Annotated in this window: 51 protein-coding genes and 1 pseudogene (1 of these 52 running past the window's edge); 29 read left to right on the top strand and 23 right to left on the bottom strand. The window is 44.3% G+C overall.

Annotation, left to right across the window (positions count from 1 at the left end):
• The first annotated feature begins 265 nt into the window (after positions 1–265).
• The 7 genes from QWZ04_RS19060 (at position 266) to QWZ04_RS19090 (ending at position 8,353) form a co-directional block, all read left to right on the top strand.
• The gene (locus QWZ04_RS19060) at positions 266–550 is read left to right on the top strand and encodes a hypothetical protein (protein ID WP_290329833.1); all 285 of its coding nucleotides are present in this window, start codon (positions 266–268) and stop codon (positions 548–550) included.
• 190 nt (positions 551–740) lie between these two features.
• Complete coding sequence (locus QWZ04_RS19065) at positions 741–3,557, top strand: M16 family metallopeptidase (protein ID WP_290329834.1); 2,817 nt, start codon at positions 741–743, stop codon at positions 3,555–3,557.
• 381 nt (positions 3,558–3,938) lie between these two features.
• Entirely contained in the window at positions 3,939–4,754 is an 816-nt protein-coding gene (locus tag QWZ04_RS19070) for an ABC transporter ATP-binding protein (protein ID WP_290329835.1), read from the top strand.
• Positions 4,754–5,734 (top strand): ABC transporter substrate-binding protein, encoded by a 981-nt coding sequence (locus QWZ04_RS19075; protein WP_290329836.1) that lies wholly within the window; start codon positions 4,754–4,756, stop codon positions 5,732–5,734. The genes QWZ04_RS19070 and QWZ04_RS19075 overlap by 1 nt, the downstream gene beginning before the upstream one ends.
• 71 nt (positions 5,735–5,805) lie before the next feature.
• Positions 5,806–6,753, top strand: a complete 948-nt coding sequence (locus QWZ04_RS19080) for a FecCD family ABC transporter permease (protein WP_290330000.1) — start codon at positions 5,806–5,808, stop codon at positions 6,751–6,753.
• Positions 6,754–6,825: 72 nt separating this feature from the next.
• A complete protein-coding gene (locus QWZ04_RS19085) occupies positions 6,826–7,014 on the top strand; it encodes a DUF1289 domain-containing protein (RefSeq protein WP_290329837.1) in 189 nt (62 codons plus the stop codon).
• Positions 7,015–7,165: 151 nt separating this feature from the next.
• The gene (locus QWZ04_RS19090; protein ID WP_290329838.1) at positions 7,166–8,353 is read left to right on the top strand and encodes a hypothetical protein; all 1,188 of its coding nucleotides are present in this window, start codon (positions 7,166–7,168) and stop codon (positions 8,351–8,353) included.
• Between the two features lie 19 nt (positions 8,354–8,372).
• Here the strand turns inward: QWZ04_RS19090 and QWZ04_RS19095 are convergent, their stop codons facing one another.
• The 3 genes from QWZ04_RS19095 to QWZ04_RS19105 form a co-directional block, all read right to left on the bottom strand.
• Positions 8,373–9,422, bottom strand: coding sequence for an alcohol dehydrogenase family protein (locus QWZ04_RS19095; protein WP_290329839.1), 1,050 nt, complete (start codon positions 9,420–9,422; stop codon positions 8,373–8,375).
• A complete protein-coding gene (locus QWZ04_RS19100) occupies positions 9,419–9,940 on the bottom strand; it encodes a TetR/AcrR family transcriptional regulator (protein WP_290329840.1) in 522 nt (173 codons plus the stop codon). The genes QWZ04_RS19095 and QWZ04_RS19100 overlap by 4 nt, the downstream gene beginning before the upstream one ends.
• A 121-nt stretch (positions 9,941–10,061) precedes the next feature.
• Positions 10,062–12,134, bottom strand: coding sequence for a hypothetical protein (locus QWZ04_RS19105; protein ID WP_290329841.1), 2,073 nt, complete (start codon positions 12,132–12,134; stop codon positions 10,062–10,064).
• A 213-nt stretch (positions 12,135–12,347) separates the two neighbouring features.
• On the opposite strand from QWZ04_RS19105, the gene QWZ04_RS19110 reads away from it, so the two are divergent.
• Genes QWZ04_RS19110 through QWZ04_RS19125 form a run of 4 tightly spaced genes read left to right on the top strand, consistent with a single transcriptional unit; the run spans position 12,348 to position 17,783 of the window.
• The gene (locus tag QWZ04_RS19110; protein ID WP_290330001.1) at positions 12,348–13,379 is read left to right on the top strand and encodes a cytochrome-c peroxidase; all 1,032 of its coding nucleotides are present in this window, start codon (positions 12,348–12,350) and stop codon (positions 13,377–13,379) included.
• Entirely contained in the window at positions 13,366–14,511 is a 1,146-nt protein-coding gene (locus tag QWZ04_RS19115) for a cytochrome-c peroxidase (protein ID WP_290329842.1), read from the top strand. Before QWZ04_RS19110 ends, QWZ04_RS19115 begins: the two co-directional genes overlap by 14 nt.
• A complete protein-coding gene (locus QWZ04_RS19120; protein ID WP_435433633.1) occupies positions 14,511–15,092 on the top strand; it encodes an arsenate reductase (azurin) small subunit in 582 nt (193 codons plus the stop codon). The genes QWZ04_RS19115 and QWZ04_RS19120 overlap by 1 nt, the downstream gene beginning before the upstream one ends.
• Positions 15,093–17,783 carry a molybdopterin-dependent oxidoreductase gene (locus QWZ04_RS19125; RefSeq protein WP_290329843.1) on the top strand — a complete coding sequence of 897 codons (2,691 nt, stop codon included), beginning with the start codon at positions 15,093–15,095 and terminating at the stop codon, positions 17,781–17,783.
• A 150-nt stretch (positions 17,784–17,933) separates the two neighbouring features.
• Here QWZ04_RS19125 and QWZ04_RS19130 read toward each other — a convergent pair whose 3' ends face one another.
• Positions 17,934–18,389: a plastocyanin/azurin family copper-binding protein gene (locus tag QWZ04_RS19130; protein ID WP_290329844.1), complete on the bottom strand. Its 456-nt coding sequence runs from the start codon at positions 18,387–18,389 to the stop codon at positions 17,934–17,936.
• A gap of 100 nt (positions 18,390–18,489) precedes the next feature.
• The gene (locus QWZ04_RS19135) at positions 18,490–19,395 is read right to left on the bottom strand and encodes a LysR substrate-binding domain-containing protein (protein WP_290329845.1); all 906 of its coding nucleotides are present in this window, start codon (positions 19,393–19,395) and stop codon (positions 18,490–18,492) included.
• 109 nt (positions 19,396–19,504) lie between these two features.
• On the opposite strand from QWZ04_RS19135, the gene QWZ04_RS19140 reads away from it, so the two are divergent.
• The 3 genes from QWZ04_RS19140 to QWZ04_RS19150 all read left to right on the top strand — a co-directional run bounded on the left by QWZ04_RS19140 (position 19,505) and on the right by QWZ04_RS19150 (position 20,977).
• Positions 19,505–20,197: a pirin family protein gene (locus QWZ04_RS19140; protein WP_290329846.1), complete on the top strand. Its 693-nt coding sequence runs from the start codon at positions 19,505–19,507 to the stop codon at positions 20,195–20,197.
• Complete coding sequence (locus tag QWZ04_RS19145) at positions 20,167–20,382, top strand: pirin-like C-terminal cupin domain-containing protein (RefSeq protein ID WP_290329847.1); 216 nt, start codon at positions 20,167–20,169, stop codon at positions 20,380–20,382. The genes QWZ04_RS19140 and QWZ04_RS19145 overlap by 31 nt, the downstream gene beginning before the upstream one ends.
• A 67-nt stretch (positions 20,383–20,449) precedes the next feature.
• A complete protein-coding gene (locus tag QWZ04_RS19150) occupies positions 20,450–20,977 on the top strand; it encodes an NADPH-dependent FMN reductase (protein ID WP_290329848.1) in 528 nt (175 codons plus the stop codon).
• A gap of 126 nt (positions 20,978–21,103) precedes the next feature.
• Here the strand turns inward: QWZ04_RS19150 and QWZ04_RS19155 are convergent, their stop codons facing one another.
• The gene (locus tag QWZ04_RS19155; RefSeq protein ID WP_290329849.1) at positions 21,104–22,711 is read right to left on the bottom strand and encodes an NAD(P)/FAD-dependent oxidoreductase; all 1,608 of its coding nucleotides are present in this window, start codon (positions 22,709–22,711) and stop codon (positions 21,104–21,106) included.
• A 217-nt stretch (positions 22,712–22,928) separates the two neighbouring features.
• On the opposite strand from QWZ04_RS19155, the gene fdxA reads away from it, so the two are divergent.
• Positions 22,929–23,252, top strand: coding sequence for a ferredoxin FdxA (gene fdxA / locus QWZ04_RS19160; RefSeq protein ID WP_290329850.1), 324 nt, complete (start codon positions 22,929–22,931; stop codon positions 23,250–23,252).
• A 109-nt stretch (positions 23,253–23,361) separates the two neighbouring features.
• On the opposite strand, the gene QWZ04_RS19165 is transcribed toward fdxA, so the two are convergent.
• Positions 23,362–24,096 (bottom strand): RNA methyltransferase, encoded by a 735-nt coding sequence (locus QWZ04_RS19165; RefSeq protein WP_290329851.1) that lies wholly within the window; start codon positions 24,094–24,096, stop codon positions 23,362–23,364.
• A 205-nt stretch (positions 24,097–24,301) separates the two neighbouring features.
• Between QWZ04_RS19165 and QWZ04_RS19170 the strand changes: the two genes are divergently transcribed.
• A complete protein-coding gene (locus tag QWZ04_RS19170) occupies positions 24,302–24,931 on the top strand; it encodes a LysE family translocator (protein ID WP_290329852.1) in 630 nt (209 codons plus the stop codon).
• On the opposite strand, the gene QWZ04_RS19175 is transcribed toward QWZ04_RS19170, so the two are convergent.
• From QWZ04_RS19175 to QWZ04_RS19190, 4 genes and pseudogenes are all read right to left on the bottom strand, one after another.
• Positions 24,918–25,415 carry a hypothetical protein gene (locus QWZ04_RS19175; RefSeq protein ID WP_290330003.1) on the bottom strand — a complete coding sequence of 166 codons (498 nt, stop codon included), beginning with the start codon at positions 25,413–25,415 and terminating at the stop codon, positions 24,918–24,920. The genes QWZ04_RS19170 and QWZ04_RS19175 overlap by 14 nt on opposite strands.
• Positions 25,416–25,559: 144 nt before the next feature.
• Entirely contained in the window at positions 25,560–26,549 is a 990-nt protein-coding gene (locus QWZ04_RS19180; RefSeq protein ID WP_290329853.1) for an efflux RND transporter periplasmic adaptor subunit, read from the bottom strand.
• 17 nt (positions 26,550–26,566) lie between these two features.
• Positions 26,567–27,016 (bottom strand): annotated as a pseudogene (locus tag QWZ04_RS19185) (magnesium transporter); the annotation flags it as partial.
• 103 nt (positions 27,017–27,119) lie between these two features.
• Positions 27,120–29,093, bottom strand: coding sequence for an alkyl sulfatase dimerization domain-containing protein (locus QWZ04_RS19190; RefSeq protein ID WP_290329854.1), 1,974 nt, complete (start codon positions 29,091–29,093; stop codon positions 27,120–27,122).
• A gap of 159 nt (positions 29,094–29,252) precedes the next feature.
• On the opposite strand from QWZ04_RS19190, the gene QWZ04_RS19195 reads away from it, so the two are divergent.
• Both QWZ04_RS19195 and QWZ04_RS19200 read left to right on the top strand, forming a co-directional pair.
• Positions 29,253–30,179, top strand: a complete 927-nt coding sequence (locus tag QWZ04_RS19195) for a LysR family transcriptional regulator (RefSeq protein WP_290329855.1) — start codon at positions 29,253–29,255, stop codon at positions 30,177–30,179.
• Positions 30,180–30,278: 99 nt separating this feature from the next.
• Positions 30,279–30,560, top strand: a complete 282-nt coding sequence (locus QWZ04_RS19200; RefSeq protein WP_290329856.1) for a hypothetical protein — start codon at positions 30,279–30,281, stop codon at positions 30,558–30,560.
• Between the two features lie 49 nt (positions 30,561–30,609).
• On the opposite strand, the gene QWZ04_RS19205 is transcribed toward QWZ04_RS19200, so the two are convergent.
• Positions 30,610–31,524, bottom strand: coding sequence for a 1-aminocyclopropane-1-carboxylate deaminase/D-cysteine desulfhydrase (locus tag QWZ04_RS19205; protein ID WP_290329857.1), 915 nt, complete (start codon positions 31,522–31,524; stop codon positions 30,610–30,612).
• A gap of 217 nt (positions 31,525–31,741) precedes the next feature.
• On the opposite strand from QWZ04_RS19205, the gene QWZ04_RS19210 reads away from it, so the two are divergent.
• The 3 genes from QWZ04_RS19210 (at position 31,742) to QWZ04_RS19220 (ending at position 36,459) form a co-directional block, all read left to right on the top strand.
• A complete protein-coding gene (locus tag QWZ04_RS19210; RefSeq protein WP_290329858.1) occupies positions 31,742–34,222 on the top strand; it encodes a bifunctional diguanylate cyclase/phosphodiesterase in 2,481 nt (826 codons plus the stop codon).
• Between the two features lie 393 nt (positions 34,223–34,615).
• Positions 34,616–36,007 (top strand): ArnT family glycosyltransferase, encoded by a 1,392-nt coding sequence (locus tag QWZ04_RS19215; protein ID WP_231897866.1) that lies wholly within the window; start codon positions 34,616–34,618, stop codon positions 36,005–36,007.
• Positions 36,008–36,012: 5 nt separating this feature from the next.
• Entirely contained in the window at positions 36,013–36,459 is a 447-nt protein-coding gene (locus QWZ04_RS19220) for a GtrA family protein (RefSeq protein WP_290329859.1), read from the top strand.
• 89 nt (positions 36,460–36,548) lie between these two features.
• Here the strand turns inward: QWZ04_RS19220 and QWZ04_RS19225 are convergent, their stop codons facing one another.
• Complete coding sequence (locus QWZ04_RS19225) at positions 36,549–38,933, bottom strand: YgiQ family radical SAM protein (RefSeq protein WP_290329860.1); 2,385 nt, start codon at positions 38,931–38,933, stop codon at positions 36,549–36,551.
• 386 nt (positions 38,934–39,319) lie between these two features.
• Here QWZ04_RS19225 and QWZ04_RS19230 point away from each other — a divergent pair, with 386 nt between their 5' ends.
• The gene (locus QWZ04_RS19230) at positions 39,320–41,794 is read left to right on the top strand and encodes an EAL domain-containing protein (protein ID WP_290329861.1); all 2,475 of its coding nucleotides are present in this window, start codon (positions 39,320–39,322) and stop codon (positions 41,792–41,794) included.
• A gap of 112 nt (positions 41,795–41,906) precedes the next feature.
• On the opposite strand, the gene dcuC is transcribed toward QWZ04_RS19230, so the two are convergent.
• On the bottom strand, positions 41,907–43,274 hold the full coding sequence (gene dcuC / locus QWZ04_RS19235; RefSeq protein ID WP_290329862.1) for an anaerobic C4-dicarboxylate transporter DcuC: 1,368 nt from the start codon (positions 43,272–43,274) through the stop codon (positions 41,907–41,909).
• Between the two features lie 396 nt (positions 43,275–43,670).
• Between dcuC and QWZ04_RS19240 the strand changes: the two genes are divergently transcribed.
• A complete protein-coding gene (locus tag QWZ04_RS19240; protein WP_290329863.1) occupies positions 43,671–44,345 on the top strand; it encodes an HI_1241 family integral membrane domain in 675 nt (224 codons plus the stop codon).
• A 107-nt stretch (positions 44,346–44,452) separates the two neighbouring features.
• Positions 44,453–44,653, top strand: a complete 201-nt coding sequence (locus QWZ04_RS19245; protein WP_290329864.1) for a DUF4250 domain-containing protein — start codon at positions 44,453–44,455, stop codon at positions 44,651–44,653.
• 42 nt (positions 44,654–44,695) lie between these two features.
• Here QWZ04_RS19245 and QWZ04_RS19250 read toward each other — a convergent pair whose 3' ends face one another.
• On the bottom strand, positions 44,696–45,607 hold the full coding sequence (locus tag QWZ04_RS19250; RefSeq protein ID WP_290329865.1) for a LysR substrate-binding domain-containing protein: 912 nt from the start codon (positions 45,605–45,607) through the stop codon (positions 44,696–44,698).
• A gap of 211 nt (positions 45,608–45,818) precedes the next feature.
• On the opposite strand from QWZ04_RS19250, the gene metE reads away from it, so the two are divergent.
• Positions 45,819–48,101 (top strand): 5-methyltetrahydropteroyltriglutamate--homocysteine S-methyltransferase, encoded by a 2,283-nt coding sequence (metE, locus tag QWZ04_RS19255; RefSeq protein ID WP_290329866.1) that lies wholly within the window; start codon positions 45,819–45,821, stop codon positions 48,099–48,101.
• 93 nt (positions 48,102–48,194) lie between these two features.
• Here metE and QWZ04_RS19260 read toward each other — a convergent pair whose 3' ends face one another.
• A complete protein-coding gene (locus QWZ04_RS19260; protein ID WP_290329867.1) occupies positions 48,195–48,626 on the bottom strand; it encodes an META domain-containing protein in 432 nt (143 codons plus the stop codon).
• A gap of 173 nt (positions 48,627–48,799) precedes the next feature.
• Here QWZ04_RS19260 and QWZ04_RS19265 point away from each other — a divergent pair, with 173 nt between their 5' ends.
• Together QWZ04_RS19265 and QWZ04_RS19270 are read left to right on the top strand one after the other, a co-directional pair.
• Positions 48,800–49,048, top strand: a complete 249-nt coding sequence (locus QWZ04_RS19265) for a DUF1289 domain-containing protein (protein WP_290329868.1) — start codon at positions 48,800–48,802, stop codon at positions 49,046–49,048.
• 106 nt (positions 49,049–49,154) lie between these two features.
• Positions 49,155–49,517, top strand: a complete 363-nt coding sequence (locus QWZ04_RS19270; RefSeq protein WP_290329869.1) for a PilZ domain-containing protein — start codon at positions 49,155–49,157, stop codon at positions 49,515–49,517.
• Positions 49,518–49,596: 79 nt separating this feature from the next.
• Here QWZ04_RS19270 and QWZ04_RS19275 read toward each other — a convergent pair whose 3' ends face one another.
• Positions 49,597–50,856, bottom strand: coding sequence for an adenylosuccinate synthase (locus tag QWZ04_RS19275; protein WP_290329870.1), 1,260 nt, complete (start codon positions 50,854–50,856; stop codon positions 49,597–49,599).
• A 141-nt stretch (positions 50,857–50,997) separates the two neighbouring features.
• Between QWZ04_RS19275 and QWZ04_RS19280 the strand changes: the two genes are divergently transcribed.
• Entirely contained in the window at positions 50,998–51,894 is an 897-nt protein-coding gene (locus QWZ04_RS19280; RefSeq protein WP_290330004.1) for a LysR family transcriptional regulator, read from the top strand.
• 326 nt (positions 51,895–52,220) lie between these two features.
• On the opposite strand, the gene QWZ04_RS19285 is transcribed toward QWZ04_RS19280, so the two are convergent.
• Entirely contained in the window at positions 52,221–53,180 is a 960-nt protein-coding gene (locus tag QWZ04_RS19285; protein WP_290329871.1) for a transposase, read from the bottom strand.
• 298 nt (positions 53,181–53,478) lie between these two features.
• Here QWZ04_RS19285 and QWZ04_RS19290 point away from each other — a divergent pair, with 298 nt between their 5' ends.
• A complete protein-coding gene (locus QWZ04_RS19290) occupies positions 53,479–53,646 on the top strand; it encodes an entericidin EcnAB (RefSeq protein WP_290329872.1) in 168 nt (55 codons plus the stop codon).
• Between the two features lie 93 nt (positions 53,647–53,739).
• Here the strand turns inward: QWZ04_RS19290 and QWZ04_RS19295 are convergent, their stop codons facing one another.
• The 5 genes from QWZ04_RS19295 to nosZ all read right to left on the bottom strand — a co-directional run.
• The gene (locus QWZ04_RS19295) at positions 53,740–54,234 is read right to left on the bottom strand and encodes a nitrous oxide reductase accessory protein NosL (RefSeq protein WP_290329873.1); all 495 of its coding nucleotides are present in this window, start codon (positions 54,232–54,234) and stop codon (positions 53,740–53,742) included.
• 10 nt (positions 54,235–54,244) lie between these two features.
• Positions 54,245–55,063, bottom strand: coding sequence for an ABC transporter permease subunit (locus QWZ04_RS19300; protein ID WP_290329874.1), 819 nt, complete (start codon positions 55,061–55,063; stop codon positions 54,245–54,247).
• Positions 55,060–55,983, bottom strand: a complete 924-nt coding sequence (locus tag QWZ04_RS19305; RefSeq protein WP_290329875.1) for an ABC transporter ATP-binding protein — start codon at positions 55,981–55,983, stop codon at positions 55,060–55,062. The genes QWZ04_RS19300 and QWZ04_RS19305 overlap by 4 nt, the downstream gene beginning before the upstream one ends.
• The gene (locus tag QWZ04_RS19310) at positions 55,980–57,284 is read right to left on the bottom strand and encodes a nitrous oxide reductase family maturation protein NosD (RefSeq protein WP_290329876.1); all 1,305 of its coding nucleotides are present in this window, start codon (positions 57,282–57,284) and stop codon (positions 55,980–55,982) included. Before QWZ04_RS19310 ends, QWZ04_RS19305 begins: the two co-directional genes overlap by 4 nt.
• A gap of 103 nt (positions 57,285–57,387) precedes the next feature.
• On the bottom strand, positions 57,388–57,671 hold the 3' end of the coding sequence (nosZ, locus tag QWZ04_RS19315) for a TAT-dependent nitrous-oxide reductase (RefSeq protein WP_290329877.1). It continues 1,609 nt past the right edge of the window; the window shows 284 of its 1,893 coding nt (coding positions 1,610–1,893); its start codon lies beyond the right edge, outside the window; it ends in the stop codon at positions 57,388–57,390.

Raw genomic sequence — 57,671 nt, forward strand, 5'->3', positions numbered from 1 at the left:
GGCAAAACTATGACAAAGGTAAAGCGGAATTAGAACGTGTGGTTAATTAGACGCTTACGTTTCTAAAGCTATGAAAATATCATTTGGGTTTTCACTGTGCTCAGTCTATTCAAGTGTTAGAGCCTTTCTCCGTTCCAAACCTCCGTGTTGTGATTCATACCTGACTTGTCGCGAGCGCAATTGCGGGAGTACCCGTAGTGTTTAATTTTTGTGGTGCCTGTCCGTTAAATTTCCGTCCGTTAAATTTCATCAGTATAAAAAAGCGTTGAGTTATTTAGAGCAGCACCCTAATGAGCCATTGTTAGCGACACAAACGCAGTTAGCTTGCAGCCAAGGCGAAAGCTCGAAAGCGCTTCCGTTACTCACTAGGCAGATCTCGACTGAACCTCAAAATGGCTATTGGCGGCTACTTAGAGGGATCAGTTATTTTGAATTGCGTGCAGCCGCCGACTTTAAGAAGCTTAGTAAGGGGGAGTACCAAACCATCGCATCGCAATGGCTGCATCAAGTTCATAATTTAAGTTTGCCTATAGATAACAGAGCAGGATAACGGTTTCTGATGGTGGTGGTTCGTGACGCTTTTTAAACAATTGTGGTGAATATCGGCGAGGTGAAATAGCATCGAATCTCGCCTATATTACTAATATACAATCTAATTTAGGGTAGCCATTAACTGCTCGACAAGTATTTATATGGCCTATAGGATTGAGCTTAATTATCACTTTTTGCCTGTGTGTTTTATGTTTAATTCCAAAATCCCCACCAAACTGTTACTGCTCTCTTTGGCGTACCTTCCATTTGCGGCGGCTTCTGCACCTAATGAATCAGCGCATTGGTTTTCGCAAACGGATGTGACGCTTGATGCCCGTTATCAGTCGGTGTTACTTGATAATGGCTTACGTGTCATTACCGTTGAAAATGATACGCCTAAGAAAGGTCTTTCGATACGAATGCTGGTGGATGCAGGGTCGTTTCAAGAAACAGGAGACGAACCGGGCCTTGCTCATTTTCTAGAGCATATGGCTTTCAATGGGTCAACCAACGTACCTGAGGGAGAAATGGTAGCCATGCTTGAAAGGCACGGTTTGGCTTTTGGTGCCGACACGAATGCCACGACCGACATGACCAACACCAATTATCGTTTGGACTTACCTAAAGCGGATACAGAAAGCGTTAACACGGCCTTGTTTTTGCTACGCGAAGCCGCCTCTGAATTGAGCTTAGATAAAGATGCCATCGAACGTGAACGTAAGGTGATCCTCTCAGAAGTTAGAGAGCGGCAGTCGGTTTGGTTAGAGCGATTCATTGATCAAGGTAACTACCTTTATAAAGGTACTGATTTAACGCAAAAGATTGGCTTAGGAACCATTAAAGGCATGGAGCAAGTGACGCAACGCGACTTACGTCAGTTTTACCAAACTTTTTATGCTCCTAAGAACACGACATTGATTTTGGCTGGAGATTTACCACGTAAAGTGATGTTAGAGAGAGTTAAGCATTACTTTTCGAACTGGACGAACAGTGAATATCAACCTGCAGTAGATCCGAAGTTTGGTTTAGTGCTGCCTACTCATAAAGAAGTGCACGTGTTTGTCGACCCGAATATTGAAACACAAATTGAATTCAACTTTATAGAGAAAGAGCAGCCAAAAGCTCGCTCAAGAGAAACCGTACTGGATTACTGGACGCACTTGATAGGGCGCAGGGCTTTGTCTAAACGTTTAGACACTATTTTGTATGAAAGCAACGGTGACATATTGTCTTCAACAATGTACTCGTCGCTGGATTACGGCTTTGCTCGTGTCAGTAAAATTGGCTTAACTACTGCTGACAACGAAGGAACATATGGGGTAAGGATTCTTGAGCAAACTCTGCGTCAGGCGGCCGAGTTTGGTTTTACACCCGGCGAGGTTTCGAGACAACTAATAGCCTTAGAAAAAGACTTAAAGCTTAATGCAGAAACCGCAGGTGATGCATCCAGTTCGGCGTTAGCTAATCATGCTATGAATGCGGTCGACAGCGGTTACATTATGCTTTCGGCACAATCTGATCTTGCCTTGTTTGAAGAGCTAAAAGGGCAGCTTACACGTCAAGCTGTTAATGATGCGTTCAGTAAGCGTTGGGCTTCTCATCCCCCTCGTATCTATTTAACCAAGCGACGTGATATCGATATTATTCATAGAAAAGTTCTTGAAGCTTACGTCATAAGTGAAGCCGATCAAGTCAAGCCGTACAAAGAGCAAGTGACAACAGAGTTCGCTTATCAGAATTTTGGTCAACCAGGTAAAGCCAAACTTCTTGGAACATCGGATTATGGCAACATAGCGAGTTACCGTTTTGAAAATGGTGTGATGCTGAATGTAAAACAAACCGATTTCGAAAGCGGTGTTGTTTATCTTTCTGTCAGAGTGGGGAAAGGTAAAATGGCGCTCACATCAGCTCAAGCGCCGCTCATTGAGTTGTACAATGTTGGTATGGCAACGGGCGGCCTTAAAGCACACGATATCAATGAGCTTGGGCGTATTTTCTCGGGTACAACGATGGGCTTGCAATCACATGTAGCCACTAATGCATTTGTAACTCAACAAGCAGTAGTTCAAGAAGACGTGCTTAATCAACTGAGAGTTTTTACGGCTTTGATGACAGAGGGTGGCTATCGTGAAGAGGGTAAGTCTTTCGCTTTACAATTGGTAAAACAGTACTTAGACACTTACCAAGAAAGCCCAGAGCAGGTGAGAGATTTTCACATTGCCCAAAAGCTGCGAGGCGGAGACCTAAGATGGGCGGCGCCGACGTTAGATACACTTAATAAAGTGAGCATGTCGGATCTAAAACCGATGGTGGAGAGTGCGGTGGCCAAAGGGCCAATTGAGATTGGCGTTGTTGGCGATATCTCTAATCAACAAGCGATAGATTACGTGGCGCAAACTTTCGGTGCATTAAATATTAAGCTTAACGGTACCTTAGATCGTTTCCAAATTGCATTTCCTCAAATCAAAAAAGAGAACGTCACTTGGTATCATGAAGGTGATAAAACAACGGCTTTAGCCAGCAGTTATTGGAACTTACCTGATGCTCGAAATACCGATCAAGCATTGGATTTTTTGTTGTTAGAGCATGTCATTCAGCAGCGGGTAACCAAACAAATTAGGGAAGCAACGGGCGCGGCTTATAGCCCTTGGGTAGGACGTCAACAATCGTATAACGTCAAAAATTTCGGCTATCTAGTGATGAACAGCAACACGACAGTGGATCAAGTCGATGGTGTGTTTGAAGCGTATAAAAGTGTGCTGCGTTCACTGCAAACCACACCTATCACCGATGATGAGCTCACTCGAGCGGTGACTCCTTTAGTCGACGCGGTCGCGCAGCAAGTCGAGAGTAATGGTTATTGGTTTGATCTGGTTTCAATCGCTCAAACATATCCTGACATGATTGAAGCGGATGGAATGAGGGCAGAAAAACTGGCGGCAGTGACTAAAGAGGATATTTTGGCCGCAGCTAGGCTCATCGATATCGATACGGTATTGGAAGTAAAGGTTCTTCCTCAGAAGTAAGCAGAATGAAAAAATAAGCTTAGCGTCGGCTAAAAGTCATGTCGTTTGTTATGCTTTTTTCCTCCGATTTAGGAAATATTGTATTTGTACAGTGAGTGAGGAACTTACTCGTGAGCTCTCACTCTCGTCAAATTCAAAAGCCCTGACTGAAAAATCAGGGCTCTCTTCATTTCTAAAGCTAAGAAAATATCATTTGGATCTTCACGGTGTTGAGTCTATTTAGGTGTCAGAACCTTTCTTCGTTCCAATCCTCCGCTTGGTGTCTACGTCGCTAAAAAGCAGGTATCTCGATTTCTATTCCCTAGTTCTACAATTGACAATAAACATAGTTAATTGTTATGTTATAACATAACAATTAATCAATCGTATTTTTGCTCTCTTATGGAAAAGTTAAATAAACCTATATTGTCCGTTCAAAGTCTATGTGCTGATGGCCCAGCTCATTGGCGGGCTGTTTCAGACGTAACGTTTGATGTCTGTGAAGGCGACTGTGTTGCCATTATCGGCCCCAATGGCAGCGGAAAATCCAGTTTGCTAAAAGTGATCACGGGCGAGTATCGCGTGGTATCTGGCGAGCTTAAGATGTTTGGTAGCCGAGTAGAGCATCTGCCAAGGCAGGAAATGGCGAAAAGAGTCGCGGTTGTTGCACAGCATGAACACGTCGATCCGCGTTTGAGTGTTAGCGAGTATGTTTATCTGGGCCGAGTTCCACACACGTTCTGTTGCAGTAAGAAAGAGCACGATAGGGCGGTTAAACAAGCCATTGAGGATGTGGGTCTTTCGCACAAAAGTCATCGACACTTTGGTGAACTCTCTGGCGGAGAGCAGCAACGCGCAAGTATTGCGCGTGCCTTTGCTCAAGAGCCCAGGCTTCTTCTGTTAGACGAGCCAACCAATCATCTCGATCCGCTTGCTCGCCTCGATCTGCTTAAGCTCATCAAACATCGAGGTATTGCCTCTGTTGTTGTGCTGCATGATTTACCGCTAGTCACTCCTTTCGCAGACAATATTCTCTTAATGTCGGAGCAAAAGATGGTGGCCTTTGCCCCGCCAGATACGCTTATGCGAGACGATTTCATTACACCTGTTTTTGGGCTGCGGGTTATTCCCTTTAGCCATCCACACATGCATAGCACGATTCATCATTTTGAAGCTGCATCACCTCACCATCATTTATCTTTTATAGGAGCCGCCTAATGAAGTGGTCTTTAATTCCCACTCTTTTGTTTGTTTTACCCATTTCAGTTTCAGTTGTAAACGCGAGCGAAACTCACACCCAATACCCTGTAACCGTTGATAACTGTGGTAGCCCATTGACCATCGAAAAACGTCCTGAACGAGCCGTGGTGCACGACATTAATATGAGTGAGATGGCGTTTGCGCTTGGCCTTCAAGAAAGCATGGTCGGCGTCACCGGCATTACGGGCTGGTATAAAATGTCGTCATCATTTAATGACAGGTTGGGGGAGATCCCCGAGTTGGCACCAAAATACCCATCGTTGGAAAGGCTCATTGCAGCAGATGCAGACTTCTTTTTCGCTGGCTGGAACTATGGAATGAAAGTAGGCGGTGACGTTACGCCACAAACACTCAAGCCATACGGCATCAACACGTTAGTGCTGTCAGAAAGTTGCATTCATACCCAAAAAACGAGTAATGGCGCCAGCATGGCATTGCTTTACGATGACATGAAAAAACTAGGGCTTATCTTTGATAAACAGCCCGAAGCCGAAACCTTAGTAAACGCTTGGAAAGCGAGGCTGAAAAAAGTAACAGAGCGACAAAATAAAGCAGGCAGTACGAATGCCACGCCAAAAGTTTTTCTGTTTGATTCAGGTGAAGACAAACCCTTTACAGCCGGTAAATATGCGATGCCAAATGCCATGATAGAAGCCGCGGGAGGGCTCAGTATCACCCGCAATATGGAAACCAGTTGGGGCAGAACCTCATGGGAAAACGTCGCACGTGAAAACCCAGATGTCATTATCCTACTCGACTATCAAACAGCCAGTGGTGCAGATTCATTGCAACGTTTTCTTGAGCAGCATCCTTTAATGAAGCATACCAATGCGGTAAGAACTGGTCGTTATGTCAAGCTACGCTATGAGCAACTAACGCCAGGGCCGGCCAATATAGGGGCTATCGAGAAGCTCGCAAATGCGTTCGTAGCTCAATAAGAAACAAGATAGTTGACCGTTTAATGATACTTAACAAATATCGAGTGGCATGGTTAGTTGGAATTGCTGCCATGCTGCTCGCATTTATTCTGAGTTTACAATTCGGGTCTGTCCCTTTGTCTTTGAAAGATGTGTTAACAGGGTTACGTTCTTTCAATGATGATGAGGTGAGTATGACCAGTCGAATACTGATTGATTTTAGGTTGCCCAGAGCACTGCTGGCCGTTATTGCTGGTTCAGGGCTTGCTATGGTTGGGGCGCTACTGCAAACCTCGACCAGAAATGACTTGGCCGATCCATTTCTGTTTGGCTTGTCCTCCGGAGCTTCCGCTGGTGCGGTGTTGATCATCACTCAACTCGGGGATGCCCTCGGCGTATGGTCTCTTCCAATTGCGGCATTTACGGGCGGAATAGTGTCAGCCACTGCGGTACTGGTTCTTTTTTCAATACAAAAAAAGCAAGGCAACAACAACCTCATTTTATGTGGCTTAGCCATCTCGTTTTTGTTTGGTGCTATTACCAGTTTTCTTATTTATTCAGGAGATCAGCGTGCGGCAAGTTCTATCTTGTTCTGGACGATGGGGGGCTTAGGGCTCGCTCGCTGGGACAACTTGATATTTGCAGCAGCGGGTGTGCTTTGCCTTGTTGTATTGATCGCTAAGCGCTATCGTGAACTTGATACCTTATTAGTCAGTGAACAAACAACACGTTCATTGGGGATTAATGTTCATCGGTTGCAAAGTGAGATTTTTCTCTGCTGCGCTTTTTGTACTGCGGCCATTGTGTCACTCACCGGTGTTGTCGGTTTTATCGGGCTAATGGTGCCACACCTCGTTCGTCCTTTCTCGGGTGTTATCCATAAGCGCGCGCTTCCGTTAATCGCACTGTGGGGAGCGGTTACTTTGTTGCTGGGTGATCTGGTAAGCCGAACGATTTTGGCTCCACAAGAATTACCCGTCGGTATCGTCACGGCGGCGCTCGGTGGATTATTTGTTCTCTATCTTGTTTGGCGCAAGTAGCGTGAACAAGTATGACTAAATCTTTGATTACGTGTTCGTTCGGCAACGAGCACGTAAGGTGAGGCACTTACAATGAAAAAGAATAAAAGCCCTTCTATCGATTTATGTGATTTCTCAAACGCTAAGGGCTGGTGTTTGGGCTGCGGAAGAACCAGAAAGGAGTGTCAACAATGGAAGGCCATGACGCCTTATTCCGCCAATATTCTTAAGAATGAGCTCAGAAAGAGAATGCTAAAAATTAAAACCAAAATGAACAATTAGTCACTCGTGAGTATTTAAAAACATAGCCCTGTCTACGATCTGTCTTTCTCTGTAAGCACATGTACCAAAATGTCCAATTACAACTTCGCTCCATTTGTTTTCGTCGCTATTAAGGTAGGGTAATGGTACAACGTAAATGAGAGAGTAAATCATGCAAAAACTGCCGTTATCTTTATTGCTATCAAGTGTTCTTATCTCGGGCTGTAATAGTACAATTGAAAATACATCAACAGATGCTTCTTTGGTGTCGCCATCGGTTGTGCATGGGATTCAAATAGAGGCGGTTCCAGCGCAGTTCTCGGCCTATGCCAAAGCCGGTTATAACCGTTATGTGGCGGTGAAGGCACCAAATGGCAAAGCGATTCATATTTTGATTATGGACAGGCTATCAGACTTTCAAATAGTAAAAGCAGTGAATGTGTTGAATCACTACTTAACGCCAGTCGCAGGGGCTAAATATGGCACGACAGAGCAAAAGCGTCAGGTAGCGAATGCGATGGCTAACAACGGGGCGATTTTAAAGCTGATGAACTATCACGATGAGCCGAAGTACAACGACGATCTTGACGGCCAACCTTTGTTTGAAGAGGAGATCCAAGTTGAGGGTGGGGCTTGGTATGTTAAGCAAGATTATGAAAATCATCGAGATGCGTCGTATGAAGAAATTTTACACTTAGTGCACGACTACGGTATCGGGGTACTTAATGCGCCTAACGCAGATGAAACGGCATTGCCGAAGTTCCAACAAGAATTGAATACGATCCAACAGCAAGCGCTTAATCGTGCCTACATGCCGCCTGCGGAAATACTGCAAGAGTGGCAGCAAGAAATCAGCGTTGATCAAGAGTACTTTGCCGCGGTGATCGACAGTTATTATGGGCTTTGGGGTGCTTTTGATGGCAATGGCATGTGGGGGCTGTACAAGGTTAAGAATCGTGCTGATTTTGTCACTTATGATGCCGATGCGCAGCAGCTTGTTGAACAAACCTTTTCTCCCGTGCTGACTTACGATGCTTACATCGCCGATAGTTTTGAAGGGACGTTCAAATTAACGTTCGACCCTAAAACGACCTACACCCACCATGCTCAGTATTTAGTTCAGGTAACCCTGTCTGGTTCTAATAACAGTAATGTTGAGCTCAACGGTTTCGACAATGTTGTTACGGGCAACGCCGGTGTTAATACTGTGGTTGTGCACGGGGTGGAAGCTGAGTATCAAATCAAAACGTTGGATAACAATACCATCAAGATTACGGACATGGTTAACCAACGAGACGGCCAAAATACTTTGTCTAACATAGAGAAGGTTCAGTTTACCGATCAGACGATGGACTTGTAATCATAGCGACAATTCCGCTCTATTCTATGGTCAGTACGATTTTACCAACGTGGTTTTTTCTCTGAAATACTTGTTGTGCTTGGCAAATGTCTTCCAAAGGAAAAGTATGTGCGACACAGGGTTTGACCTTGCCCTGTTCTATGTGGCGAATAAGGTTACCAAACACTTCTGGCTCTAAGACGGTGCAGCCAAATAAGCGAAGATCTTTTAGATAAAGAGTACGCACATCCAGCTCAACTATGGGGCCGCCAATGGCGCCAGACACCGCGTAACGGCCTTTCGGCTTCAATACTTTTAGTAAGTCTGGCCACTGATTACCGGCAACCAAGTCAATCACGACATCAATGGTATTTTCGCCTAATTCTTTAATTAGGTTTGCTTCCCGGTTAATCGCTTCATCGGCACCGACCTCAAGCACTTGCTTACTTTTATTTGGGCTGGTGATAGCAATCACCGTTGCGCCACGTGCTTTAGCCAATTGAATCGCAGCCGAGCCTACGCCACCAGATGCACCAGTAATCAACACACGATCAGAGCTCGTGATATTTGAACGAGTTAGCATGTTTTCGGCAGTAGAATAAGAACATGGGAAAGAGGCGAGTTCAACATCACTGAGTGGTGAGTTAACTGTATGGGCATGCCTTGAAGAAACGACGGTAAACTGAGCAAAACCCCCATCGCACTCAGAACCAAAGTACCAAGGTGAATCGAGCGTCTGTCCATTCACTTCACTTAAGCTAGGCTCTATTAAAACTCGCTCACCAATGCGGTTTGAGTCGACCAAAGATCCGACAGCAACGATCTCACCGCATACGTCAGCACCTTGTATACGAGGTAACTCTAATGCTTTTCCATTCCAACTCGCATCTTCGCTATTGTTGTCGCTTTTGGAATACCAACCAATTCGAGTGTTGATGTCGGTATTATTGACGCCTGCGGCCAATACTCGAATAAGAACTTCATTGTCCTTAGGAGTCGGAACCGAGATATCATGGCGGTATTCCAATACTTCTGGACCACCATGGCCAGTTAGCACAACACCTTGCATGTTTGTGGGGATAGATATCATAGAGAGCCCTTAGAAAGTAGCGTTGAAACAGCGTGCTGCGCAGACGTGATCGCGTCACTGCCTAAGACAGGCCAAGCACTTGATACGCCTTCATGAAGTAAAAACAGTTCGGTCGCTAAGTCTTGTCGTGAACTGTGCTTTCCCAAGAACTGTCGTACGTTTTCTTTGTGGTTTTTTACCACTAAACCAATTAAGTCGTGCTCTGGAAAGGCAGCAATCGCATTGACGGACATACACCCATTCGGTGCATAGTTTGCCATCCATAGACCCAGTCGGTTGAAAGCATGGGTTATTGCCGCTTGGCCTGATTCTGGAGACCCGTCCAATAGATAATCAAGGTATCGCTGGTGGCGGTGTTCTAACGCGGCAACGATCATGTCTTCTTTAGATGGGTAGTGTTTGTATAACGTTCGCAAGCTAACACCGCTCGCGTCTTTAAGTTGCGCCACACTGGGTTCAGCAAACCCGAGTTCACTGAATGTTTGCTCCAAATTGGCGGCAATCTGTTGTTTTAACATATTGTTCTCACATTGGGTAGAGTGAACGTTCTACCTAAAGGTTAGAGCATTCCTTCTACCTGTGTCAACTCAATTGTGAGACACCAGTAATTACTGCAGGAGGCTGGAGCGTGTTGCTAATTTATGCAGAGGCCAAATTAACCCTATTGGCACTCAAATACCCTAACGACAGCAACGCCTTTTTCGAATCACTTTTAAATAGGGAACTCAATGCGTTGGTAATAGTTTCGCTTTGGAGTTTATGCAATAACGGATACAGTTCAATATCGTCAAGTATGGCGCTGGTGATGGTGTAATAGTCAGAAGAATCGGTATCACAAATATGGATTATGCGTGTAGCGGCGGCTTGTTTTATCCCTATATATGGGTGCTTAAGCAAAGAGATAAGCAAAGGTAGATCATTGGCAACGCTGGTTAAGTTCGCTAATGTCAGGTGACTCTCGGCGTGCTGAAGTTGTTCAAGGCTCGGGTGTAAATCACGCCATTCTAACCACTGCATTAGCCTTAGATCTGCGCCGTCTTCTGCATTCACAATCATGTTAATAATACGTAGATGTAGTTCGTCCGTTTTCATTTCTTGAAAGCAGATGTCATTGCTTATGCAGGCTCGGCACAGTTCAAGAATCATATGATCAGGTGAATTTTCTAGTTGAGTAGAGTGACAAAAGTCTCGTAACACCTGTGGGTTGTTGCAATACCGAACAGCAATTGCTTGGTTAGAAATGCTGTCGATACGTGCTATCTTGCGCGCTCGTTTCGTTGGTGGCGCTGGTTTGCTCGAGGAGGCCGCGCTGCTAAATTCAACCAGTGGTGCGCTTAACGACATCAGAGTTGACGTTACCGCCGTTGACTCACGATTAGTCACCGTCACAACTTGGCTTTTTTTAGTGATGGAAAGCGCCGGCGGTACTTGGATTAAGCTAGCAGAATCAGTGAACATGAGTTGCTTGGCATACGCCTGATGCTCACTTTGATCTTGCTGCCAAAGGTAAGCGATGAGCAATAACTTAGTGGCGTTATCGCACCGCCTACTTTCAATGGTTTGACGAATAAAAGCTGCGCTAATAGTAACGCCTATAGATGTCGTCAGCAGCGATAAGGTATCTATTTGTTGTTCCGTATTTAACGCCGGAAATGCCTGATAATATAAAGGCAACACACTATTTAAATCGAATTTGAAGCGAGCAGCGCAACTGAGCAATACACCGATGTAATCGGACCTTAACGAGCCTTGTTGCCATTGATTGATCAACAAGTCTAATGTGTCTTGCTTTAGAATCGGGAGTAAGGTTTGTAAGCATGCTCTTGATGTTGAAGATTGTGATACATCGTTGATTGATAGCAAAGGTGATATGTATTGGGCAGATATTGGGTACTGCCACCTAAGCAAAGTGGTGGCTGCGATGTCTTGCAATTGAACGTTGCTAGAAGACAGCAGACAGAGGAAGTCTTGCAAGTATTCTTTTGCATCTAAGTTGGCTAACCGGCTGAGTGCCACTTCATGTAGGCTTAGATCAGACGATCTCAATACTTGATAGAGTAGCACTTTGTTTTGGCTACTTTTAAGGATCTTTCGCGTTAATCGGTTGGGCTTAAGCTTAGATGAATGATCATAAATGAGCGCTTCGACTCGATTACAGGACGTTGCAATAAGAATTCGAATTAACAGTGCTTGCAGATCTGGCTCTGGGTCGTTTTCAAATCGTGCCCATAGGCGTTCAAGTTGTACTGTAGAAAGTAGCGTAGCATGCGGTGTTAGGATGCTTGCCGCAGTCAAAGCCACATCGATACTATCATCCCATTCGCCGTCCCAGTCTTCATTGTCATCGCAAACATGGTCAACCAATACATCTAATGCTGCTAAGTGCGCAGGCAAGTGCAGGTTTTGCTCTCTTATAACATTCAACGCCGCGATTTTGATGTCACTATCAAGATCCTCATAGCGATTGAGTAGGCGTAACACAGGAGTTAGGTCGCATTCAGGCTGGTGCTTTAAGGCTTCTAAACTGCTTAACACCACGGCCAAGCTCGCGCTGTTTAAGTTAGTGGCTAACAGCGCTCCCACTTCGTCATCCACCTGATGATTAAAAAAGCGCAAAGATCGGATTGCGAGGCATTGGGTCGGCTCATCATTAGAGGTCAAAAGGGGAGTGACATAGCGATAAAGATGGTGATAAAGAGAGTTGGGCAGCATAACAACACTTTGATGAAAACGAGCATTAGCGTAATATTATAAATGTAAATGATAGTTTTTTACATTTCTATTTGTATGATCGCAGTCTTACCGTTAGATTCACGTACAATATTAACAATAGTGGCTCAAAGCGCCGCGAAAAGATTCGATCCCACGGAAAGGAAAATGTGGATGACACTGAGATTTTCCCTCATTACTGCGATTTTGGCTTTCATGTCTACCAATGTGATGGCAAAGCTCCCCGAACTTGAAGTAAACCCGGCCAAAGCCGAATTAGGTAAAAGACTTTTTTACGATACACGGCTATCAGGCGATGATTCTATTTCTTGCTCCAGCTGCCATGTCGCAGAGCATGGCTTTGCCTACCCAGAACCGCTAAGTCCAGCGTATACAGGCAGTGATGGCTTTCGTAATGCGCCAACGCTGATCAACATTGTTTATAAAAATGTTTGGTTCCACGATGGCCGAATCGGTACCAATCTGAATGACGTAGTCAGAGAAAACATAACCGAAGACTGGCTGATGAACATGGACATGCGTTTGATGCAAGAGCGCTTAAAGCAAGATCCTATCTATGTAGCGATGTTTGAAAAAGCGGGGCTTGGTGAACCGTCTAATGGCGGCGTTCGTAAAGCTATTCCCGAATATTTGAAAACACTTACCTCTAAGAATGCGCCTTATGACTTGAACAAAATGACCAGCAGCGCCAAGCAAGGTCAGCGCCTATTTAATGGCAAAGCGCAATGCTCACGTTGCCATACCGGTGAGTTGTTTACCGATGAGCAAGCACACAATACGGGCGTACCAGAGAATTTTGATATCTTCTTAGACCCAATGAGGCACCAAACGTTTTTGGCCTTTAACATGTTCATGGGGGTGCAAGATTATCTCACGTTGAAAAGAGACGTAGGTGCCCACGTACAAACCCATAAAGCCGATGGAAGTGATAGAGGGCGTTTTATAACCCCAACCTTGCGAGAGCTAAAATACACCGCGCCTTATATGCATAACGGTATGCTAGCAACCTTGGATGATGTGGTTGAGTTTTATAATCAAGGAGGCGGAAAAGATTCGAACAAAGACCCAAAAATAAAGCCCCTAGAGTTGAGTAAACAAGAAAAAGCAGACTTAGTTGCCTTTTTAGAATCGCTGTCGGGAGATCCATTAACAGACGAGCAGTACCAATGGACAAAATACGATTTTGGTTATGAATACATTGAGGGCTGGCAAGATGCTAAAAATTAAATTAGGCGCAATCTTGGCGTCATTTTGGCTCTCATTTGTGGTTATTGCTTCCCCCAAGCTTGCGCCGCTCGGTGATGTACCTATTCCGCCAGACAATAAGCAGACGCCGGAAAAAATAGAACTAGGAAAAATGCTGTTTTTTGATGGACGTTTAAGTGGCGATACAACAAGCCCTTGCGCGGGTTGCCATATACAAACCCAAGGCTGGGGCTTTCCGGATGATCTCTCTATGGGCTACCCGGGCACCGTACATTGGCGTAATAGCCAAACCATTATTAATGCCGCTTATTACGACAAATTGTTTTGGGCAGGCAGTGCGATGTCATTAGAAGCGCAGGCAAAAGATGCAGCAAAAGGAGCCGTTGCTGGCAATGGTGAGGATGACATCATGGAAGCTCGTTTAGCCCTTGTACCTGAATACGTCACCCGATTCAAACAAGTCTTCGGCGACGATACGCCAAAAATTCACAATGCATGGCGTGCGATTTCGGCGTTTGAGCGAACATTGGTGCAAAAAGATACCCCTTTAGATAACTACCTTCGGGGTGAGAGTCAAGCGCTTTCAGAGTCGCAGTTGCGAGGTAAAACTTTATTCGAAGGCAAAGCCAATTGCATCGCTTGTCATAACGGAGCACTTGCCTCGGATCAAAAGTTTCATAACGTCGGCGCGCCTCCTAGCCCTTGGTGGTACGACGATCCGTTGGCGCAAATTACCTTTCGGTTCGAGTTATATGCGAAAGGTGTAACGCAAACCATGTACAGAAACACCAAAGCCGATCCGGGCGTGTATTTCCGGGCCAAGCGAAAAGAGATGCTGGGCAAGTTTCGAACGCCAAGCCTACGTTACACAAAATACACGGCCCCTTATATGCACAATGGCACGCTGCCAACATTGGAAGCGGTGATTGAGTTTTACAATCAAGGCGGTGTGGCATCGGATGGTCGAACAACCGGGTTCCCACAAACCAAGTCCGCTCTCATTTTTCCTTTGGGGTTAACCGAACAAGAAAAAGCAGACTTGTTGAGCTTTGTGGAGTCGTTTTCCGGTGAGCAAATCATCATTGACGAACCAGGACTACCCGAATATCAACCAAAATTTAGCAAAGCAGAATTAATAGAGGCAAAGAAATAATGTCTAGAACGCATAAGAGCTCAGCCAAGGGCCATAACCGATGCATGATCTCGCGCCGAGATTTTTTGTTGTATTCCACTGCTGCTACAGCGGTTTCAATGGTGCCGATCACCTTATTTGCTGGGACAGAGAAAGAAACCAGTACACAAGCGCGAGTTGTCGGTTACCCAAGACAAAAAATTGCCAAACTGAGTGAACTGACTAATCACGAAGCCACGTATTTTCATTACCCAGACGAGGGCGCTAATTCTGTTGCTATGTTGGTAAAAACGGACGTCGCTTGCGGGGGCGGTATCGGGGCGCAAAGAGACATCGTGGCGTTCTCGATGACCTGCACGCATCAAGGTGGGCCGTTAGCGGGCGCGTATAAAGCGGTAGATGAGCATCGAGTTGTGGGTCAATGCCCATTCCATTTATCGACCTTTGATTTACGCCGACACGGCATCATCGTTTCCGGGCAGGCATTCGAGAGTTTGCCACAAGTGTTACTTGAAGTAGAAGGTGATGACGTATACGCAGTCGGGGTTATGGGCTTGTTATTTGGCCGACTTGATAACCTAATTGACGTTCAGGAGGCATAAATGACCATCAATAAAATGCCCGAATCCACATTAGTGCCACCCAAAAATGCGGAAGTGATCACCACCGCTTGTGACTATTGCGTTGTTGCGTGTGGCTATAAAGTGTATCGCTGGCCAGTCGGCACACCTTCCGGTGGGCCAAAAGCCAGTGACAATGCATTTGGAATCGATTTCCCTAGCCACGTTTTGCAAGCCTGGGTATCACCAGAGCAACATAATATCGTCCAACACAACGGCAAACCTCATCATGTTGTTATCATTGCCGACAGAGACACCAAAGTGGTAAACAAAGGGGGAGACTCCTCCGTTCGCGGTGGCTTGTTAGCGAAGAAAGTCTATAACCCAGAAACGCCAACAAAAGATCGACTCAAACAGCCGTTGGTAAGAATTAATGGCGAATTGCAGCCTGTCGATTGGAGCTTCGCGCTCGATATTGCAGCGCAAGTAGGACGACATGTGATTGATACTCATGGTGCAAACAGCTATTGCGTTAAAACCTATTCTTATCAGTACATAGAAAATACCTACGCGATCACCAAGTACGCGTTGCGTCATGTAAATACCGCCAATTTCTCATTTCATGATACGCCATCCGATGTAACGGCGACGCCGGGCTTTCGTGATGCAGGGTTTGATAACTTTGCCCCCTCCTATGAAGACTGGGGGGCAGCTGACACCTTAATGATTTGCGGTACCGACCCGTACGAAACTAAAACCATTATTTTTACTCAGTTCATCATGCCTGCCGTACAAAAGGGCATGAAAACCGTCATTCTTAATCCACGTGAAACCGCCGGTATCGCGTGGCTAAAGCAGCAAGGTGGGCTCCATTTAGATGTTAATCCAGGAACCGATAACCTCGTTCTAGGCGCGATCATTCGAGTGATCTTGGAAAACAATTGGCAAGACAGTGAGTGGATTGAAAATTGGGTAAATAATCAGTGGGAGTCCAATTCCGGTTTCGGTCAAGGCACACGAAACACGCCATGGCAGTGGCGAACCACGTGGGGAAAATTCCAAACTGATGGGTTTGAAGATTACAAAAAATGGTTACTTGAACAAAAAGAATACCACCCAACTTATGCCGCGAGCATTGCAGGTATAGAGGAAAGTAAAATCTTTACAGCGGCACAAATGCTTGCAAAACCAGTGCATGGTAAAAGGGTTAAATCTTCTATCGGCATAGAAAAAGGCTTCTATTGGTCTAATAACACGGGTAACACCAATGCCATTGCTTCTTTGGCGACAGTGATAGGCACTGGCGGCCGTGAGGGGAGAGTCATTGGTCGATTTGGTGGCCATCAACGAGGTGGGGTTGCGGGTGGTAAGTTACCACGAAATAAATCGCCTGAAAAAGTGCCCGGCCGAAGACGCAGGGCGATTGATACCGATCGTTATCTGTATTCTGGTCATACTCGAATGGCTCACGTGATTGGTACCACTTGGATACAATCGATGTGTGGCAGTTACGGATTAAAAGATAAGTTCGTCGAGCTGACTAGCGGTAACCCACATCAAGTGACTCATAAAGACAAGCAACACATCATTGAAACGTTGAAACGCAGGGCAGACTTAGGTGGTCTGGTGGTGGTCAATCAGGATATCTATTTGCGCGACCCAATCGGTAAGCAATTTGCCGACATCATTTTCCCGGCAGCAACGTGGGGGGAAGAAAATTTCATGCGCGCGAATGGCGAGCGAAGGTTGCGTTTATATCAGAAGTTTTCCGATGCCCCGGGGGACTCAAAGCCAGACTGGTGGATTGTTGCACAATTGGCAACGCGCATGGGCTTTGATGGCTTTGATTGGCAAAACAGCAACGAAGTGGCCGAAGAGTCGTCTCGTTTTAGCCGAGGTAGCCGAAAAGATTTTAATATGATCAAAGTAGCCGCTCGTGAAGAAGGCAAAACACTGCATCAGAAATTGGCCGAATATGGCACCGAAGGGATTCAGGGCCCTGTGTTTTATAACTATGAAACCAAACAGTTGGTTGGAACCAAGCGCCTACACGATACCGAAATGACCTGGCAAGAACTGGGTGAAAAAGGGTTACAAGACGGCCCGCAAGGTGCCAATATCATGACCAAACAGCTGACTCGGTTTAATAGCCAAACAGGTAAAGTTAACCTGCAAAAACACCCGTGGGATCTGTTCAGTGATTTTCATGCATGGTTAACGCCTAAAAAAGACGAATTGTGGTTCTCTAATGGGCGAATTAATGAGATATGGCAGTCTGGTTTTGATGATGTAGAGCGCAGAGATTACATCAAGCATCGCTGGCCGTATAACTGGGTTGAAATTCATCCTGAAGATGCCAAAAAACGTGGGATTGAAGCCGGTGATGAAGTATTGCTGTATTCAGACAGGGTCGCAAACTTTAAAGACACCATTCTAGGAGTGGATGACGATGCGTTTCAGTTCTCTTCTCTGATGAAAAACGGTCACATTCAATTGGATTACGCCGAAATAAAAGCAGTGGCGATCGTGACAAACGCCACCAAAAAGGGCGTTCTGTTTTGTAACTTTATGGACATGAAAAATCCGGCGAATGCGTTAACCACACGTATGGTAGATCAAATAAGCGGTAACTATAATTACAAAATGGGCATTGCGAATATTAAGAAAATCGGCGAGTCGGAATACAAGCACCAATTTACGGGCTTTTCATTTGCCCCGAGGAATATTGTATGAAGCTTGTAGATATTGGTAAGGTTTGAGGTTAATTAGGCCTTATAAAGCGTTACCTACAAGCCATTATTTATTGGACCATTACTGTTAAATAATAGACAAAAAAACAGCGCGAGAAGCGCTGTTTTTTTTATTAATAGTAACCAATATTACTTAGTTAAGTTTTTCTTCAGCCTTGTCTAATAAATCTTGCATTTTGGCTTGTGAACGACGACTGACGCGTTTCTTCGCCGCCGCTCGAGCTTCAACAATATTAATGCTCGGGTCGCCCACAACCACCAAAGCGACCATACCGTGGCGGTGATGCACTTTGCATTTTATGCCATACACGCCCGGTTTATCGAACGTCACTTCTTTCGCGTTAGAGCCAGAAATCATGATTGGCTCAGCACCCTCTGGCAGCATTCCTTGGATACTGTGCGCTGTGTGAGAACCTACCGTGCCTTTAAATAGCACTTTATCTCCGGGCTGTATTTCTACGTAATCAGGAATGAACTGGTACATTTTATCTATGTTTTCAGAGTTCATGTCCATCACTTGTTTAATGACTTTTGTTTCTGCAAAACTGGGAGCGGCGATAAGACACAGAAATATTAATAGGATTCTCATTGAACAACTCTTTACTGAATGATGTATTCACCATGCTAATAGATTTAATCGTATATCTAAAGATTTAGTTGAGATTTATTCTCATTAATTGAACGTGAGATCAGGGGGTTACCGCTTTAACGAAATTGGCACGAAGATACTCAGAGAAAGCATTGACCTGTGCTGGCACTCCCGTTCTTGAAGGCATCAGCAAGCTCAATTGTGCTGCGCCTGCGATCCAATCAGGCAGTATTCTCGTTAAGCTTCCTGTTTGAACTCGTGAATGGCAAGCATAGGCGGGCAGTGCAACAATCCCCAGGCCTTTACTGGCCGCGAGCGACAATGTCTCCATATCATCGGAACGAAATCTTGTGTTCAACTGAATTTGAGTTTTAATTCCGTCGCAATGTTCCAAATGTAATATGTCATTGCGGTTTCGCCATCCGACTTTTAGAAATGGGAGATCATTGAGCGCATATGGTGAGTCGGGTAGACCGTGGCGTTCAATAAAAGGTGTTCCGACAAATAAATGCCATTCTACCGTCGCGAGCTTTTTTTGAATCAGGGTTGAATCTGGCAGCGTCGCCATATGACCACGTATCACCAAATCTATCCCTTGTGACACTAGGTCAATCGTATCATTTGAGACATGCTGTTCGAGTTGAACTTGCGGTTGCTCAATAGCAAAGTCGGTGACTATCTCTTTGAGTGCAAATTGAGCGACACCGACTGAACAACTAATTCGAACCTTTCCTGAAAGCGAGTTCATCATAGGCTGAACCGATGCTTCAGCCCGTTCCATGTTATCTAGCACTAGCCGAGCATGTTGGTAAAACTTGTCGCCTGCGTCGGTTACAGAAATACTGCGAGACGTGCGTTGAATGAGCCGGATATTTAGCCGTTCTTCCAGTTGGCTTACGTGGCGGCTTAACCTCGACTTGGGAACACCAAGCGTGCGGGCTGCGGCAGAAAATCCTTTTTTCTCTACAACGTGAACAAAATAAAAGTAGTCGTTTAAATCTATCATGGCTTTCCTTGTTCCAAATATAGAACGATGAGTCTGATTTCTGTCTATTTTATGGTCACATTTTGATTGCTATTCTAATTTCAAATCAAACATGGAACGGTAGAGAATAATGAATTCAACAAAACATATCAAACAAGAGCAAATTAGCGGCGTGGGTACTTCTTCAGTAGTAGCGGGTAACTCATTGAAAGTAGGCACTGGCTTTACAGGTAGAGGCTTTCGATATACTGACTTTAACGGCGTGATGGACCCTCTTATTATGGTGGATCATTATCGAATGACAGAACCAACATTCGGTGATCATCCCCATGCTGGGCTATCCGCTGTGTCGGTACTTTTTGAAGACACTGAAGGCGCATTTAACAATCGAGATTCACTAGGGAATGATTTTGATATACACGCGGGTGACCTTTACTGGTTAAATGCAGGAAAAGGAGCGGTACATGACGAAGCGCCAAGAGAGGGTGCAAGCATTCATGGGTTACAGCTATTCGTGAACTTACCGTCTTTGCAGAAGAAAGAATCGCCGTCGTCCCTGCATGTAAAAAGTGAGCACATGCCGATTATTGAGTCTGAGGGGAGCAGAGTACGTCTTGTGCTTGGTGAATCGAATGGGCTAAGCGGAGCAAGCTCTCCAGTGCTGCCGTTCACTATCTTGGATGGAAGAGTCGCACAAGCAAAGCGTTTTAAACATGATGTGCAGTCGGATCATAGCGCTTGGATATACGCGGTGTCAGGCAGCGTTGAATTACGAACCGACAGTGCAGTATTGTGCTTGAAAAAGGTGAATCCATTGCGGTGAATGCTGAGGGGCATCAAACATTGCAGGTCACCGGTAAAAGTAACGGAGACAGTCATTTTGTTGTGTTGTCTGGTAAAGCAACCCAAGAGCATTTTGTGCAAAGAGGCCCATTTGCGATGAATTCAGAGCAAGAGATTGAGCTTGTTATGAAGTCTTACGAAGAGGGCTTGTTGGGCCGTGTTTAAGCGGTACTCGCAGGACGCTATTCAAACAATGACTCAACACTCTTAATTATCGGAAAAGGAAACACTAATGAAGATTCTCGCGTTCGCCGCAAGCAATAGCATTCAATCCATCAACAAACAATTGGTCATATTGGCTTCAAAGCAGTTGGGATCCCATGATGTTGAAATCATAAACATCAACGATTTTGAGCTACCGATATACAGCATTGATTTAGAAACCCAATTCGGCATCCCTGATGCGGTGCATGCTTTCAGAGACAAAATAGCGAAAGCCGATGGATTGCTTATTTCATTTGCAGAGCACAATGGTGGTTATACCGTGGCTTATAAAAACTTGTTTGATTGGGCCAGTCGCGTAAATATGGGGGTGTATCAAGGAACCCCAACGGTTATGCTTTCAACATCACCGGGTGGTGGTGGAGCAGGAAATGTTCTTGCGACGGCGGTGAATTCTGCCAAGTATTTTGAAGGCAATGTGGTTGCTTCGATGTCATTGCCAAGTTTCTATGAAAACTTCGATGTGGATACAGGTGAAATTACGGATGAAAAGTTGAAAGAAAAATTCAGAGCAACGGTTTTAGCGTTAACTGCGTAATCGAGCCTGCGAATGATCAGCCGCCATTATGAACAAAATCAATTAAGCAAAAAAAAGTGCAATGAGTCAAACTCATTGCACTTCGTATTTAGGGCTTTATCGCTGTCTGTGGTTTTGTCGGCTAACTTATGCTTCTTCAACCATCGCGAGTGCTAATGCTTCTGCGGCTTTAATTCCGTCGATACCCGCAGACAAAATACCACCTGCGTAACCTGCGCCTTCACCAGCAGGGTAGAAGCCTTTCAAGTTAACGCTTTGGTAATCTTTACCGCGCTTGATGCACAGTGGCGATGATGTACGAGTTTCTACACCTGTGAGTAGGCCGTCTGCACCTGCGAAGCCTTTAATCTTCTTATCAAATGCTGGAATGGCTTCACGGATTGCTTCAATCGCAAAGTCAGGTAATGCTTGCGCAAGATCCGTCAGTTTAATACCAGGAGTGAACGAGGGTTCAACTTCGCCAATCGCACTTGGATCGCGGCCTTTTAGGAAGTCACCAATTTTTTGTGCTGGTGCATCGTAGTTTTCGCCACCTAAGCGGTAGGCGGCACTTTCAAGTTCACGTTGGAAACGAATGCCGGCTAGTGGGTCGCCTGGGTAGTCTTGTTCTGGTGAAATACCCACAACAATGGCGCTGTTTGCGTTACGCTCTGCACGAGAGTATTGGCTCATTCCGTTGGTAACAACGCGGCCTTCTTCGGAGGTTGCAGCAACAACAGTACCACCTGGGCACATACAGAAACTGTAAACAGTACGGCCATTTTTGCAGTGATGAACCAGTTTATAATCAGCGGCACCTAAAATAGGGTTACCTGCATTTTTGCCAAAACGTGCTTCATCAATAACAGATTGCTTGTGTTCAATACGGAAACCAACAGAAAATGGTTTTGCTTCCATGTAAACACCGCGCTCATGCAGCATCTCAAAGGTGTCACGTGCACTGTGGCCTACCGCTAAAATAACGTGGCGAGACTTAATCTCTTCACCGTTAGACAACGTTAAGCCCGTGATTTGACCATCTTCCATGTGTAGGTCATCAACACGAGTGCTGAATCGAATTTCACCACCTAGCTCGATGATCTTCGCACGCATTTTTTCAATCATGGTGACCAGTTTGAACGTACCAATGTGAGGCTTGCTTACGTAACGAATTTCTTCAGGAGCACCCGATGCGACGAATTCTTCAATGACTTTACGGCCGTAATGCTTCGGATCTTTTACTTGGCTATACAATTTGCCATCAGAAAAAGTACCTGCGCCGCCTTCACCAAACTGAACGTTTGATTCTGGGTTTAAGTTACGTTTACGCCAGAAACCAAAGGTGTCTTTAGTACGCTCACGCACTTCTTTACCGCGTTCAACCACGATTGGGTTAAAGCCCATTTGCGCTAAAACTAAAGCTGAAAACAAACCACAAGGGCCAAAGCCAATAACGACAGGGCGCTCGGTTAGGTTTTCTGGCGCTTTAGCAACAAATTTGTAGGCCATATCAGGCGTAGTTTTCACGTGCGGGTTATTCTCGAATTGTTCGAGCAGTTGCACTTCGTTTTCAACTTCGACGTCTAGTGTGTAGATAAGCAGGATTTTAGATTTTTTACGAGCATCGTAGCCACGTTTAAACATATTGAATGAGATAACTTGCTCGGCGGTCACGCCCAGCTTTTTGGTTATCGCGGCAAGAAGTGCGTCTTCCTCATGATCTAAAGGAAGCTTGATTTCATTTAAACGTATCATGCTGATGTCTCGTTTTAGTAGGTGTCTTAGCTTAATCATTCAAATGGCTTGAACGATAGCTCACAATGGCGCGCATTTTACGTGATGTTGATTCGTCTGTCATACTTAATTCGTTAAGATAGGTTATCGAAAATATAAACCGAGCATATATTGAATTTTGTCTCTGGATCAGTATCATCGCCAATCCACAATTTTGGCTAACGAAGAGTTTCGAATCATGGCATTTGTCGTAACGGATAACTGTATACAATGTAAATACACTGACTGTGTCGCGGTATGTCCTGCTGATGCCTTTTATGAAGGCCCGAACTTTATGGTTATAAGCCCAATTGATTGCATTGACTGTGGGTTGTGCGTGCCGGAATGCGATGCGCAAGCTATTTTTCAAGAAGATGAATTACCGGAAGATCAGCAAGTGTTTATTGCGTTAAACGAAGAGCTTGCAGAAGTATGGCCGAACATTACCGAAGTGAAACCGGCCCTTGAAGATGCGGCGAAATGGGATGGCGTGCCTAACAAGTTGTCGATGCTGGAAAAATAGCTCGCGCGAGTACCTAAAGAATTCAAAAAAACGTCATGGTTAGCTTAACCATGACGTTTTTTTATTATTAACGAGAAGCTATATTAACGAAGAGCGAACTATCCGCTTATTAGCTGTGCTGGCGACGGAAGTTATCCAAAATAATGCCAGTTGCCATCGCAACATTTAAAGACTCTGCGCCACCAAATGATGGAATGGTGATTTTGTGGGTAACCTGCTTGGCGGCTTCTTCGCGTACACCATGAGATTCGCTGCCCATCAACAAGATGCCTTCCGCTAGAAAGTCTGTGCTATGAACGCTTTCGCCTTCCAAGAATGCACCGTAGACAGGTAAATCAGCCGCAGATAAGTATTCTGGCAGGGCAAGTTGGCTAACTTGAACGCGTCCGAAGCTGCCCATTGTAGCTCTGATGGTTTTTGGGTTATATGGGTCGGCGCAGTCTGTGCTCGCAATGATGTGCTTAATGCCATACCAGTCAGCAACACGAATGATGGTGCCAAGGTTACCGGGGTCAGACACGCCGTCTAGGGCGATCATCAGACCTTCAGCAATTGGTGCTTCAACACTTGGAATCTCAACAACAGCAACCGCCGCGTTGTTACTCACAAGCGAGCTTGCTTTGGTCAACTCTTCTAATGTCGCTTCAATACACTCAAAGCGGCTTATCTGTGCTTCATTTTGCTCTAAGAATTCTTGTGTCGCAAAAATCTGTTTGACCACGAGAGAAGCATTCACTAACTCCAGTACATTTTTTTCGCCTTCAACCAAAAATAAGCCAAGGGCTTTGCGTTGTTTTTTTTGATTAAGAGCACGAAGCAGTTTTAGTTGGTTTTTTGAAATCATGGTGTTTAGTGAACTCGTAGTGTCTGGTCAGCGATTGAACTCTGGTGAACAATTGGAAATGTTCCACAGAAAAGCCGCCGCATTATAACCCTAACCCTAACTGAGATGCGAGAGAGAAAACTCGGTGGCTTTTATGATCATGCCTTTGTCTTTTAGCGCGAATTTTCTGTGGTACACTCGGCGAAAAGATTAAGTAGGTGAGAGCATGTCCATAGAAAGCGCAATTACGTTCTTTATTGCCATATTTATATTTGGTATTACACCCGGCCCCGGCGTGTTTGCCATTTTGGCCAGAGCTATGGTTTCTGGGCCAAAGAAGTGTGTGATGCTGGCATTGGGCATGATTGGAAGCGATCTTATTTATTTGATACTCGCGTGTTTTGGTTTAGCAACAGTCGCAGATAATTGGTCTGAAGTTTTTGTTGTTATTCGATACGTTGGCGCTGGCTACTTGATCTACCTAGGCTATAAGATGTTTAAGGCCTTGCCTGAGGTTAAGGACTCCATCGATAATGAAGTGCAACAACCACAAAAAACGGAAGCGCTGGCGAGTTTTACACAAGGTTTTTTGATCTCTGCATCTAACCCGAAAGTCATTCTTTTTTATATCTCTTTCTTGCCGACCTTTGTTGATTTAGCCGCGTTACAGGCTCAAGATATTGTTTTGGTTTCTGTCTTATCAGCGGTCGCATTGATGGCTGGCTTGATGCTCATCGCTATTGGAGCGAGTCGAATGGCTCGAATGCTAAAAACACCAAAAGCGCACCAAAGGCTAAATCGTGGAGCGGGCAGTATTATGATCGCAGCTGGCACCTATTTAGCTATTCATCGTTAGTTTGGAATAGGTCACTTAACCAATTGTCTAATGTGGCGATGTCTTGCTGGTTGCCGTTTATCTTCACTAAGTGAGCCTCTTTGGCTTGTTTCCAAGTTAACTTACCGTTTGCGAGAGCATCGAGCACATCAAGTTCTGTAACTAGCAGTAACGTGCTTGGTGTGACGGGCGTGTTTCGTCCTACGACTAAGGCGTTGCTCGTAACATCAACGTCGCTGTAATGACCATTGATGGCTTCAAATAAAGAGAAGTTTACTTTTTTCTGGTGGGGCTTATCGAGTGCTTTTTTTATGTCGAATAGGCGAAAATGGTCGGGCTTGGCACCGTTATCAAATGCGTTCGCTTGTCTGGCAGAAATGACGTTTGAAAAAACGGTGAGTGATCCAGGTTCTGTAATTAAGTTAAAGCCAGTACTTTGGTGTAAACCACAAGCATAACTGAGACTAGATACAAGAAGCAGAATGAGTAGAAATGGTTTTGGCATAAATCGTTTACGCATAGTGACTCCAGTGAATTTGGTGCATATTCATACTGTGTTAGCCATGAATATGCACCTTGTAATGACCATTCTTCGTTATCTGTCGAACGGTCTTTTCAGTAATAAATCTAATATGGGGCTGAGTTCAGTTTACCAAGCGCCCAAGTACGATTTGTAAGACTGGAGTCGAACCGTTGCACCACCAATGACATCGATGAACCCCCAGAATGGATGCGGCTTCTTCGCCGAAATCCACGCAGATCCGGTTGCACCAATTGGAATGTAATACCCATCAGGTTCAATGATTTCTAGCACGATCGTACGTCCATGAGTACCCATATTGTTTCCAACGTGCTGATTAACACTTTGTGGTCCGTTGACTGGGTTGATGGCCGCTTCCCCGGTACCCGCGGTAAAACTGTGTACCTTTGCACGGAAGATATGCCCTGGGTAGGCGTCGACATAAAACTCCGCGAAATCGCCTATTTCCACATAACCATACGCTTGGTCTGGAATCCGCATTTCTAAGAATTTGTTGTTGATGTCATATATGTGCATGTTGCCAATAGCACTTCCTGAAGCGATGTTGACGATAGACACTTGCCCATCAAATTCTGCGGTAACAGTTTTCTTCTCTTGCGCCCAATCGACTTTTTGTAGATCCGCTTTAAGAGATTCTAAGTAAGCGTTGCTGACTTTTAAATCGGAATAAAACTTTTCTATATCGCGTTTTTTGAAGATTTCAGGTGAGGTTTTGGCTCGTTCAAGATCGCGTTCCATCTGAGTGATGGTTTCTTGCTGTTGTATTATGCTCGATGTGATTTTTGAACGATCGGCGGCGGAGTTGGTGTCGACTAAGGTGTAAAGAACATCGCCTTCTTTAACCAATTGGTTGTGAGTGACAAATACTTTATCAATACGCTCACCGATAAGCGGTGATGCTACGGCATGAGGGGCTTTTACGGTGGTTGAATTAGTTAAGTCAACGGGAGACCATAGTCGTGAAACAACGGCAAGAGAACCCAGTATGATAACGCCACCGATCGCGGACCAAATGACATTGGCGAGTGTTTTTTTCAAAGCACCAGTCGCGAATAAAGACCAGACAATCAAAACATAGGGGATCATCATCTCTTTCATTGTATTTCTCCCTTAGCGATACCGCGTTGAATGATGTTGCTAATGCCATTACCAATGCTGGCCCAGTTAGTAAATGCAATGACGAGGGCAATAACCCAGAATGTTTTACTGATGAACAGACCACATAAAGAAAGTGCGAACACAACGTGTACCTGTGGGTTTTTGCTCTCTTCGGCTTTATGCACACCTAGCTCATGCACTCGCCAAAAACCGTAAATAACAGCGAGTACTAGGGCAATGGTGACGGCAAATAAATACCCAGAGAAAAACTCAGTCTGAAAGAAATTCATCATCATTGGGTTTGGGTGGTGGTTAAATTGAGAAAGGTCGATGTCTTGCGAATGAATGGTGCCAAGCGGAGCAAGTACCCATGCCCCCGCTAACATTGTCACCATGAAAGCGCTGAACTTCAAAAGTACGAGCATTACGGCCCATATTTTTTGCATAACGATTTTTAGAAATTTCATCTAAGTACCTATACATACAGAATATGACGGAGAAAGGGAGGCAGTAAAACTGCCTCCCAAATCCATTTGGTCAATTTATTTGTGGGTGAATAACCACAGGTAATTAACGAACGATGAGCATGATTTCTTCAGGAGTCATGGCTTTATCGAAGTAGCTCATGAACTGGCCGAAGTGTTGGATGTCGCCAGCGGTGAATCGGAAGTCACCCTGTTGTAGGTTTTTGCCAATCACTTTTTGTGCATTCGGACCAGCCATTAAGATTTGGTTTAACACGCCACGAGTGGTGCTGATTTGTACGTCCGCATCTTTTAGGTTGGTTTCATGCAATTGAGCGATACCGTTTCGGATCTCAATGGTGAATGCTTCATTGGTATCACTGAACTGATAGGAAAGTGACATGTTCACATCCAATGTCTTCTCTGCAATCAGTGTTGACGTCATCATGTCAAAAATTTGCTTACTTGGTAGTGCGGTCAATACATCGACCGAAGCAAAGCTGATCATGTTAGAGAAATCACGGGTTCCTTCGAGCTCAGCTGCGGCATTAAGTGCCCAGTTGCGCCAGTTGATGTTGACTTGATCTGCAGCCCACGCTTTGTAAGCTTGAGCCTTAAGCAGACGCGCTTCTTTGTCTTCTTTGTTTACTGTAATTGGGTAAGACAAAACTTCAGCGGCGAACGTGTAGTTTTCAGCTTCCATTGCGGCTTTAGCTGTACGAATGATGTTATCGCGTCCGCCCATTATTTCGACAAAGGCTTTGGCGCGTTGCTCGTAAGCCATTGGCTCTAACTGCCATGGATCAGCTTCAAAGAAGCCGTTGTAGCCTACATAAATTTGGCGAACCGCATGAGCAACAGTACCGTAGTGCTCACCTAACCATGGGTGGTTTGCCAGGTGTGACGGCAGCTTAACTACTTCGACTAACTCATCAGGAGTCAGGCCTTTGTTCATGTAACGGATGGTTTGATCGTGAGTGTATTGAATTGCATCGCGGTAAGACGTCAGTACGTTTGCGACCGCTTCTGCACCCTCAACAGGACGACCGTGAGAGTTAATCATGATCTCTGTATCAAATGAGCGCATGATATCAATGCCTTTGAACCACATTGATGGATCACGGAATTTAGTCCCGCGAATTGTATGCAGGTTCGGGAAGTTTTCACCTTGAAGTACTTCTGCAGCGTGCAAAATCTTTTGCTCTGGCAGGTAAACCACAACTTCATCTTTGGTTTCTGATGGCACATTAACGATTTCTAGTTTTACACCGGCGATCGTGATGTCTAGGCGATCTTTTAATGTTACGTTTGGTTCGATGAACGAAATATCGCCCTGCATAAAGCGAGGACCAAGGCCATCATTGACCGTACCATGCTCACCTTCTTCCACGTGTTTTGCACCCGTGTAAGACGTGCGGTGACCAAACAGTGTGCCAAGGTTAGAAGACCAGTTAGCGACGGCTTCTGTTAAACCTTCTTGAGCAATGATCTTTATGTCACCAGACTTAACGTCTTCGTCTGTTGCCCACGCACGAACACCTGAAATGTGATCGATGTGGTTGTGTGAATAGATGATGGCTTTTACCGGTTTGTCGGTAATTTTACGGAATTGCTCTTTGACTGATTCAGCCATTTGAACGGACTCGCCTGGATCAACGATGATAATGCCGTCGTCACCTTCGATCATCACTGGGGTATCTAAGCCAAATCCGTAACCTAAATAAACGTTATCATCGACTTGGATGATCGCTTGGTCCATTTTGCGTGAGTGCTTAGTTAACGCTGGGTGTACGTGATCGGAATCGGCAGAATATGCGAGCGAGTCGCCCGTTTTTGATAGCACTTTAATGCGCTCGCCTTTGCCCCAAAATAAGTTCGACTCATGTTCAAACAAGACACCGTCGTTATAGCGCTTATTCATATCGATATTTTGATATTGGCTCGCTGCACTGGTTTGAAGCGCTTGACCTTGCTTAGAGGTGGCTTCAGTCAGCAGGGTTGACGCAAAAGATGCATTCGCAGTTAACAGAGCGCTCGCTATAGCGATAGGTAGCGCAATTTTTTTGAATGTAGGAGTCATGGTAACGACCTTATTATTGGATAGACTAAATATTGTTTTGTTGCCATGAATTTTAATTTACTGCTTAGGGGGTATCTACGAGCTAAGGCGATATCGATATATCGTAATTACGATGAGTTTATGTTTTAATGATTGAAATACTAAGGCGGAATGCAACAAATGAATAACAAAATCCCCAATTTCAATTTGCTAGCGGTATTCGCGGCTGTGATAGAGCAGGGCAGTTTGAGTAAAGCCGCTGATCACCTTAGTACTAATCAATCAACAATCAGCACGGCATTAAAACGGCTCAAAGAAGAGGTGGGGCAAGAGCTGTTCATTCGCAGTGGACGAGGTGTTGTGCCCACGGCTTACGCGACGAGCTTGTATGAACACGTTCAGGTACCAGTAAAACAGTTAAGCGGGGTATTTCAGTCTTTAGGAGAATTTGACCCCAAAACGTCTGTGAGGCAATTTGTGATCACCGCGCCTGAACACTTGCAATGGGCATTGCTTGACCAATTTGATAATCAGAAAAACAAACACCTAACGCTTGAGGTCTATGACCAACCAGACAGAGAAGAACAAGTTTACGATGATCTTCTGATCCAAAAGTTTGATGCGATGATAGAAAATATCCCCTCGGAGAACGCCAATACAGCCAATGAAAGATTGTTTGATAATGAGTTTGTGATTGTCTGTCGTCGTCAGCATCCCAGAATACAAGGTGCTATCACCGAAGCACAGTACATGGCAGAAAAACACGCGGTGTTAGACAGAGTAAGAAAACAACAAGTGAGTTTGAGTCATTATACGACCATTGATCTTTCCGGTCGGAAAGTGGCGTATAACGGCCGTTCGCTATTTAGCAACCTACTGCTGTGCAGCGAATCCAATTGTTTAACCGTGGTGCCTTTGTCTATGGCACTTCAGTTCGAGAAAAAGCTAGATCTTCAATTGTTCAAGTTACCTTTTCACTACTCACTTATGTCTACGTATTTAGTCTCTTTGAAGAAAGTGTTGAATGACCCAGCGCATCAATGGCTCTGCAGTGAAATCCGAAAAACAATCGACAAAGTAGAAACCAATTCTCGCAATCGCTTTTAACGTTCTGTTTATGGATGTGAAGATAACGGTTTATATATCGTACTTAGTATGTATAATGTTCGTGATTGGTTGAAATGAACTTCGATAGGAACAATAGCAATGAAAAAAACCGTCTTGTTAAGCGTGTGTTTACTTATGTCATTTGGTGCGTCAGCAGATGTAACGATAGAGAAAAATCGTGTGGTATGTCAGAGTGAATCTGCGATTAAACTGTACTTAAAGCGCAAAAATGCATCGAATAAAAACATTGACCTACCGTCGGACTGCCGAAAAATTAAGAACAAACGTTCAGGTGAAGTTAAGAGCCGTGGTAATGGTTATGTAGAAATTGAGCCGAAATTTGGTGACAGTATTTACGTAGATAAAGACGCGATTCGCTAGTAATCGAACTTTCAAAGTCCGATCTCTAAATCGGACTTTTTGTGGACTTCTAAATGGGATCTTGAGGGTACTTTCGGCGATATCTCGGTAACATGGTTTCATTTCCGAGCAACCCACCTTGATGTATATAAAGTAAGCTTCGATGAGAATTTTCAGGCAACCAATGGCGTAGTGCCTGCCACATTAATGGGTCGTATAGCAGTTCAAATTCGACTCCAGTTTGGTTTTTTAGCTTAAACCAAGTTTCATAATCTTCACGGTAAAGCTTGCCAAAGTGATGAGGTTTGTCGTTGCCAATGATATTGGGAACGCTGTTTTCACCCAACTCCATCCATTGTTTTTCTAAATAATCGTTTCCGCCGACGCACGAACAAGTGATGACTTCTATTGCGTTAACTTTAAGGTGTTTGTGCAAGTACAGTGATGTGGTGCCCGTGCCTGAGGGTAAGGCAACGACTAAATCTTTGATGTTATTCTCATCTCGCCAGACGATGATCTCTTCGGCAAGCACCTTAATTCCCGCTTCAGCAACAGGGCTTCTACCGCCTTCAGGAACAAACAAGGCGCGCGAGTCGGGCAAGCGAATTTGGGCGATATAATCGCTTGGGTGTAGGTCGGACCTATCGCAGCATTGTGATAGGTCGATGATATTGGCACCCAATTCAAGTGCGGCGCGGTAATTGCCTATTGGGTTTTGCTTTAGCCAGCGAGGAATTCGATCAACATAGAACTCTAACTGCCATGATTTCAGCCGAGCCAACGCCGCCAAAGAATACAATGAATTGGCTTGAACGGAGCCATAGCCTATTAATGTGTCGTAGTCAGACGCATCAAGGTTTAAAAGTGCGGCTAACTTACGTGCTTTGTTACCACTAAATTGTGGGTGCAGTAAATCATCACGCTTAAGCCAAAAGGGGTGCTGCTCGAAGTGATGAAATGAGGTTTCAGTGTAGGACAGTTTCATCTTTCCGCTCGGTTGCATAGTGGCGCTTCTTTATGCTGTATATTGTCTGTGAGTAGGCTATCAGTTAAGGAGTGTGAACTAAAGCGTGTAATGACGATGAAATTGCCCTCTCATAGATAGCATTATTGATTTATAAATCATTTAGAACAATTTGACTCGCGCTTCATTAAGAGATTAGCTATGTTTATTAAAGTAAGTAATTTGTAGGTGCTCGGTAATGGCAGAACTCAATGACAAAAAGCTATTCAGGCTCATAAAATTTGCCCCGGCCAGTATTGTTATTTTGTTCACCATTGTGTTGCTCGCGATTGTTATTGAAGATGATATTCGAAGCAGCGCCCAGGAAATTGACAGCCTGCATCAAGAATTTGTCTCACGCCAAAAAGAGCTGCTTAAAACCCAAGTTGAATACGTTGAGCAGCAAATCCAATACGCGAAAGATCAAACTCAAACTACCCTCGAAACCACCATTAAACAGCGCATTCACGAAGCCCATAAAATCGCAACGAATCTATATGAAAATAACCAGGGAAAATCCGAACAAGAAGTGACCGCGTTGATCACGCAAGCTTTACGTGATATTCGCTTCAATGATGGCAGAAGTTATTTCTTTATTTACAAAACCAATGGCATTAACGTCATGCACCCTTTATTGCCTCACGTAGAGGGAAAATCGCTGTGGGATTTTAAAGATGTGCGCGGTAGTTACATAGTTCGAGAAATGGGCGAGCAAGTGAAAGCAAAAGGTGAAGCATTTTACCGCTGGTGGTTTGTAAAACCTCAAAACAAAAATCAAGAATTTGAAAAAATTGGTTTTGGTCAGTACTTCGAACCTTACGATTGGTTTATTGGCACCGGAGATTACGTTGTTGATGTAGAAAACGACATTAAAAAGCAAGTATTGCAGTGGGTGAGTGGGATTCGTTTTGGTACCTATGGCTACATCTTTATTTTGGATGATAAAGGAGAGATTCTGGCTCACAGAGAGCCTGAGTTTGTGGGGAAAAATATTTACGAGTTAAGCCAAGACAGAGACAAAGAAGCAATTGAAAAGTTAGTGGTGAACCATCAAAGATACGTCCATTACAAGAGTGCTTATATTCCTGACGGAGTTAATGGTGGTGATAAAATCAGCTACGTTATGCAGTTTAAAGACTGGAACTGGAGTGTAGGAAGTGGTGTTTACGTCGATGTACTTGAAGCCTATTTAAACGAACGTAGAGCCTACTTTGAAGTCACCAACCGCAGCGACCTCACTAACGTTGCGCTGATGGGGGGAGCAACTGCATTGATTTTGTCTTTGCTTTCTTTTGGCTTGAGCCGGGTAATCTCCGTTCGTTTTGAAAAATTCCAAGCGAAAATAGAAAATGATTTTGGCAGCTTAGAAGACACCAAAAATCAATTAGAACACATGGCGTTGCATGACTCCCTCACTGGGCTTCCAAATAGAGTGTTACTCCATGACCATATTGAACAGGGTATTGAACGTTCAAAAGCGAGCTATCAACAACTTGCCGTTATGTTCGTTGACCTAGATGATTTTAAAAAAGTGAATGACGTTTACGGCCATTCTGCGGGTGACTTATTACTTGGTGAAATTGGTAAAAAATTTGAAGAGTTGATGGCGCCGGGTGAAAGTATTTCACGCTTCGGGGGGGATGAATTTGTATTCTGTTTTCCGTGCTTAGAAAGCCTCGGAGAAGCAGAAAAAAAAGTTGAGTTGATTAAAAGCGTGTTCGATCGCCAGTTCGTCGTTCAAGGACGCGTTATCTTTATCTCTTGTACCATTGGGGTTTCAATGTATCCGTCTGATGGTGACGAGCCAGAAGATTTGATTTCAAAAGCCGACATTGTGCTGTACAAATCCAAAGCCCGCCAGAAAGGTGATGTGCTGTTTTTTGATAATGCGATTAACCGACAAGTACAATATGATTTCTTATTAGAACGTGAGTTGAGAGATGCCCTGTATCGTAAGGAAATATCCGTACTGTATCAGCCCCAAATAGATGTAAAAACGGGTAAATTGTGCGGTGTTGAGGCTTTATCGCGCTGGCATAATGCTCAACTTGGTCATGTTTCACCGGTTGAGTTTATTGCGGTTGCCGAAGACATTGGTTTGATTAATACCATCGGGATGTTTGTTATTAATCGAGCTTGCCAAGATATATCAGAAGCCTTTCCTACCAACGCATCAAATATCGCGCTTTCTATTAACATATCTCCGATTCAGCTAATGAGTAATCAGTTCGTGCCTCAGCTTTGCGCGGTCATTGATGCTCATCACATTGGTTACGAGCGCATCACTCTAGAGATTACAGAAAATGTATTAATTAATGACCTGGTGAAAGTCTCTCCGGTTATCGAAGCGCTAAGATCGCTCGGCATCACCATTTCTTTGGATGATTTTGGTACGGGTTATTCATCTTTGAGTTATTTGAGTAACCTACCCATCAATGAAATCAAAATTGACCGCAGTTTTGTCGATAAGATGATGAGCTCGAAGCAAAGCGATTCTTTGGTGAAAGCGATCATCGCCATTGGCCATTCCTCTGAGATGAAAATTGTGGCTGAGGGTGTTGAAACGCAAGCGCAACGAGACATTTTAGAAAGCTATCACTGTGATATTTTACAGGGTTATCTTATTGATAAACCAATGCCGTTAGCGCAGTTGGTTACTGAATATCCTAAAGGAGCGTAGCGTTAATTCTCGCGAACTGATGGTTTGTTCGGTAAAGAGTGAGAAAAATTGAATGCTATCAATTAAACATCCAATATCGTACATGCCTCTAGACCTAGAAAAGTAGTCTTAAAATGGAAATATCATTAAAAATTGTGACTTAAGTGTCGATTAATTATCTGTGAGTAATATAATGCACTCCGTATCACTGGTTGCAGAATGTTTTCGTTAAAATGATATTCAAATGGCACCATTGGCTCATTCTGCGGTCATAAAGCAGGGGAAAGCCGCACCGTGGTGCCTTTAGGTGCATCGGTTCAGTGCTTTAGGTACAATCTAGGCACTACTAACGTATATTTTGAACAGCGAAGAGATTTCGCTGTTTTTATTTTTTGAATGATTTAGGGGACGGAAGTGAAGTTAACTTCAAAACACTTGTGGGGCTTATTTGGTATCGCAATTTTGCTGCGTTTGGTTACGTTAGCACTATACCCATTAATGGATACCACCGAAGCTCGTTATGGTGAAATGGCTCGAATCATGGTCGAGACCGGTAACTGGTTGACACCAATGACAGACTATAACGTGCCATTTTGGGGTAAACCTCCTATGTTTACTTGGCTTAGTGCCGTGGGTATTGAAGTCCTAGGTCTTTCTGAGTTTGGGGTTCGCTTTCCTCACTGGTTAGCGGGTCTAGCAACCATTGGTGTTTGCGCTTATTTTGCTAAAAGAGTGGGCATTAACCCGCTCGTTTCTGCTGCTGTTCTAGCATCTACCGCTATTTTTTCTATCTCAGCGGGTGCGGTAATGACAGACATGGCGATGACCTTGTCTTTGGCTGTCGCGATGGTTGGTTTTTACTTTTGTTGGCAAGGCGACCAAAAATGGGGCTATATCGGTTTCATTGGTTTAGGTTTTGCGCTGCTTTCTAAAGGTCCGGTAACTATTGTTATTTTTGGTTTGGGTGTGTTCCCATTCATGGTAATCCAGCACGGGTTTATCGGTGCCTTTAAAGAGCTATGGCAGCGTTTCCCTATTGTTAAGGGCCTGATCTTAATGTGTATCGTTGCTTTGCCTTGGTTCATTATGGCAGAAAGGGCAACGCCAGGCTTCCTTGATTACTTTATTGTTGGTGAGCACTACAAGCGCTTTATGGTTCCCGGTTGGGACGGTGACTTGTACGGCAACGCTCATGATGAGCCTCGTGGTATTATTTGGTGGTTCTGGGTTCAATCTGCAGCGCCTTGGTCTATCGCTTTGATGATCATGGCTTGGACTCGTCGAGTTCAAATTAAAGCATTTAACGCAGCGAATCCTGGTTTGCTGAGTTTCTTATTCTGCTGGATGATTGCTCCGATGATCTTGTTCTCGTTCGCCGGTAATATTTTACCTGCTTACGTACTTCCTGGTATTCCTGCCATTGGTTTGATTTTCGCTTGTTTAATCAAAGGCGATGAGAAATGGTTTAGTAAAGTCGCATTAATTGTGCCTGTTCTGTTAATCATTGCTGTTGGTGTGATTACCTTTAAAACAGGAACCGAGCGAAGTGAAAAAGAACTTTACACTAATGCAGATTCTAGTCTTCCAGTGTACTACGTTGGCAGTCGTCCGTTCTCAGGCCAATACTATAGCTTTGGTAAAGCTGTGTACTTTCAAGGTGATGATGACTTTAAAGGGCATGACAACGGCTTCTATGTTGTCGGCCGTAAAGACAGCCTGCCAAGCTTTATTGATAGCAAGGGTTTGACGGAAAGCTGTGAACGTCAGTCTGAAAACGCAAACCGCTACTTGTATTTCTGTCAGTAGTTACTATGTCAGTTATTAATAAATTGTTGCAGCATCCACTGCTGCAACAACTACTTAAGCATCGTGTGGTAAAGTTTGCGATAGTTGGCGGCATTGGCTTTGTTGTTGATGTTTCTATCTTTAGCTTTTTTCTCTATGTTGTTGAGCTCGAGATTTTTCCTACTCGAGTGATTGCTTTTGTCTGTGCCGCTAGTGCTACATGGCTTGGCAACCGCATGCTGACTTTCAGTGACAGAAAGAAAGTGAGCCGAAGAACGCAATGGCAGAAGTCATTGGTTGCGGCTTGTTGTTCCGCTGTTCCTAACCTGTTGGTCTTTAAGCTGTGTATTACATACCTTGGAGAGCAAGGCGTCATGGCCTACGTGGCTTTGGTGGCCGGTATTTTGGTAGGAATGGTCAGTAATTACTTCTTGAGTTCTAAGTGGGTATTTGCAGATAAAAGCGAAAGCTAGTTACTAGTGATAAGTACGACGTAAGTACCGGTTTTAATAGATGTAAAAAATGCGACCAATTGGTCGCATTTTTTTGTTCCTAATTCAGTTTATTTTCTTTTACCTGAACCACTACGAGCTGGCTTCCCATTTCCAGCTGGTTTTTTACCTGCATGGGTATTTCGGTTACCCGCGTTGCCAACACCTTGAGGTTTTGCGCCAGGGCGCTGAGGTTTACCACCACCGCGTTTTGGCTGATTTCCATTTGTCGCTTGTGATTGACCATTGCCACCTTGCTTATTGCTTGTCGGCCTAGAGCTATTTGGTTTAGAGCCGTTTTGCTTTGCTCCGTTCTGCGAAGAGTCACCACGGTGGGATGGCTTACGCTGATCAAACTGCGCCTGAGTATGCTTAGTTGCAAAGCGGTTCGCACCATGTCTACCAGATTTACGGCGTTGAGCAGGTGTGAGCGTATCGGTGTCTTCCTCTGGTACTAAGCAGCCAGGTTTATCACCAATCAGGTACTTTTTACCCATATCAATCAGTGCTTCTCGAATCAAAGGCCAGTTAGCAGGATCATGATAGCGTAGTAGGGCCTTGTGTAGCCTACGATGGCGTTCACCTTTTGGCACTGGCACATCTTCACGTTGCTTATACTTCACACGCTTGAGCGGGTTAGTTTCCGAATAGTACATCGACGTTGCATTACACATCGGTGATGGGTAGAAGTTTTGTACTTGATCACATTCGTATTCGTTAGTCTTCAACCACATAGCAAGATTAAGCATGTCTTCGTCTTCGGTTCCTGGGTGAGCCGAAATGAAGTACGGAATAAGGTACTGTTTTTTACCCGCTTCTTTACTGTATTTTTCAAACATGTCTTTGAAGCGATCGTAAGCACCCATACCCGGCTTCATCATCTTATCTAATGGGCCTTTTTCGGTATGCTCTGGTGCAATTTTTAGGTAGCCACCAACGTGATGCGTTACTAGTTCTTTAACGTATTCTGGAGACTCGATCGCCAAATCGTAACGAACACCAGAAGCGATCATGACTTTTTTGATGCCTTTTACATTACGGGCAGCGCGATAAAGATCGATGGTGTGCTTATGATCGGTATCGAGTTTGTTGCAGATGCTTGGGAACACACAAGCAGGGCGACGACAATTCGCCTCAGCTTTCGGGTCGTTACAGCCTAAACGATACATATTCGCTGTTGGCCCACCAAGATCTGAAATTGTGCCGGTAAAACCTGGAACTTTGTCTCTAATTTCTTCTAACTCGTTCAAAATAGATTCTTGAGAACGGTTTTGAATGATGCGACCCTCATGTTCAGTGATTGAACAGAATGAACAGCCACCAAAACAACCACGCATGATGTTAACGGAGGTCTTAATCATGTCGTAAGCAGGGATCTTAGCCTTGCCATACATAGGGTGCGGTACACGTGCGTAAGGAAGGCCAAACACAAAATCCATCTCTTCAGTCGTAAGAGGGATAGGCGGCTGGTTAACCCATAGCTCACGATTAGCGTGCTTTTGTATTAGAGCACGGCCTGAGTGTGGGTTGGTTTCTAAATGCATTACGCGAGTTGCGTGCGCATACAAAATTCGGTCGTTGTTTAACTTCTCAAACGGAGGAAGTCGAACAGCGGTTGTTTTTGAGTCATGACGTGACGGGCGAATAACGATAGGTTCTGCTTTTGCAGGTTCTTCCGTTTTTGGGCCGCAGTCTTTTTCAACTGCATAGGGGTTAATCGGCACAAAAGCCTTGCCTGGTTTTTCAATACGAGAGGAATCAATGATCTTAAATTCCTCTGGCGCTTCGGCAATGTTTAAAGCCGTACCACGAATACCGGTAAGTTGGCTAATGTTCTCACCTTTCGCTAGGCGATGGGCGACTTCTACTAGCGCTCGTTCCGCATTACCAAACAGTAAAATATCAGCCTTAGCATCGAAAATAACAGAGCGGCGAACTTTATCAGACCAGTAATCGTAGTGTGCGATACGGCGTAAACTGGCTTCAATACCACCAAGGACAATGGGTGCGTCTTTGTATGCTTCGCGACAACGTTGGGAGTAAACTAAAGTCGCGCGGTCTGGGCGCTTCCCACCTTCGTTGTTTGGTGTGTAGGCATCGTCGTGGCGAAGTTTTTTATCTGAGGTATAGCGGTTGATCATGGAGTCCATGTTGCCAGCGGTAATACCAAAAAATAGGTTTGGTTTTCCCAATTTCATGAAGGCATTTTTGTCTTGCCATTCAGGTTGAGAAATAATGCCAACACGGAACCCTTGAGACTCTAATAAGCGACCGATTATGGCCATACCAAAACTTGGGTGGTCCACATATGCATCGCCGGTAACGATAATAATATCGCAACTATCCCAACCCAATTTTGCCATCTCTTTCTTACTCGTAGGTAGGAAAGGAGCCGTACCATAGCATTCAGCCCAGTACTTAGGATATTGATCGATTGGTGTGACTTCGTTGCGCATATTTTAGCCTCAATTTTGCAAGGCGGGAATTATAGCGACAACCGACGGCGGAGGCTAGCAGTGATCTGCATCAAATAAAACAAATCCATCAATAGCCATAAAATGTTCTGAAATAAGCGCTTGATCATAATGGGCTGCATATCTGGGACGGATATACGCTTAATTGCACTTTTTCCACTATATTTGTATTAGAAGTTTTTATTGTGTTGTTCGTGAGGATAGCCATTCAGGATAGATATAAAACTAAGTGAATATAATCGATGAAAGGCTATAATGTGACGAAATAACGATTTTCATTTTAAAAATGTCGATATAATAAATGTAACTATATGAATTTATTGTAGATATATATTTTCTGCTTATTTGGTAATGATAAAGGCGAATGGATGAACACGACTACGATTAACACCATCTTGGAATCCATGTCTGTGGCTAGCTCAAATAAAGACAAAGTCGGGTATCCGGCGATTGAATGGTCATGGAATCTGGATATAGATCAATTTGATTTTCGAGATGCTGATTTGTCTGCGCTTATGCAGGAGCAAAAAATCCAAACAAGCAGTGATTTGTTAGCGTTATTTTCAGATAAAGAGCGCAGTAAATTGGTACGGGCATTTCAGCATGCGGCAGAGTGTGCAACCGTACAATCAATCTTTTGCACCTTGTCCACTCCCTTGAGTCATACGCTTATTTTTAGCCAGTGGGTTATTGAGAAGAAATCAGAAAGCACGCTCGGTGGCACTGTTCAGCCTATTATCGTCGTTCCGTCTCTTGGTCGTATGGCTGATATTTTTGTGGAAGTTTTTGATAACCAACATCATGGTATCGTCATCACCGATGCAGAAACCCATATTCTAGCCTGCAACCCCCATTTTGCGGAAAAATCCGGTTATTCAGCCAAAGAGTTATTAGGAAAAAAAACTAATACGTTTAATGCTGGTAAACACAGCCGTAGTTTTTTTGAAGATATTTGGCAGCAGGTTCATCGTAAGGGTTTCTGGACGGGTACGGTATTATCCAAACGAAAAAATGGAATTATAGAGCCACAAGAGCTGACATTACAAAAAATTGAATTGTCGAGTAATAAGGTGTACTACGTTGGCTACACCGTGGATTTATCCAATCATCTCTATCGGATAGCAGATACCGAGCATGGTGGTATTGAGTTATTGACACAGTTGCCTAACGAAACGGAATTCAGCACTAAGTTACTTTCATTGGCCGAGGCTAAAAAGGCGAGCAACAATATTATTGTTATGACCTTTTTGCCTAATCTAGATGCGAAGAGTGCTATTGAGCACCGGGTTGACATCTCGAATGCAATTGCAAAAATGGATAACCGATTTTTGTGTGGGTATTTGAAAGAGAATTTGTTTGTAGCAGCACTGAAATCGCCGAAGAGTGACCAGAATATTAAGGGGATTCACGCAGAGATACGCCAGTTCTTTCATGCGATAAAACGTCATGTCGGTGATGCTCTGTATCCTTTAATTATTAAGGGTAAGGTCGGTGTTTCTGTCTTGGGGTTTGATACCTCGAACCCTAAATCTTTGATTGCTCATGCGACTCAAGCGATGCTGGAGCAGCACTCGAGTAAGGGCTACAACATCAGTTTCTTCGATACGTCTATCCATAAAGAAGCCAAACGGCGCAAGAAACTTGAAGACGCGCTTATCGCTGCAATTAGAAAAGAAGAGATTGATGTTCACTTTCAGCCCATTGTGTCGACATCAACATGGCGCGTGGTGAAGTTTGAGGCCTTATGTCGCTTTAACAAGATGGGAGGCGAGTCCTATTCACCGCAAGAACTGATTAATTTGGCGGAAGAGCTTAATCTAATTAACAATATCGACCGTTGTGTTGGCCGAAAATCGCTGGAAATGCTTCAAACGATTCGCAAGCACTACGGCTCGGATATTGGTATTACGATTAACCGTTCCTTAAATACAAAATTGAGTGCGAAACAAGTACTCAACAATGCCATGACCATGATTCAAGAATCGGGCATTGAGCCTGAAAACGTTACGATTGAGCTGACAGAGAGCGCTTATTTTGCCAGTGAAGGAGATCAAATTGAGGCACTTAAAGCGCTAAGAGAAATTGGTGTAAAAGTGGCGATTGATGATTTCGGTACGGGATATTCCTCATTTTCATATTTGAGTCATGGGCATTTCGATTTTATGAAGATCGATCGAGAGTTTGTGATGGATATTGAAGTCGGTACCCAGAACTACTTCATTGTAAAAACGTTGATTAACTTGTCGCACACGCTAGGTGTAAAGGTGATTGCTGAGGGGGCGGAAACCATTCAAGAAGTTAAAGTGCTCACAAGTTTAGGTGTCGACTTTATTCAAGGTTATTACTTTTCTAAACCTGTGCCGATTGATCAAATCGAGCAAGCGCGGCATTACACCAAACACATGAAGCAGTTGGAACCACTACGAGTGCCAGAGCAAGGCGCGGGCATCTTGAGTTTGTGCGACTTTAGCACGCCGATGTTAGAACCAAGCGCCCCCCTTGCGGATGTTCATCGAATCTTTAGCAATGCAAGGTTTGATGCGCTTATGGTCGTAGACCAAGACCGTTGCGTCGGCTTGGTTGATAGAGAAGTGTATAACTTGCACTTGTCGCCAACCTTGGGGACAAAAATTGAGACACAAAAAGACAGCGTGATATTGAAACGAAAAATCAATCAGGTGATGAAAACGACGTTTACTACCTTGAGTGAGAAAACCACCATTAATGATGTGGCAAGGTTGTTGGAGAGAAAAACACCGTTACCTTGGGTTATCGCTGATCAAACTGGAAAGAGCGTTGGCATTGTCTCTTCTCAGAGGATATTAGATTTCTTTATACGTTGATCATGTTTGTGGAACCGCGATACAAGGTTTGAGAATGACAGCAAACCCATCTAAAAAGGGCGCCAGATAGGCGCCCTTAACTGTTTGCTTAAGTGCAATATTTAGCGAAGTATTACGGGTGCATCGGTACAAGTACCATGGTGCCGATAATCACGGTGATCAAGCCTGCAATCACAGGCACTGAAGTACGTTTTACCACTTCAAATGGGCTGATTTTTGCCATACCAGAGGTAGCAACAATTACGCCTGAAACAGGAGAAATAGTACGACCGAGGTTAGACGCTTGCAGCATAGGGATGATTAGGAACGCAGGGCTTAGTCCCATTTTTGCAGCTAGGCTAGGTGCTAGTTCTACAAACGCGTAGAACGGAGCATTACCAGAACCAGTCGCAATCGCGGCCGCAACGGTCAAACCTGTCAGTAGAAGCATCAATGCGATACCGCCAGCGCCAGCTTGTTCTGCTAAGCCGATTAGGTTGTCGATAGCACCAATAGACATCAAGCCTTGCGCAAATACACCCGCCGCAACCAATAGCATTACCACGCCTTTAAATGCGTCGGCCATACCTTGATAACAAGAATCGAGGTCTTCCAGCGTTTTCTTACCATCAAAGCGTTTCACAACAAAATCAATCAGTGCAGCAATGAAAATAGAACCCACAACAATGGTGTAGATGTCTAGGTACAAGCCATCAATCGTTTTTCCGTTGAATAAGAACACACCGATGATAGGAAGAAAAGGAAGGACAGCGTAGAAAGCAGGAGCGTTTGCTTCGATTTCAGACACGTCGATTTTTTCCATTGGCGTATTTTCTTTCTTATCTAGGTATTTATTCCAGAAGAAAGCAGCCCCAGCCATAACGATGATTGCACAGATTGATACAGGCAGTACCGTTTGAACGGCAAACACATCTAAAGACATGCCTGATTTCTCAGCGGCAATAACAACATCACCAGAGGTAGGGGAAAGGATGATAGCAGCAGGAGAAGCACATACCGCGACAGCCGCAGGACGAGAGATGCCCATTGCAGTCATCATTGGGAATAGTGTTGCCATCAATAGTACGCCGAGACCAGTCGCTGAGCTTACAGCCAAAGACATTAAACACGCAACAATGTAAGCAGCCACTAATAATGCATAAGGAGACTTAATAAAAGAAAGAGGTCGTGAGAATTGCTTAACGACAACATTGTTTGCACCCATGTGCGTCATGTATGAAGCAAAACCACAAAGCAACATGATTTGCATGCCTAAGCCGCCGCCACGATACTGCAGCATGTATTTCACGTACTCTAGCGAGTCTGAAACCATGTTGCCCGTTGCCGCCACTTTAGCTGGAAGGATTGTGTGGCCAAGTACACCAGTTAAAAGAAGTAATGCGATACCTGCGGTTAGTAGTACACCTGCCGCGCGATACCCTTTTACAATGAAGTAACCCACCAAAATGGTGACTACTAATCCGATCAATAGCTCTAGCATAAATTTCCCTGTGTAAGTTATTTCAAATTGTTTCAGCTAATATACGGAAAAATTGTTTCTAGCACGACATCAACTCACTCGATATATGATCTGAAACAATAATTAATTCGAGTGATTTGCGTTGAAGTTATATGCTTAATTATTTGGCGTGCTAGTTGTATGTGCTGGAATTGTAATTATATGGTAGTGACTGATACTGTTTTTTGTTAAAAGCTTGGTGTTTACAAATAACATGTGATGAGGCTGTTAATAATATTGTTATTGAAATGATACCTCATCAAAGTACTGGATTTTTATGTCGGCAATTATTTTTTGAACTAATGAGTCAAAACAACAAAAGATAACCTTAACGGACTTTGTTATGATTCGCAGCAATTAATGATTTTGGAAATGTTTATGTTAAGTAATGTTTTAGCGGTATTACCAGCTATGCTGCTTGGATCTCAGCTTATTCTGACGGTATTACTGATAAAGGGCGAGATATGTCCAGGCCAAAGAGGTCGTATTCATAAGTTATTGCCGGCCTTAGTTGCCTTATGGTTGGCATCTTCACTTATCACTATTGAGTGGCTAGTGGTTGCTGGCGGTCTTATGTATTTCTATTCACAAGTTCAAACGAAGAAAACACGGGACCAAGGGCCAATTTGGATTTTGCACCTGAGCAACCTATTTGCTCTATTTGTGTTGTTTTCACCATCCTTATTCTCTGCTTACTTTTCGAGAACATTGTTTGATTTGAGCATCATGGGGTATGCAGGCGCAGTATTTGCGCATTTACTCATGGTGGTCGCGCGTTCTCGTTTGCAAGCATTTCACAAAATACTGCCAGTGACCGGCGTAGCGATGGCGATGTTTATGGTGGTTTGTTTGTTGCTTAAAAGCCTGGGTATGGATGAAACTTCGGTCATTGCATTAACAGGGTACCTTATGGGCGGTCTTGGCCTAGTGGTCGCTTCTATAGTGGCGTGGTGTTGGCACCTCATGACTCATCAACCCGCGAATAAGTGGATCTTGGGTGCGGCGGTGTGTCTGTCTGTTTCTGCGTTAAGTTGTTTAAACATGTTCTACTAGTGCTCATGTAAGTGGCAAGTCTTGTTCAATCTTGGTGTTAGATCACGCATTTTTTCGTTAATGGCGCTAGGATTGTTAGAGGGGATGGCACAAAGCGGAGCAACAGTATGGACATGAGTAATATGACTAACCTAGATAGCAATATTCTACTTGGCATCGTTAATGAAAAATTGCGTATCGAGTGCAATAGCTTTGATGAGTTAATTACTGTGTACGAAGTGGATGTGGATAACTTAGTCGGTAAGCTGAGTACCATCGGATACCAATACGATCCACTTACCAACCAGTTTAAAAATTACGACCGATAGCTCGAGAAGAATTACGAGTTATTAAGGTCTGATTTTCGTTATTTAAGCCATCTTGATCCCATCTAGGTGGCTATGACACTGCTGACGTGCGGTACCAAAGAAGGCTTGGAGGTAACGTTTTTGGCATTCGCTATTTCGAGTTGCAGCAAATAGCCTGCGCCACAAGCCATCGCCTAATGGCAGGCTTTTCACTAACCCCTGTCTTGAGAATTCACTTACCGCCCAGTTAGGTAACGCGGCAACACCTAACCCTGCCGATACCATTTGAACTAACATCAACGTGTTATCAGACTGTTTCCATTTTGCCGGTTCAACGCCTGCAGGATGAAGAAAGTGCTTTACCACATCCAAACGCTGTTTTTGGACCGGATATGAGATCATGGTTTGATCGATCAAATCTTCAGGTTCAATGCGAGTCTTGGATGCTAAAGGATGGTGAGTCGCGGTCACTAAGCGCATTTCAAAATCAAATAGCGGTTCATAATGAACTTCTGCTCGTGGCTGAATGTCTGACGTGATCACCAAATCCAGTTCACCGGCAAGTAGGGCAGGCAACGGCTCAAAGCCAAACCCAGCAGAAAAATCTAGAGTGACGTTTGGCCAACCCAGTTGATACTCCTTAATCGCAGGCATTAACCATTGAAAACAAGAGTGGCATTCAATCGCCATATGAAGTCGGCCATTGACGTCTTCTTTGAGCCCGGCTAAATCACTTTCTGCCTTGGCTAACTTCGGAAGCACTTCTTCCGCCAGTTTTAATAAGATATTCCCTTCCGCTGTAAACTTAACAGGGCGAGTTTTTCGCAAAAATAGTTGACCACCAATACGAGACTCAAGCTCCTTAAGCTGGTGAGACAATGCCGATTGAGTTAAGTGAAGCGATGTAGCCGTTGCGGTCAAAGACCCGGTTTCCCTTAGGGAAGACAACGTCCTTAAGTGCTTTAGTTCAATCATGAAATCCCTTCATTTGATAGAGATGTTTATTAACAATTCTTATTAAGATACGTCCAAACACCGCAGTTGTAAACGTCTAGATGTCTATATGAGGCGTTGTGATGAATGTTTCTCATAATCAAGTTGAATAATTGCCGTTTGCGCATAATAGGGCTTTAAGAGATATTTTAGCCATCCAGACATCTTAAATATCTTTTAAAGGAATATCATTATGACGACTACACAAGCCCATATTCTAGGTTATCCACGCATTGGCGAAAAACGCGAACTCAAATTTGCACAAGAAAAATATTGGCGCGGTGAAATCAGTGCCGATCAATTAAAAACGGTTGGCCGTGACCTCAGACTGCGCCATTGGCAAGACCAAGCAGATAATGGCCTTAGCTACGTAACCGCTGGCGATTTTGCATGGTATGACCATGTATTAACCACCAGTCTTCTACTTGGTCATGTTCCCGCCAGACATAATAAAGGTTTCCCAGATCTGGATACCTTGTTCCGAGTCGGTCGCGGTCAATCTCAGTCGAGCTGTGGTTGTGGCGCAGCTGCGTCTGATATGACTAAGTGGTTTAATACTAATTACCACTATATTGTTCCTGAATTCAGTAAAGATGACACGTTCGAAGTAAGTTGGCCGCAGCTTTTCGAAGAAGTGAACGAAGCCATCCAAGCTGGGCATAAAGTAAAGCCTGTATTACTAGGCCCGGTAAGTTACTTATTTTTAGGTAAAGAAGTTGAAGAGGGGTTTGATCGCTTAGCTCTGCTGCCGAGATTACTGTCGGCTTATCAAGGGATTTTGGCTAAGCTAGAAAAATTGGGAGTAGAGTGGGTACAAATCGACGAGCCTATTTTAGGCTTAGATCTGGATAAAGCATGGCTCGACAGTTTTAAGCTCGCGTATCAAGTGATCCAAAGCGACGTAAAGTTACTGTTCACCACCTATTTTGCTGCGATTGAAGATAGTCTAGACATTATTACGGCGCTGCCGGTTAACGGATTACATGCGGACTTTTCATCCGCACCTGAGCAGCTTGACGCCGTAGTGGATAAGTTACCCAAACATTGGGTGCTGTCTGCCGGTGTGATTAATGGCCGCAACGTATGGAGATGCGATGTTAATCACTGGCTTCAAAAGCTTACCCCAATAAAAGATCAATTAGGCGAAAGGCTTTGGGTAGCAAGCTCTTGTTCTTTGCTGCATAGCCCAATTGATCTTGAATTAGAAACCAAATTAAGCGGTGAAGTCAAAAGCTGGTTTGCATTTGCAAAGCAAAAATTAGCAGAGGTTAATTTACTTGCGTCAGCACTTAACCATAACCAAAGCGCTGTCGAACAGTGCCAAACGTATAGTCAGCCAATCGTAGATCGCCGTACGGCAACTCACGTCAATAAGCCCAGTGTTAAAACACGAGTTAATGCCATAACGAATAGCGTGAGCGAGCGAAGTGCACCTTACGCTGAGCGTGTTCATCATCAAACTGAAGTTTTGAACTTACCATTATTACCAACCACCACCATCGGCTCATTTCCTCAAACTAGTGAAATACGCACTCAGCGTAATGCTTATCGCCAAGGAAAGCTGGCAGAAGCTGAATATGAACAAATGATGAAAGGGCACATCGAAGATGCAGTGAAACGCCAAGAAGCGCTTGAGCTTGATGTATTAGTACACGGAGAAGCAGAGCGTAACGACATGGTTGAGTACTTTGCAGAAAACTTGGCTGGTTTCCAAACGACGCAGTTCGGCTGGGTACAAAGTTACGGTTCTCGCTGCGTTAAGCCAGCCATTGTGGTCGCTGATGTAGAGCGTGAGCAGCCGATATCGGTTAAGTGGTCTACCTATGCGCAGTCCCTGACTAGCAAACAAATGAAAGGCATGCTGACAGGCCCGGTGACCATATTGTGCTGGACGTTTCCCCGTGAAGATATAACACGCAAAGAAATTGCGCAGCAAATTGCACTCGCACTGCGCGATGAAGTTGATGACCTACAACAAGCTGGTATTAACATTATTCAAATTGATGAACCTGCTATTCGTGAAGGTTTGCCACTTAAAAAACGGGAACATCAGAATTATTTAGATTGGGCGGTAGAGGCATTTAAAATCTCAGCGGCAAGTGCTAAGCCGGAAACGCAAATTCATACTCATATGTGTTACAGCGAATTCAATGAAATAATTGATTCAGTGGCCGCGCTTGATGCAGATGTTATTACCATCGAAACGTCACGCTCAAATATGGAGTTATTGAAAGCGTTTGAGGAGTTTAACTATCCAAATGAGATTGGGCCGGGCGTGTATGATATTCACTCACCGAATATCCCTGATCAAGAATGGATCGTGGGACTAATTGAAAAGGCAGCAGCCCAAATACCAGTGGAACGTCTTTGGGTTAACCCAGACTGTGGCTTGAAAACCCGTAACTGGAAGGAAACGGAGGCAGCGTTGGCGAACATGGTTTCTGCTGCCAAAATACTGCGTAACAGATTCAAATAAACTGTTTATCAAGCTAAAAAGCCCTACGATGTGAGTCGTAGGGCTTTTGAAATTACGTGTTTGATGTCTCGCATTAAGCGTTAGCGAGAGAGGTTAGTTTACCCAGTCGCGCAAAGTGAAAGTGAGTTCGTGCTCTGCACCTTTAAGAATGAGTGATTCTTTTGTTAGCGTAATATCGCTCCACTCTGAAAGAGTGCCAGCAACCACTTGTTCAGTTTGCATTGCGGTATCTGTGCACATCATCATTGTCATACCCATGCCATCCACTCGAAACTTACCGTCTTTCAGTTCAGCTTGACCAAAGTAGGTGTTACAGCCTGCAAAGCCATTCGCAGACATTTTCTCGCCCACTTCTATGCTAGGCACTTTTGCTTCTGCTGGAAGAGAGATTGCTTTACCGTCAACTTTGGCCAGTACCCAATTGTGATGCTGCAGATCGGTTGAGGTGATTTCTGCCGCGTTGTCACTGTTTGAGCATGCCGCTAAAAGGATTGGAAGGGCAAGTACAGCCAAGTGCTTTTTCATTTGAAGCTCCGATGAGATATAGAGTTAACTCCTGCATTATAGACAACCAATTTGTTATCGTGTCAGCAAAAAGTCATAAAATTCACGTCGTTTTTTAGTTAATAACGTATTGTTAAGTTATGGGCTAATTTATAAGCATCATCTTGAATCGGCGCAGAGCTAAGGAGAGGGAAATGGAGCAGCTTGAGTTTTTTTCAGTCCCGAGCCCGTGCGTTGGTGTTTGCACGACTGACGAGCGAGGTTATTGCCAAGGGTGTATGAGAAAAAGGGAAGAGCGTTTTAATTGGTTGGCATTCACTCCCGATCAGCAACGGCATGTCATTAAGCTGTGCCGGCAACGCTACCGACGAAAAATGGCCAAAGGCAAGTTGGCAAAGAAGGCTGAACAAACCGATGACTCGCCTCAACAAGATTTGTTCTAGTTAGTGCATATCAAATTCATAGTGATATTTTTTCTAAAGATTACCAATCATCAGCCGAAACAATGAGTATCAAGAAATGGAGTGATTGAGTTGGAGTTATAGAGCTATGAATGAAGAATCAGCAGAACAGAAGCGCAAATATTATCGCCTAAAATACCCAAAACGTGCGATGCCAGTGATGAGGATTCAAGGCGAACAGTTTCATGTGAGTGAAGTGTCTGAAAAAGGCATTCGTATTATCATGAACCGCTTGAATAGCCTTTATCACGGTCTAAGCCTTGCTGGCAGTGTGAAACTTCATGGCGACCAAAATATAAAAATTGAAGGTGCTGTGTTGAGAATGGAAAACTCAGAAGTGATCTTGCAGCTTTCAAAAGGTCCTAGCTTTAAAGACATGGTTCAAGAGCAGCGCTTTATTCGTAATAAGTATCCAACGTATTTTTCGCGTATGCGCGCTCAAGCTGCCTGATTCCATAGTAAAAACATTTCCAATCTACTCAAGATAGCCCGATTAGAGTCGGGCTTTCTGTTTTGTGACTAGATAGACGTTATTTGCGAATGATCATTTGTTCACGTTCTGGTCCAACTGAAACCATAACAATAGGCACGCCCATTAATTCTTCGATGCGAGTCACGTAATCTTGCGCACCTTGAGGAAGGCTCTCGAAAGTACGACAATCGGTGATGTCTTCGTCCCATCCCTGCATGTCTTCATAAACAGGTTGAAGCTCGGCGGTTTGAGGCCAGATTGGGTTTTCACTGTGTTCACCATCGTAAGCCACACAGATTCTGAGATCTTTCATGCCTGTTAAGCAGTCTATCTTGGTTAGAGCAATCTCAGTTGCCGCTTGCAGTTCGATGCCGTTTCGTGTTGCAACTGCGTCAAAATATCCCATATCACGTGGGCGGCCCGTGACAGCACCGTACTCGTTAGAGCTTTCACGGAAGTTGTCTTGCTCTTCCATTGCGGTGACTAACGTGCCTGTCCCTACTGATGAACTGAATGATTTCGCAACGGCGATAATACGCTCTGGTCTTAGTGCTGGTAATCCACTGCCAATACCCGCATACGCTGCCGTCACATTTGACGAAGTTGTCCATGGGTATTCACCATAAACAAGGTCGCGTCCCGCGCCCAATTGTGCTTCAAATAAGAGATTTGCATTGTCTGCCTGTAGGGCTTTAAGAGGCTCAGTGACATTGCAAATAAACGGACGCCAAGATTTAGTTACATTGAGCAACCAAGCGGTAAGTTCGGCGGCACTTTGAGTGTAATCGCAATCTGGATACAGAGCTTTTAACTGAGGCATTTTCCAATCCAGCATAAACTGAATTCGCTGCTCTAGTACGTCTGGTTGATTTAACCAGCCAACTAATATGCCTTTTTTCATTACACGATCGCCATAAGCGGGCGCAATGCCCTGACGAGTAGAGCCATACGCCGCATCACCAAGTCGTTGTTCTTCTAACGTATCTTCAAGTGCGTGCAGAGGAAGGCATAAAGTAGCGCGATCAGAGATGCGCAAATTCACCGCGATACCCGTTGCTTTCACTTCGTCTATTTCTTCAGTCAGTGCCGCAGGGCTTATTACCATCCCAGGCCCAAGGACTGCAATACAATTCGGATTGAAGATGCCGCTTGGCAGTTGGTGCAGTTTAAACGTACCAAAGTCATTTACAACGGTATGACCTGCATTATTACCACCTTGAAAGCGAATACTGGCAGAAGCATCTGATGCTAAAAAGTCAACGATACGGCCTTTACCTTCATCACCCCAATTAGCTCCCACAACGACAATAGACGACATAATATTTCTCCGAATTGATTAAGAAATCATCTTAGACTTGTAGATTGAATAAGAGAAATTAATTATAATTATTAACTTGATAAGGATTACATATGACCATAATCAATGTCGATTAGGTTGCCTCACATGAAAGGTGGAACAATGCTCGATATCCATTGGCTTAAAACGTTTGTCACGCTAGCGGAATACCAACATTTTGGTAAAGCGGCAATGGCATTGCATATGACGCAACCCAATGTCAGTTTGCATCTTAAACAGCTAGAGCAAGCTACCGGTGTTAAATTGATAGAGCGAAGCCCATTTAACTTAACTCAAGCCGGCGATCGGTTACTGGAAAGTAGCCAAAGGACGCTGCAGGAGTTGCAGGTTTGCCAAGCTGATCTGAATGCCTTAAATGACCTCGATAAAGGCACCATCACAATCGCGGCCAGTGACATTATTTCTCGAATGCTGCTCATTGAAGCGTTTAAATTATTTAAAGGTCAGTATCCTGGTATAGACATCGCGTTATTGAACACAACGTCATCGCAGGCATCTGAATTGGTTAGAAACGCGGAGGCTGATCTCGGCTTTGTTATCTCTCAGAAGCAAATACAGCCGCTGCATTTTGTTGAACTACAGCAGGTAAAGTGGGTCGCATTGGGGGATGGGTTAGAACGAGATACCGAGCAAGGAAAAGAGTTGACCTTAATTTTGCTAGGCCATGATACTCGCACCAGAGATCTCATTGACAGCGCATTGCCTAAGTTAAATCTTTCTAATTATCGAGTGATGGAAGTAGGCAGTGTCGACGCGCAAATTGATTGGGCAGAAGCCGGGTTTGGTGTTGCCATTGTTCCTGAGTTCGCCTTATCAACTCAGCGAAACCTCACATCAATGATCACGCCATTACCCGATTTCCCCACAACCGATTTAGGCTATATTGTTCGGCAAAATCAGATTTTATCTAAAGCCACCAAACAGCTTCTTCACTGGGTAAACGACGGAATTTCTCAACTACAAAGAGCAAAACCAAAGAACAAAGCAGACACACACTAAATAAAAGCTTTAACGGAAGGTGCTAAATGCGAGCAGTATAATTTCTCGGTTATGGTGCCGTTGACCCGCAAAGCATATGGTATGGCGATTTTTAAGCAATGATTGGCGCAATTTCGAAGAACAAAGTAGACACACACTAAATAAAGGCTTTAACGGAAGGTGTTAGATGCAAGCAGTATAATTCTCACTTATGGTGCCGTTGACCCGCAAAGCATATGGTGTGGCGGTTTTTAAGCAATGATTGGCGCCATTTCGAGTCTTAAACAAACGAAGTTAGCCAACTCAATGTTGGCGTAGTGTTTTGAAGCATAAAGTGGGTTAGCAGTTTATTCTAGCGGGTAATAGTGAATTCTGGATTTATCCAAAGCGGCTTTTGCATGCTCAAGGTTACAAGGTGAGCCTATTGCTGTGGAACGTTTTTTTTCAAGTGAAGTACAGACTTCTAACCAAGTATTTTGATTGAAGTTTAACCTTTCAATAATTGGTGGAAGATGCTCAGCCATCGATGCTTTATCTTCTCGAAATTGCCTTGCTGTCCAGTCCACCAATTCTATGTAATCCAGCAGCCGAAAGGGTATTCCATCAATTGGCTTTTTATTGGAATTACCAATGAATGGGTGCAAACAAGGAGCGCTTTCTTGGTTGTCGTTTAACGCCTTTAATCTTGCTTTTATTGAGGTGAAGTCAGATTGCTCAGGGGATTTAGCAATGCCAGCACGAACGGGGTTTAGGTCTACGTACGCCATGGCCGCAGCTAAGGCTTTTTCATCAAGCAGTGCTTGGCTTTTGAAGCGGCTTTCCCAAAAATGGCCAGAACACTGATCTTCTTGGTTGGCCTTACAGGCAATATCGTAGTTCAGTTCTTTCATAAACCAGCTTAACGACCATAGTCTTTCTCGCCATACCTCGATGATTTCTAAACACTTATCTTCTTCAACTTGGGTCTTTAATTCTTTCTTTAGCCAACGCTGAATTAAAACGGGCAGTTTATGTACAGTACTCCAGCGTTCAACCACACCATTAGGTGATAATCCAAGGGCCTTGTCGCGATTGATGTGTAGTACCAAGTGGTAGTGATTGCTCATGATGGAATACGCGCAGACATCGATGCAATAGGTGTGGGTGAGACATTGAATTTTGTGCTCAATCCAATCTCTACGATGCTCATAACTCGTATTAGTGACGGTATCTTCGCCACACAAGAAGCTTTGTCTTACGCATCTCGAAACACAGTGATAATAGGGCGTTGCATCGACGGATATGAGTTGTTTTCTAGCGGTAGCCATGAACTTGTCCAATGAATTTTCTATTAGGGTAGCAATTGTGTGTGATAGGAAAAGTTGGAGGTCCAGAATTGGGGGAGTGCTTACGTAAACTAAGTCGTCGAGTCATACTATTTGGTGTGTGTCCGGTGGGGGGAGCTTGTGTCCGGTGGCGGGATCTCGGTGGTGGGATCTGTTGGCTTTACTTAGTGAACGATGTGGCACTGTTACTTATTGATATGGATGTTAATATAGCGGATGATTAAGTCATTATTGGACAAAAAGTATCGTGACAGGTGCTTTATCAGTTGAGGGCAATGGAATGAAAACCGCACTAACATGCGTCGCTATCGCGTTACTTCTTAGTGGATGTGCTGAAACTTGGAAAGGGGTTCAAAGTGATTCTTCAACAATTTGGGATGAAACGAAAAAGACGACAAACGAAGTTGTAAAAGACACAAAAGAAGTGATTCATGAGGCCACAGAGTAACGCCTGTTCGGTTATTTATTATTTGCTGTCAAAAATGGGCTGTGAATACCTACAGCCCTTATTCGGTTGAGAGTTCATTTTTCGTAATGCAGCTTACAAAATATCAATCGTTATATCGGCGAAGGTATGCACTTCACCGCCGAAGGTCTTTTTGAAAGACTCGGCATCTTCTTTGGTGCTAAAACTGGCAAGAGTCGGGCCCATTGCGCCGGTTTCGCTAGACCCAATCACATACCATGCAGTTCTCGCATCAATAAAGTACTGATCTTCTGGCTTTAGCCACGGGGTTTTACTCATATCATGAACAAAGATTTCACGCGCTTGTCGAGCATTTTCTGGTTGCAGTAGAAATGCAAATAAGTCCCGCGTGGAGCAAAACTTCATTACGTTATCATTGCTAGCTTGGTAAGACTCACCTTTCGGACCAGGGAAGTTACTGATGATCATACCGCAAAGGTGGCACTCGTCTCCGCTTTCAATTGCAGCAGCTTGACGGGCCATTTTTTCTTGAGGCTCTTCGCTGCACCCCATCAAGGCGGCGAGCAGTACTATCAATAGTGACCATTTTTTAAACCTAAACTGTCTCATGTGTGCCTCGTTATAGTGTCTTTCTACGAAAAATAATCAGAGCTAATCCCAGTGGCGCAATAACCCATGCCAGCATGGCAGCGAGTAAAGCCGAGGTAGAAAAGCTGCTGTTAATTGCGACGGCGAGCACGCCACTCACATCACTGGTATTTAATGTTGATAAGTTAATTAGCCTGAACAAATCGGCGGGGTTGAACATCATGACTTGCACTAAACCATGTTGGGTCAACCCTTCGCTACCACTGACTAAGAGCGCGAGCAAAGCTAGATCAAATATCAGTACGAAGAACAGCCAAACCATAAGCGCTATACCTGCCGCTTTTGATTTCTCATTCACGACTAAGCTGATCAGATAAGCCAAGCTAATAAAGCAAAGACCAAGCAAAGTGGAGGTGATGATGAATAAGCTAAATGCGGGTCCGATGGATTCGATGTCCGTTGTGACACTTAGCAATACTCCCGCGCTGCCAAAGCCGATCACGGTCGCAAGGGTGATGATGCTGGCTTGACCAATAAATTTGCCTAATAGTAGTTGAGCATGGCTTATTGGGTAGGTCATGAGAAGCAGCAGCGTTCCTGACTCTTGCTCTCCCACAAAACTGTCGTAGCAAAGTAGTAGTGCAATCAGCGGAATAATAAATACCGACAAGCTAGAAAGGCTAGCAATGGTGGTTGAAAGAGAGGGGGAACTTAATTGCCCTGATGCCACACTGCCATAGTAGCTAAGGCCAATAGAGAGCAACGAGAAAATGAAGGTGATTGAAACTAACCAACGGTTTCGTAATCCGTCTTGGAATTCTTTGAGTCCTACCGCGATGATTGGATTCATTGAGACTGCTCCTTTTCAACAATCGATGGGGAAGAACCGCCATTCAAAAAGTGCTGATATATTTGCTCAAGATTGGCCGGGGAAACTTGAATATCACTGAGAGATTCGTAATTCATAAGCTCTTTTATGATGCTCATTTTCTCTGCTTCAGGAATATGTAATTGATCGGCTGCCACCATAAATCCTGCTAGCTTATTATTGGTTGCAAGTGCACCGTTGATACCATGAGTTTTTATGATAACGGGTAGGCTGGCTTGTTGGCGCAGCTCATTAAGTGTGCCTGCGGCAACGGTTTTACCATGGGACAAGATCATGGCACGGTCGATGTGTTGTTCAACACCAGGAAGAACATGGGAACAAAGCAGAACACTAGCTCCTTGGTTTTTTAGTCGATCGACGCTGGTATAAAACTCTTGTGTTGCGATGGGATCAAGCCCGACGGTAGGTTCATCAAGCAGCAATAATTTGGGCTCCCCTAAGAATGCTTGCGCTAAACCTAACCGCTGACGCATGCCTTTAGAGTAGTGCTTTACTTGGCGATGAAGCGCATCCGATAGGCCCACATCCGAGAGTAAGGAAATCGCCTGAGATTTGGGTACAGACTTGAGCCTAGCGAAATAGGTGAGTACTTCTAGGCCAGTGAGTTGGTCATAAAAGCTCACGTTTTCAGGAAGATAACCGATGGCCTTTCGACCATGCCATGCTTGCTTGCTGCTTGGATCACGGTCGAATACTTTTACATCACCACTGGTGGCGGAAATAACGCCCAGTATGAGTTTCATTAACGTCGTTTTACCGGCGCCATTATGACCAAACAAACCAAGCACTTCGCCACTGGATAAATTAAGATCTACGCTGTCTAGCGCGCACAATTGCTTGTACTGTTTGGTTACGCCTTTAAGTGATACTAAATGATTCATGAGCGTGTTCCTGTGCTGTCCGCTTGAGAATGCTTGATGCTAGGTTGCATCATGAGCGGGTGAGAGTCTTTTACGCCGGGTGGTTTTAATACTGGAAATTGTTTTTGTATCCAACGCAGCATCAATACTGAAGGGCTGTCTAGAAGCACTTTCGATTCAGGGTACTTCCAGACTACTTTGTCTATGCCGTCATTGGGCTCAAACGGTGTGTCGCCAATACTGTTGTTGTCTAAATCCCAGCCAAGATAATTACTCCAGAAATTTCCGACGCCATTTTGGCTCCATTCTTGTTTCTGGTTGGAGACGTATTTGACTTGGATTGGGTTGTTTAAAAAGCTGTTGCCAAATATCTTGCCGTTTTCAGAGCCAGCAGTTAGGTGAATACCGATTTCTGCGGTGTCGATGACGTTATGACTGATGGTGTTGTAACCCGAGTTATAAACAAACAAGCCTTTACCATCTCGGCCAATGACTTTGTTTTCAGGCTTAGTCCAAACGTTCTTAATTTGATTGTAACTGATGTCTGATTGGGTGATGAAATTCATCAACATGCCGTAATCTTCACTGTCCAAACTGCGATTGCCATGGACGGTCAGTTGGCGAGAGCTCATTAACGCGTAACCCGCACGTGTGTTGTACGCGAAGTTGTCGATGACACGATTGTGGTGTGAATACATATAGTGCACACCGTAACGTAGGTCATACATGGTGTTGCCGCGTAATTCGCTGTCTTGGCTAGAAATAATATAAAGACCATCACGAGTTTTACTCACCGTATTACCGACGACTAAGGCATTTTTTACACTTGAAAGTTGAATGCCGTTGCCACGGTCAGCGGAACGTAGGGTAGGGTTTCCCTCAATGGTGTTGTTTTCGACCAAAATTCTGTCGACGCGTTGCGCCCAAATGCCGAATGCATCACCTTTGAATGTATTGCCTCTGTAGGTGAGGTTTTTGAGAGACTTCTCGTTGTATATGCCTGCATTTTGCTCTGTTAAATCGCCACCCCAATTAATGATATGGAGGTTTTCGATAACGGTGTCGGAAGCAAAGACAGTAATCGCGTTACCTTTACCGTTGGCATTAATGGTCGCGTCTTGCTTACCTTGCAATGTGATGCTTTGATTCACGGTAAAGTTCCCGACGTATTCGCCCCCTTTAATGACGATGGTATCGCCAGGTTGGCTTAAGTCGAGCATGTCTTGCAGGTCGTCTTGAGGTGTTACTGTGATGACTGTCGCTAACACGCTTGATTGAAAAATTGAGAGAAGCGTTAACCATAGCCAATTTCGTTGCTTCAAATGCGACTCCTTGCACTGAGGTGAGACGGAATAAATGGAACGAATAGGGCGCGTTTCCGCGCCCAGTTAAACGTTGTGTCTACTTTAATGAACAAATGACAGCTTACGCTTCAACCAGCATTCGACCACGCATCTCCATGTGTAAAGCATGACAGAACCAGTTACAGTAATACCATTGAACACCCGGCTTGTCGGCGATGAAAGTGACCGAAGCGGTCGCTTGTGGGCCAATTTCCATTTGTACACCGTGGTTGGTTACACAGAAACCATGTGTTACATCTTCAATCATATCAAGGTTGGTCACAACAATCGTGACCTCGTCGCCAAGTTTGACTTTAAACTCATTCATACCAAACGTTGGTGCAATTGAAGTCATGTAAACACGAA

This window comes from Vibrio tapetis subsp. quintayensis, from assembly GCF_030409945.1.
In the GTDB taxonomy this organism is placed as follows: domain Bacteria; phylum Pseudomonadota; class Gammaproteobacteria; order Enterobacterales; family Vibrionaceae; genus Vibrio; species Vibrio quintayensis.

What these genes read in the sequence shown, in the direction of transcription:
- QWZ04_RS19175 (WP_290330003.1), bottom strand. Translation starts at nt 25,415, where the DNA reads ATGCCAAAACCATTTCTACTCATTCTGCTTCTTGTATCTAGTCTCAGT.
- QWZ04_RS19275 (WP_290329870.1), bottom strand. Translation starts at nt 50,856, where the DNA reads ATGTCGTCTATTGTCGTTGTGGGAGCTAATTGGGGTGATGAAGGTAAA.
- QWZ04_RS19230 (WP_290329861.1), top strand. Translation starts at nt 39,320, where the DNA reads ATGAACACGACTACGATTAACACCATCTTGGAATCCATGTCTGTGGCT.
- QWZ04_RS19080 (WP_290330000.1), top strand. Translation starts at nt 5,806, where the DNA reads ATGCTGCTCGCATTTATTCTGAGTTTACAATTCGGGTCTGTCCCTTTG.
- QWZ04_RS19070 (WP_290329835.1), top strand. Translation starts at nt 3,939, where the DNA reads ATGGAAAAGTTAAATAAACCTATATTGTCCGTTCAAAGTCTATGTGCT.
- QWZ04_RS19130 (WP_290329844.1), bottom strand. Translation starts at nt 18,389, where the DNA reads ATGAGAATCCTATTAATATTTCTGTGTCTTATCGCCGCTCCCAGTTTT.
- QWZ04_RS19210 (WP_290329858.1), top strand. Translation starts at nt 31,742, where the DNA reads ATGGCAGAACTCAATGACAAAAAGCTATTCAGGCTCATAAAATTTGCC.
- QWZ04_RS19125 (WP_290329843.1), top strand. Translation starts at nt 15,093, where the DNA reads ATGACCATCAATAAAATGCCCGAATCCACATTAGTGCCACCCAAAAAT.
- QWZ04_RS19085 (WP_290329837.1), top strand. Translation starts at nt 6,826, where the DNA reads ATGAAAAAGAATAAAAGCCCTTCTATCGATTTATGTGATTTCTCAAAC.
- dcuC (WP_290329862.1), bottom strand. Translation starts at nt 43,274, where the DNA reads ATGCTAGAGCTATTGATCGGATTAGTAGTCACCATTTTGGTGGGTTAC.
- QWZ04_RS19135 (WP_290329845.1), bottom strand. Translation starts at nt 19,395, where the DNA reads ATGATAGATTTAAACGACTACTTTTATTTTGTTCACGTTGTAGAGAAA.
- metE (WP_290329866.1), top strand. Translation starts at nt 45,819, where the DNA reads ATGACGACTACACAAGCCCATATTCTAGGTTATCCACGCATTGGCGAA.
- QWZ04_RS19075 (WP_290329836.1), top strand. Translation starts at nt 4,754, where the DNA reads ATGAAGTGGTCTTTAATTCCCACTCTTTTGTTTGTTTTACCCATTTCA.
- QWZ04_RS19240 (WP_290329863.1), top strand. Translation starts at nt 43,671, where the DNA reads ATGTTAAGTAATGTTTTAGCGGTATTACCAGCTATGCTGCTTGGATCT.
- fdxA (WP_290329850.1), top strand. Translation starts at nt 22,929, where the DNA reads ATGGCATTTGTCGTAACGGATAACTGTATACAATGTAAATACACTGAC.
- QWZ04_RS19155 (WP_290329849.1), bottom strand. Translation starts at nt 22,711, where the DNA reads ATGATACGTTTAAATGAAATCAAGCTTCCTTTAGATCATGAGGAAGAC.
- QWZ04_RS19220 (WP_290329859.1), top strand. Translation starts at nt 36,013, where the DNA reads ATGTCAGTTATTAATAAATTGTTGCAGCATCCACTGCTGCAACAACTA.
- QWZ04_RS19190 (WP_290329854.1), bottom strand. Translation starts at nt 29,093, where the DNA reads ATGACTCCTACATTCAAAAAAATTGCGCTACCTATCGCTATAGCGAGC.
- QWZ04_RS19195 (WP_290329855.1), top strand. Translation starts at nt 29,253, where the DNA reads ATGAATAACAAAATCCCCAATTTCAATTTGCTAGCGGTATTCGCGGCT.
- QWZ04_RS19300 (WP_290329874.1), bottom strand. Translation starts at nt 55,063, where the DNA reads ATGAATCCAATCATCGCGGTAGGACTCAAAGAATTCCAAGACGGATTA.
- QWZ04_RS19270 (WP_290329869.1), top strand. Translation starts at nt 49,155, where the DNA reads ATGAATGAAGAATCAGCAGAACAGAAGCGCAAATATTATCGCCTAAAA.
- QWZ04_RS19105 (WP_290329841.1), bottom strand. Translation starts at nt 12,134, where the DNA reads ATGCTGCCCAACTCTCTTTATCACCATCTTTATCGCTATGTCACTCCC.
- QWZ04_RS19305 (WP_290329875.1), bottom strand. Translation starts at nt 55,983, where the DNA reads ATGAATCATTTAGTATCACTTAAAGGCGTAACCAAACAGTACAAGCAA.
- QWZ04_RS19265 (WP_290329868.1), top strand. Translation starts at nt 48,800, where the DNA reads ATGGAGCAGCTTGAGTTTTTTTCAGTCCCGAGCCCGTGCGTTGGTGTT.
- QWZ04_RS19090 (WP_290329838.1), top strand. Translation starts at nt 7,166, where the DNA reads ATGCAAAAACTGCCGTTATCTTTATTGCTATCAAGTGTTCTTATCTCG.
- QWZ04_RS19295 (WP_290329873.1), bottom strand. Translation starts at nt 54,234, where the DNA reads ATGAGACAGTTTAGGTTTAAAAAATGGTCACTATTGATAGTACTGCTC.
- QWZ04_RS19150 (WP_290329848.1), top strand. Translation starts at nt 20,450, where the DNA reads ATGAAGATTCTCGCGTTCGCCGCAAGCAATAGCATTCAATCCATCAAC.
- QWZ04_RS19170 (WP_290329852.1), top strand. Translation starts at nt 24,302, where the DNA reads ATGTCCATAGAAAGCGCAATTACGTTCTTTATTGCCATATTTATATTT.
- QWZ04_RS19180 (WP_290329853.1), bottom strand. Translation starts at nt 26,549, where the DNA reads ATGAAAGAGATGATGATCCCCTATGTTTTGATTGTCTGGTCTTTATTC.
- QWZ04_RS19225 (WP_290329860.1), bottom strand. Translation starts at nt 38,933, where the DNA reads ATGCGCAACGAAGTCACACCAATCGATCAATATCCTAAGTACTGGGCT.
- QWZ04_RS19100 (WP_290329840.1), bottom strand. Translation starts at nt 9,940, where the DNA reads ATGTTAAAACAACAGATTGCCGCCAATTTGGAGCAAACATTCAGTGAA.
- QWZ04_RS19290 (WP_290329872.1), top strand. Translation starts at nt 53,479, where the DNA reads ATGAAAACCGCACTAACATGCGTCGCTATCGCGTTACTTCTTAGTGGA.
- QWZ04_RS19140 (WP_290329846.1), top strand. Translation starts at nt 19,505, where the DNA reads ATGAATTCAACAAAACATATCAAACAAGAGCAAATTAGCGGCGTGGGT.
- QWZ04_RS19250 (WP_290329865.1), bottom strand. Translation starts at nt 45,607, where the DNA reads ATGATTGAACTAAAGCACTTAAGGACGTTGTCTTCCCTAAGGGAAACC.
- QWZ04_RS19280 (WP_290330004.1), top strand. Translation starts at nt 50,998, where the DNA reads ATGCTCGATATCCATTGGCTTAAAACGTTTGTCACGCTAGCGGAATAC.
- QWZ04_RS19095 (WP_290329839.1), bottom strand. Translation starts at nt 9,422, where the DNA reads ATGATATCTATCCCCACAAACATGCAAGGTGTTGTGCTAACTGGCCAT.
- QWZ04_RS19165 (WP_290329851.1), bottom strand. Translation starts at nt 24,096, where the DNA reads ATGATTTCAAAAAACCAACTAAAACTGCTTCGTGCTCTTAATCAAAAA.
- QWZ04_RS19065 (WP_290329834.1), top strand. Translation starts at nt 741, where the DNA reads ATGTTTAATTCCAAAATCCCCACCAAACTGTTACTGCTCTCTTTGGCG.
- QWZ04_RS19285 (WP_290329871.1), bottom strand. Translation starts at nt 53,180, where the DNA reads ATGGCTACCGCTAGAAAACAACTCATATCCGTCGATGCAACGCCCTAT.
- QWZ04_RS19260 (WP_290329867.1), bottom strand. Translation starts at nt 48,626, where the DNA reads ATGAAAAAGCACTTGGCTGTACTTGCCCTTCCAATCCTTTTAGCGGCA.
- QWZ04_RS19120 (WP_435433633.1), top strand. Translation starts at nt 14,511, where the DNA reads ATGTCTAGAACGCATAAGAGCTCAGCCAAGGGCCATAACCGATGCATG.
- QWZ04_RS19205 (WP_290329857.1), bottom strand. Translation starts at nt 31,524, where the DNA reads ATGAAACTGTCCTACACTGAAACCTCATTTCATCACTTCGAGCAGCAC.
- QWZ04_RS19115 (WP_290329842.1), top strand. Translation starts at nt 13,366, where the DNA reads ATGCTAAAAATTAAATTAGGCGCAATCTTGGCGTCATTTTGGCTCTCA.
- QWZ04_RS19245 (WP_290329864.1), top strand. Translation starts at nt 44,453, where the DNA reads ATGGACATGAGTAATATGACTAACCTAGATAGCAATATTCTACTTGGC.
- QWZ04_RS19110 (WP_290330001.1), top strand. Translation starts at nt 12,348, where the DNA reads ATGTCTACCAATGTGATGGCAAAGCTCCCCGAACTTGAAGTAAACCCG.
- QWZ04_RS19200 (WP_290329856.1), top strand. Translation starts at nt 30,279, where the DNA reads ATGAAAAAAACCGTCTTGTTAAGCGTGTGTTTACTTATGTCATTTGGT.